Source organism: Streptomyces sp. NPDC053560, from assembly GCF_044544605.1.
Lineage (GTDB): Bacteria > Actinomycetota > Actinomycetes > Streptomycetales > Streptomycetaceae > Streptomyces.
The window spans coordinates 1-54,000 of record NZ_JBITXI010000026.1; the positions used below are offsets into that span (position 1 = coordinate 1).

General features: G+C 71.8%; 50 protein-coding genes. 25 read left to right on the plus strand and 25 right to left on the minus strand.

Annotation, left to right across the window (positions count from 1 at the left end; all coding sequences use genetic code 11):
• Positions 1-91: 91 nt before the first annotated feature.
• Positions 92-721: an MBL fold metallo-hydrolase gene (locus tag ACIGQF_RS37820; RefSeq protein ID WP_399720421.1), complete on the plus strand. Its 630-nt coding sequence runs from the start codon at positions 92-94 to the stop codon at positions 719-721.
• A gap of 94 nt (positions 722-815) precedes the next feature.
• Positions 816-2,546, plus strand: a complete 1,731-nt coding sequence (locus tag ACIGQF_RS37825) for a hypothetical protein (protein WP_399720423.1) — start codon at positions 816-818, stop codon at positions 2,544-2,546.
• Between the two features lie 59 nt (positions 2,547-2,605).
• Here the strand turns inward: ACIGQF_RS37825 and ACIGQF_RS37830 are convergent, their stop codons facing one another.
• The gene (locus tag ACIGQF_RS37830) at positions 2,606-3,919 is read right to left on the minus strand and encodes a 6-phospho-beta-glucosidase (RefSeq protein WP_399720426.1); all 1,314 of its coding nucleotides are present in this window, start codon (positions 3,917-3,919) and stop codon (positions 2,606-2,608) included.
• Between the two features lie 137 nt (positions 3,920-4,056).
• Between ACIGQF_RS37830 and ACIGQF_RS37835 the strand changes: the two genes are divergently transcribed.
• The 4 genes from ACIGQF_RS37835 (at position 4,057) to ACIGQF_RS37850 (ending at position 8,301) form a co-directional block, all read left to right on the plus strand.
• On the plus strand, positions 4,057-5,229 hold the full coding sequence (locus ACIGQF_RS37835) for a carbohydrate kinase family protein (RefSeq protein WP_399720429.1): 1,173 nt from the start codon (positions 4,057-4,059) through the stop codon (positions 5,227-5,229).
• A 231-nt stretch (positions 5,230-5,460) separates the two neighbouring features.
• On the plus strand, positions 5,461-6,468 hold the full coding sequence (locus tag ACIGQF_RS37840) for a PhoH family protein (RefSeq protein WP_399720432.1): 1,008 nt from the start codon (positions 5,461-5,463) through the stop codon (positions 6,466-6,468).
• Positions 6,469-6,479: 11 nt separating this feature from the next.
• Entirely contained in the window at positions 6,480-6,977 is a 498-nt protein-coding gene (gene ybeY, locus ACIGQF_RS37845; protein ID WP_052869606.1) for an rRNA maturation RNase YbeY, read from the plus strand.
• Between the two features lie 4 nt (positions 6,978-6,981).
• Positions 6,982-8,301, plus strand: a complete 1,320-nt coding sequence (locus ACIGQF_RS37850; RefSeq protein ID WP_399720436.1) for a hemolysin family protein — start codon at positions 6,982-6,984, stop codon at positions 8,299-8,301.
• Between the two features lie 192 nt (positions 8,302-8,493).
• Here ACIGQF_RS37850 and ACIGQF_RS37855 read toward each other — a convergent pair whose 3' ends face one another.
• On the minus strand, positions 8,494-9,948 hold the full coding sequence (locus ACIGQF_RS37855; protein WP_399720439.1) for an MFS transporter: 1,455 nt from the start codon (positions 9,946-9,948) through the stop codon (positions 8,494-8,496).
• A gap of 119 nt (positions 9,949-10,067) precedes the next feature.
• Between ACIGQF_RS37855 and ACIGQF_RS37860 the strand changes: the two genes are divergently transcribed.
• The 3 genes from ACIGQF_RS37860 to ACIGQF_RS37870 all read left to right on the plus strand — a co-directional run bounded on the left by ACIGQF_RS37860 (position 10,068) and on the right by ACIGQF_RS37870 (position 12,562).
• The gene (locus ACIGQF_RS37860; protein WP_399720442.1) at positions 10,068-10,937 is read left to right on the plus strand and encodes a helix-turn-helix transcriptional regulator; all 870 of its coding nucleotides are present in this window, start codon (positions 10,068-10,070) and stop codon (positions 10,935-10,937) included.
• 179 nt (positions 10,938-11,116) lie between these two features.
• Positions 11,117-11,455, plus strand: coding sequence for a cytidine deaminase (locus tag ACIGQF_RS37865; RefSeq protein WP_399720445.1), 339 nt, complete (start codon positions 11,117-11,119; stop codon positions 11,453-11,455).
• Between the two features lie 117 nt (positions 11,456-11,572).
• Positions 11,573-12,562: a GTPase Era gene (locus ACIGQF_RS37870; protein ID WP_399720448.1), complete on the plus strand. Its 990-nt coding sequence runs from the start codon at positions 11,573-11,575 to the stop codon at positions 12,560-12,562.
• 87 nt (positions 12,563-12,649) lie between these two features.
• Here ACIGQF_RS37870 and ACIGQF_RS37875 read toward each other — a convergent pair whose 3' ends face one another.
• The 4 genes from ACIGQF_RS37875 to ACIGQF_RS37890 form a co-directional block, all read right to left on the minus strand.
• Positions 12,650-13,912, minus strand: coding sequence for an MFS transporter (locus ACIGQF_RS37875; protein WP_399720451.1), 1,263 nt, complete (start codon positions 13,910-13,912; stop codon positions 12,650-12,652).
• Positions 13,909-15,291: a GH1 family beta-glucosidase gene (locus ACIGQF_RS37880; RefSeq protein ID WP_399720454.1), complete on the minus strand. Its 1,383-nt coding sequence runs from the start codon at positions 15,289-15,291 to the stop codon at positions 13,909-13,911. The genes ACIGQF_RS37875 and ACIGQF_RS37880 overlap by 4 nt, the downstream gene beginning before the upstream one ends.
• Positions 15,292-15,370: 79 nt before the next feature.
• A complete protein-coding gene (locus tag ACIGQF_RS37885; RefSeq protein WP_399720457.1) occupies positions 15,371-15,637 on the minus strand; it encodes a protealysin inhibitor emfourin in 267 nt (88 codons plus the stop codon).
• Positions 15,638-15,668: 31 nt separating this feature from the next.
• Positions 15,669-16,754: a M4 family metallopeptidase gene (locus ACIGQF_RS37890; RefSeq protein ID WP_399720461.1), complete on the minus strand. Its 1,086-nt coding sequence runs from the start codon at positions 16,752-16,754 to the stop codon at positions 15,669-15,671.
• Between the two features lie 327 nt (positions 16,755-17,081).
• Here ACIGQF_RS37890 and leuA point away from each other — a divergent pair, with 327 nt between their 5' ends.
• Positions 17,082-18,848, plus strand: a complete 1,767-nt coding sequence (gene leuA, locus ACIGQF_RS37895; RefSeq protein ID WP_399720463.1) for a 2-isopropylmalate synthase — start codon at positions 17,082-17,084, stop codon at positions 18,846-18,848.
• Positions 18,849-19,109: 261 nt separating this feature from the next.
• A complete protein-coding gene (locus tag ACIGQF_RS37900; RefSeq protein ID WP_361557760.1) occupies positions 19,110-19,799 on the plus strand; it encodes a TerB family tellurite resistance protein in 690 nt (229 codons plus the stop codon).
• Here the strand turns inward: ACIGQF_RS37900 and ACIGQF_RS37905 are convergent.
• Both ACIGQF_RS37905 and ACIGQF_RS37910 read right to left on the minus strand, forming a co-directional pair.
• Positions 19,796-19,987, minus strand: coding sequence for a DUF397 domain-containing protein (locus tag ACIGQF_RS37905; protein WP_399720466.1), 192 nt, complete (start codon positions 19,985-19,987; stop codon positions 19,796-19,798). The two genes, ACIGQF_RS37900 and ACIGQF_RS37905, sit on opposite strands and share 4 nt — an antisense overlap.
• The gene (locus ACIGQF_RS37910) at positions 19,969-20,796 is read right to left on the minus strand and encodes a helix-turn-helix domain-containing protein (protein ID WP_399720469.1); all 828 of its coding nucleotides are present in this window, start codon (positions 20,794-20,796) and stop codon (positions 19,969-19,971) included. Before ACIGQF_RS37910 ends, ACIGQF_RS37905 begins: the two co-directional genes overlap by 19 nt.
• Positions 20,797-20,877: 81 nt before the next feature.
• On the opposite strand from ACIGQF_RS37910, the gene ACIGQF_RS37915 reads away from it, so the two are divergent.
• Both ACIGQF_RS37915 and ACIGQF_RS37920 read left to right on the plus strand, forming a co-directional pair.
• Positions 20,878-21,171 carry a hypothetical protein gene (locus tag ACIGQF_RS37915; RefSeq protein ID WP_399720471.1) on the plus strand — a complete coding sequence of 98 codons (294 nt, stop codon included), beginning with the start codon at positions 20,878-20,880 and terminating at the stop codon, positions 21,169-21,171.
• Complete coding sequence (locus ACIGQF_RS37920; RefSeq protein ID WP_399720473.1) at positions 21,168-21,383, plus strand: hypothetical protein; 216 nt, start codon at positions 21,168-21,170, stop codon at positions 21,381-21,383. Before ACIGQF_RS37915 ends, ACIGQF_RS37920 begins: the two co-directional genes overlap by 4 nt.
• Positions 21,384-21,402: 19 nt before the next feature.
• On the opposite strand, the gene ACIGQF_RS37925 is transcribed toward ACIGQF_RS37920, so the two are convergent.
• Both ACIGQF_RS37925 and ACIGQF_RS37930 read right to left on the minus strand, forming a co-directional pair.
• Entirely contained in the window at positions 21,403-21,816 is a 414-nt protein-coding gene (locus ACIGQF_RS37925; protein WP_399720476.1) for a PIN domain nuclease, read from the minus strand.
• Positions 21,817-22,071 (minus strand): type II toxin-antitoxin system VapB family antitoxin, encoded by a 255-nt coding sequence (locus ACIGQF_RS37930; RefSeq protein WP_399720479.1) that lies wholly within the window; start codon positions 22,069-22,071, stop codon positions 21,817-21,819.
• Positions 22,072-22,157: 86 nt separating this feature from the next.
• On the opposite strand from ACIGQF_RS37930, the gene recO reads away from it, so the two are divergent.
• On the plus strand, positions 22,158-22,904 hold the full coding sequence (gene recO, locus ACIGQF_RS37935) for a DNA repair protein RecO (RefSeq protein WP_399720482.1): 747 nt from the start codon (positions 22,158-22,160) through the stop codon (positions 22,902-22,904).
• Positions 22,905-22,958: 54 nt separating this feature from the next.
• Positions 22,959-23,801 (plus strand): isoprenyl transferase, encoded by an 843-nt coding sequence (locus tag ACIGQF_RS37940; protein WP_399720484.1) that lies wholly within the window; start codon positions 22,959-22,961, stop codon positions 23,799-23,801.
• 68 nt (positions 23,802-23,869) lie between these two features.
• Here the strand turns inward: ACIGQF_RS37940 and ACIGQF_RS37945 are convergent, their stop codons facing one another.
• The 4 genes from ACIGQF_RS37945 to ACIGQF_RS37960 all read right to left on the minus strand — a co-directional run bounded on the left by ACIGQF_RS37945 (position 23,870) and on the right by ACIGQF_RS37960 (position 27,156).
• A complete protein-coding gene (locus ACIGQF_RS37945; RefSeq protein ID WP_361557412.1) occupies positions 23,870-24,295 on the minus strand; it encodes a transcriptional repressor in 426 nt (141 codons plus the stop codon).
• Positions 24,296-24,405: 110 nt separating this feature from the next.
• Positions 24,406-25,359, minus strand: a complete 954-nt coding sequence (locus ACIGQF_RS37950) for a metal ABC transporter permease (protein WP_399720487.1) — start codon at positions 25,357-25,359, stop codon at positions 24,406-24,408.
• A gap of 1 nt (position 25,360) precedes the next feature.
• A complete protein-coding gene (locus ACIGQF_RS37955; RefSeq protein WP_399720489.1) occupies positions 25,361-26,155 on the minus strand; it encodes a metal ABC transporter ATP-binding protein in 795 nt (264 codons plus the stop codon).
• 29 nt (positions 26,156-26,184) lie between these two features.
• Positions 26,185-27,156 (minus strand): metal ABC transporter substrate-binding protein, encoded by a 972-nt coding sequence (locus tag ACIGQF_RS37960; protein WP_399720491.1) that lies wholly within the window; start codon positions 27,154-27,156, stop codon positions 26,185-26,187.
• Between the two features lie 201 nt (positions 27,157-27,357).
• Here ACIGQF_RS37960 and ACIGQF_RS37965 point away from each other — a divergent pair, with 201 nt between their 5' ends.
• Entirely contained in the window at positions 27,358-28,740 is a 1,383-nt protein-coding gene (locus ACIGQF_RS37965; RefSeq protein ID WP_399720493.1) for a glycine--tRNA ligase, read from the plus strand.
• Between the two features lie 95 nt (positions 28,741-28,835).
• Here the strand turns inward: ACIGQF_RS37965 and ACIGQF_RS37970 are convergent, their stop codons facing one another.
• The 5 genes from ACIGQF_RS37970 to ACIGQF_RS37990 all read right to left on the minus strand — a co-directional run bounded on the left by ACIGQF_RS37970 (position 28,836) and on the right by ACIGQF_RS37990 (position 32,899).
• Positions 28,836-29,105, minus strand: a complete 270-nt coding sequence (locus ACIGQF_RS37970) for a cytochrome P450 (RefSeq protein WP_399720549.1) — start codon at positions 29,103-29,105, stop codon at positions 28,836-28,838.
• Positions 29,106-29,199: 94 nt separating this feature from the next.
• On the minus strand, positions 29,200-29,412 hold the full coding sequence (locus tag ACIGQF_RS37975) for a hypothetical protein (RefSeq protein WP_399720495.1): 213 nt from the start codon (positions 29,410-29,412) through the stop codon (positions 29,200-29,202).
• 199 nt (positions 29,413-29,611) lie between these two features.
• Positions 29,612-30,208, minus strand: a complete 597-nt coding sequence (locus ACIGQF_RS37980; protein WP_399720498.1) for a TetR/AcrR family transcriptional regulator — start codon at positions 30,206-30,208, stop codon at positions 29,612-29,614.
• Between the two features lie 89 nt (positions 30,209-30,297).
• Positions 30,298-31,302: an aldo/keto reductase gene (locus ACIGQF_RS37985; protein ID WP_399720500.1), complete on the minus strand. Its 1,005-nt coding sequence runs from the start codon at positions 31,300-31,302 to the stop codon at positions 30,298-30,300.
• A gap of 112 nt (positions 31,303-31,414) precedes the next feature.
• Positions 31,415-32,899, minus strand: coding sequence for an MFS transporter (locus ACIGQF_RS37990; RefSeq protein WP_399720503.1), 1,485 nt, complete (start codon positions 32,897-32,899; stop codon positions 31,415-31,417).
• 100 nt (positions 32,900-32,999) lie between these two features.
• Here ACIGQF_RS37990 and ACIGQF_RS37995 point away from each other — a divergent pair, with 100 nt between their 5' ends.
• Complete coding sequence (locus ACIGQF_RS37995; protein ID WP_399720506.1) at positions 33,000-33,929, plus strand: helix-turn-helix transcriptional regulator; 930 nt, start codon at positions 33,000-33,002, stop codon at positions 33,927-33,929.
• Positions 33,930-33,969: 40 nt separating this feature from the next.
• Here the strand turns inward: ACIGQF_RS37995 and ACIGQF_RS38000 are convergent, their stop codons facing one another.
• Positions 33,970-35,433: an MFS transporter gene (locus ACIGQF_RS38000; RefSeq protein WP_399720509.1), complete on the minus strand. Its 1,464-nt coding sequence runs from the start codon at positions 35,431-35,433 to the stop codon at positions 33,970-33,972.
• Between the two features lie 218 nt (positions 35,434-35,651).
• Here ACIGQF_RS38000 and dusB point away from each other — a divergent pair, with 218 nt between their 5' ends.
• From dusB to ACIGQF_RS38025, 5 genes are all read left to right on the plus strand, one after another.
• Complete coding sequence (gene dusB, locus ACIGQF_RS38005; RefSeq protein WP_399720512.1) at positions 35,652-36,791, plus strand: tRNA dihydrouridine synthase DusB; 1,140 nt, start codon at positions 35,652-35,654, stop codon at positions 36,789-36,791.
• Positions 36,792-36,879: 88 nt separating this feature from the next.
• Positions 36,880-38,154, plus strand: coding sequence for a hypothetical protein (locus tag ACIGQF_RS38010; RefSeq protein WP_399720516.1), 1,275 nt, complete (start codon positions 36,880-36,882; stop codon positions 38,152-38,154).
• The gene (locus tag ACIGQF_RS38015) at positions 38,151-40,373 is read left to right on the plus strand and encodes a caspase family protein (protein ID WP_399720518.1); all 2,223 of its coding nucleotides are present in this window, start codon (positions 38,151-38,153) and stop codon (positions 40,371-40,373) included. The genes ACIGQF_RS38010 and ACIGQF_RS38015 overlap by 4 nt, the downstream gene beginning before the upstream one ends.
• Positions 40,374-40,386: 13 nt before the next feature.
• On the plus strand, positions 40,387-41,355 hold the full coding sequence (locus ACIGQF_RS38020) for an AAA family ATPase (RefSeq protein WP_399720521.1): 969 nt from the start codon (positions 40,387-40,389) through the stop codon (positions 41,353-41,355).
• Complete coding sequence (locus tag ACIGQF_RS38025; RefSeq protein ID WP_399720524.1) at positions 41,355-44,909, plus strand: SAV_2336 N-terminal domain-related protein; 3,555 nt, start codon at positions 41,355-41,357, stop codon at positions 44,907-44,909. Before ACIGQF_RS38020 ends, ACIGQF_RS38025 begins: the two co-directional genes overlap by 1 nt.
• Before the next feature lie 33 nt (positions 44,910-44,942).
• On the opposite strand, the gene ACIGQF_RS38030 is transcribed toward ACIGQF_RS38025, so the two are convergent.
• Positions 44,943-46,082, minus strand: a complete 1,140-nt coding sequence (locus tag ACIGQF_RS38030; RefSeq protein ID WP_399720526.1) for an MBL fold metallo-hydrolase — start codon at positions 46,080-46,082, stop codon at positions 44,943-44,945.
• A 31-nt stretch (positions 46,083-46,113) separates the two neighbouring features.
• Complete coding sequence (locus ACIGQF_RS38035; protein WP_399720528.1) at positions 46,114-47,658, minus strand: APC family permease; 1,545 nt, start codon at positions 47,656-47,658, stop codon at positions 46,114-46,116.
• Between the two features lie 258 nt (positions 47,659-47,916).
• Between ACIGQF_RS38035 and ACIGQF_RS38040 the strand changes: the two genes are divergently transcribed.
• Entirely contained in the window at positions 47,917-48,489 is a 573-nt protein-coding gene (locus ACIGQF_RS38040) for a MarR family winged helix-turn-helix transcriptional regulator (protein WP_399720531.1), read from the plus strand.
• A gap of 4 nt (positions 48,490-48,493) precedes the next feature.
• Here ACIGQF_RS38040 and ACIGQF_RS38045 read toward each other — a convergent pair whose 3' ends face one another.
• The 3 genes from ACIGQF_RS38045 to ACIGQF_RS38055 form a co-directional block, all read right to left on the minus strand.
• On the minus strand, positions 48,494-49,267 hold the full coding sequence (locus ACIGQF_RS38045; RefSeq protein WP_399720534.1) for a gamma-glutamyl-gamma-aminobutyrate hydrolase family protein: 774 nt from the start codon (positions 49,265-49,267) through the stop codon (positions 48,494-48,496).
• On the minus strand, positions 49,264-50,781 hold the full coding sequence (locus ACIGQF_RS38050) for an aldehyde dehydrogenase (RefSeq protein ID WP_399720538.1): 1,518 nt from the start codon (positions 50,779-50,781) through the stop codon (positions 49,264-49,266). The genes ACIGQF_RS38045 and ACIGQF_RS38050 overlap by 4 nt, the downstream gene beginning before the upstream one ends.
• A gap of 65 nt (positions 50,782-50,846) precedes the next feature.
• A complete protein-coding gene (locus ACIGQF_RS38055) occupies positions 50,847-52,559 on the minus strand; it encodes an amidohydrolase (RefSeq protein ID WP_399720541.1) in 1,713 nt (570 codons plus the stop codon).
• A gap of 310 nt (positions 52,560-52,869) precedes the next feature.
• Here ACIGQF_RS38055 and ACIGQF_RS38060 point away from each other — a divergent pair, with 310 nt between their 5' ends.
• The gene (locus ACIGQF_RS38060; protein ID WP_399720543.1) at positions 52,870-53,787 is read left to right on the plus strand and encodes a LysR family transcriptional regulator; all 918 of its coding nucleotides are present in this window, start codon (positions 52,870-52,872) and stop codon (positions 53,785-53,787) included.
• Positions 53,784-54,000 (plus strand): hypothetical protein (locus ACIGQF_RS38065; RefSeq protein WP_399720546.1); only part of this gene is annotated, 217 nt, incomplete at its 3' end. The genes ACIGQF_RS38060 and ACIGQF_RS38065, both read left to right, overlap by 4 nt.

Below are 54,000 nucleotides of genomic sequence, written 5' to 3' on the forward strand. Positions count from 1 at the left end.
TCGTGACGGAGACGATCGGGATCGAGGACGTGGAGAAGGCGTTCGCGCGGATGCACGAGGGTGACGTTCTCCGCTCGGTGGTGGTGCTCTGATGGCGGCGCGCATCGACCACCTGGTGACGTCGGGGACGTTCTCGCTGGACGGCGGGACCTGGGACGTCGACAACAACGTCTGGATCGTCGGCGATGACGAGGAAGCGGTCGTCATCGACGCGGCGCACGACGCGGACGCGATCCTCGCCGCACTCGGTGGGCGGCGGCTGCGGGCGATCCTCTGCACGCACGCGCACGACGACCACATCGACGCCGCGCCCGCGCTGGCGGCCCGTACCGGCGCGACGATCCATCTCCACCCCGACGACCTGCCGCTGTGGAAGCAGACCTATCCGAGCGGGGCGCCCGACCGGGAGCTGGCGCACGGGCAGGTACTGACCATCGCCGGTACGGACCTCACGGTGCTGCACACGCCGGGACACGCGCCGGGCGCGGTCTGCTTCCACGCGCCCGACCTGGGCGTCGTGTTCAGCGGTGACACGCTCTTCCAGGGCGGGCCGGGCGCGACCGGACGATCATTCTCGGACTTCCCGACCATCGTCGAATCCATCCGCGAACGGCTACTGAGCCTGCCGCCCGAGACGAAGGTGCTGACCGGTCACGGCGACAGCACCACCATCGGGGCCGAGGCACCGCACGTGGAAGAGTGGATCGCGCGGGGCCACTGAGACGGGCCGTACCGGTGTCACTTGCTGCCGGTTTTCGAACCTTTGCGCCGCTATCCCCTGCACTCTGTCAGGCGGGCCGGTTACCGTGCTCGGTATGGCAACCAGCACAGCACCGACCGCGCACGGATACGCATTGCTGATTGCCGCCGATCCGCCGGTACGGCGGGGGGCACTGCCGGCGACCACCGTGTTGCCGCAGCTGGCCGCCGTTCCGCCGGCGCACCTCGTGGGTGCCGCGTACGCCAGTGCCGTGCAGCTGGCCAACCCCGACGACCCGAACACGGTGCTGACCCACATCCGCACCGCGGCCGGCGTCGAGGGCCCGCTGTTCATCTATCTGGCCGGGCACCTCCAGGTGGACGCGCGGCAGGGCAGACCGCACCTGGCGCTGGCCCGCACGGCGCCGCGTACGGTCCGGTACACGGCGCTGCCGTGGCACTGGCTCGCCGCGGAGCTCCAGCACCGGGCGCCGGGCAGCACCACGGTCGTGGCCGACCTGGCGGCGGCGCCGGAGGTCTGGCAGCAACTGGGCGCGGGGCAGCTGCTGCTGAGCGGACCATTCCTGCTGTACGGCACGGTGCAGCGGACCGACAAGCGGAGCCGGCCGCAGCCGGCGTACAGCCAGGCCCTTGCGCAGGCGCTGCGCGCGGCGCATCAACGGCCCGGTACGGAGGAGCTGCACGCCCACGTGGCGCGCACCGCCGCGCTGGACGGGGCGGCGACGCTGTGGCTGGGCGGGGTGCCGGCCGCCGACGGGACGCCGGGCGGGTGGCCTGCGGGTGCGCCTGCGGTCACGCCTGCCGCGGGGTCCGCGCCAGTGGCGCCCGGCGCGCCGGAGGCGTTCGTCCCGGCCGACAACGGGGCGCCGGCGGCTGCCCGGTACGACGCGCCTGTTGCCGGGCACGACGTGCCTGTTGTCGAGTACGGGGCGCCTCGGGCCGAGTACGGCGGGCCGGTGCCGGAGTACGACGCGTCTGTGCTGGAGTACAGCGCGCCGGTGCTGGCGTACGGCGCGGTCGCGCCCGAGCCGGGACCTGCGGCTGCCGCGGCGGCTGCGCCGGAGCCGACGCCGGAGCCGGACGACTACGAGTTGGCCCCCGCGGCCACACCGGCCTCCCCGGCGGTGACGCCTCCCGAGGCGCCCGAGCCGCCCGAGACGGCGTCCTCCGAGACCCCCGAGATGGTGTCCTCCGAGACCCCCGAGGTGCAGCTCTCCAAGGCCCCTGAGGCACAGCGTTCCGAGGTATCCGAGGCGGCGACACCCCCGGCCCCCGAGGAGGTGCGCTCGGAGGCATCGGAGACTCCCGCCGCCACCCCCGTGCCCCTGCCGCCCATGCCCGCGCGGCCGCCGATTCCCGTGGTGGCGGCGATACCCCCGGTGCCGGGTGCGGCGCCCGTCGAGGAGCCGCACCATGCGGTGTTCGCCGCGGCCGCCGCCGGGCGGCACGGCGAGGCCGCCGCGATGGCCGCCGCCTGGGAGCAGGCGGCGCTCCGTAGCCACGGGCCCGTGTCGCCCGAGGCGGTGCACTGGATCGAGGTACAGGCCGAGCTGGCGCGCCAGGCCGAGGAGCCGGTGCGGGCGAGCGGGCTGTGGATGCGGTCCGCGCACGTCCGGCTGGCCGGCGGGCAGAACGCCACGGACCCCGAGGTCACGGCGGCCGTGGACCGCGCCCACCACTGCTGGCACCAGGTCAGCGACCGGGACAGCATCCGGGACCTGGGCGTGGAGCTGGCGAACCTGCGCGGCCGGGTGCCGGGCAAGAGCGGAGCCATCGACGACGTGCAGCGCCGCCTCGCCCAGCTGACCGAGACCGCCAACCGCTAGCGTCCGACCGTCCGACCGTCCGACCGTCCAGCCACGCGGCCGCCCGGTCCGCCCGCCGCTCAGCCAGTGGCCCGCTCCAGGATGCGGGCGGCCACGGCGGGGGAGTCGACCAGCGGGTGCAGCGCGAGGGCCCGTAGCGCCGCCTCGCGGTCCTTGAAGACGGCCGCCTCCACGGTCGCCCGCTCCACCGCCTTCAGCTGGAGCATCAGCCCCAACTGGTCCTCGCGGAGCGGCGCGCACGGCAGCGGGGTGGCGCCGTCCGACCCCACCTCGCACACCGTCTCAATGATCGCCTCGGGGGCGAGCGCCGGAACGGTCGTACCGTTGCGCACGTTCAGGATCAGCCGGGTCCGCCGGTCGTCGGCGATCGCGTGCATCAGCGCCAGCGCCACCCGGTCGTACCCGCCGCCCTCCAGGTCGCAGCTGTCGCGCTGCCAGCCGCCGCCGGCCTCCCGGCTCTCGGCCATGTACGTCTCCTCGCGCTCCAGGCGCGTGCGCTCCCACAGCCCGTACGCGTCCTCCGGACGCTGCGCCGCCGCCTCGAAGAAGCCGCCCTGCTGCCGGTCGAGGAAGGCGCCGCGGGGCTCGTCGCTCTCCGCCACGGAGGCGAGCGTCTCGCGGCGGAAGTAGTAGTAATGCAGGTACTCGTTGGGGAGCGCCCCGAGGGCGTGCAGCCACTCCGCCCCGAAGAGCCGCCCCTCCTCGAACGACCCGAGCGCTTCGGGGTCGGCGAGCAGCCCCGGAAGCAGGTCGCGGCCGTCGCCGGCGGTCAACGAGCGGAGCCAGCCGAGGTGGTTGAGCCCCACGTAGTCGTACCGCACCGCGTCCGGATCGGCGCCCGCCGCGCGTGCGGCGCGCCGCACCAGGCCGACCGGCGAGTCGCAGATGCCGATGACCCGGTCGCCCAGCACCTCCGCCATCGCCTCGGTGACCATGCCCGCCGGGTTGGTGAAGTTGATGATCCAGGCGTCCGGCGCCAGCGCCGCGGCCCGCTCGGCGATCCGCAGCGCCACGGGGATGGTCCGCAGCCCGTAGAGCACGCCGCCGGCGCCCACCGTCTCCTGGCCGAGCACGCCCTCGGAGAGCGGGATCCGCTCGTCGGCGACGCGGCCCGCCGTACCGCCGACGCGGATCGCGGAGAACACGAAGTCCGCGCCGCGCAGGGCGTCGTCGAGGTCCGTGGCGAGCCGTACCTTCACCGGCTTCTCGCGCCCCGCCGCCTGCTGCTCCAGGACGGTCGCGATCACCCGCAGCCGGTCCGCGTCGGTGTCGTACAGCGTCACCTCCGTCACGGCGCGCGTGGGGTCGTCGAGCAGCGCGCGGTGGACCAGCGGTACCCGGAAACCGCCGCCACCGAGAATCGTGAGCCTCATGGGCCGGAACGTACCGCACGCAGGAGCAGGACCGGCCCACCGCACGAACGCGGACGCGAACCCGCCCCGCCGGCGGCCGCGCGGCCCCGTCATCCGGCACACTGGCGTGACGCGCACGGACGAAAGGGGCAGGCAAGGTGAGCGCTCAAGACGGAGAACGGTTCGCTCCCACGAGTCCCGTGCCGACGGTGCTCGACCCGCTCGCCGCCGTCCGTGGACCGCGGGACCCGGCCACGGACGTCTACCTCACGGGCACGGTGTTCCTCGACGTCATCTTCACCGGGCTGGACTCGGCGCCCGTCCGTGGCACCGAGTCCTGGGCGCGCGGCATGGGTTCCAGCCCCGGCGGAGTCGCCAACATGGCGACGGCGCTGGCCCGGCTGGGCCTGCACACCTCGCTGGCGGCGGCCTTCGGGGACGACATGTACGGCGAGTACTGCTGGGACGCGCTGCGCCAGGGCGAGGGCATCGACCTGTCGATGTCGCGGAAGGTGCCCGGATGGCACTCGCCGGTGACCGTATCGATGGCGTACGAGGGCGAGCGCACGATGGTCTCGCACGGGCACGAGGCGCCGCCCCCGGAGTCCGCATTCGACGGCGAGCACGCGCCCGGCTGTCCGCCCCCGTCCCGCGCCTGCGTGGCCTCGCTGGTGCCGGGGCGCCGCGAGGGCTGGCTGGGCTGCGCGGCGGGGCGCGGCGCCCGGATCTTCGCGGACGTGGGCTGGGACGACACCGGACGCTGGGATCCCGCCGACCTCGCCGACCTCGAACACTGCGAGGCGTTCCTGCCGAACGCCGAGGAGGCGATGCGGTACACGCGTACGGACTCGCCGCAGGCCGCCGCCCGGAAGCTCGCCGACCTGGTGCCGGTCGCGGTGGTCACGATGGGCGCGCGGGGCGCCTGCGCGGTGGACGCGCGGACCGGCGAGAGCGCCGAGGTGCCGGCGATCGCGGTGGAGGCGCTGGACCCGACCGGCGCCGGCGACGTCTTCGTGGCGGGCTTCGTGACGGGCACGCTCGCGGGGTGGCCGCTGGCCGACCGGCTGGCGTTCGCGGGGCTGACGGCCGCGCTGTCGGTACAGGAGTTCGGCGGGTCCCTCTCGGCGCCCGGCTGGTCGGAGATCGCCACGTGGTGGCAGCAGGTCCGCGACCACCACACGGACGCGCTGGAGGGCACGGGAAACGGCGACCGCGGCGTCCTCCCGCTGCGGGAGCGGTACGCGTTCCTGGAGGGCGTCCTCCCGGCCGCCTACCGCCAGTGGCCCCTGGCCCGAGCCCTCCCGACGATCGGCTTTCGCCGCACGAAGTAGCCGCGGGCCGGATGCGCGCCGGGCCTCTTGGGTAACCCCTGAGCAAGGGGGCGACGGCCGTTCGATTCGCCCCGAGAGCGAGTCGCCCGCGCCCTCCCCACGGGGCCGTCATCGGGGCGCCGCTAAAAGTTCTCCGTCGATGTCGGTGCCGCGTCGTACCCTGGACGTGCTCAGGAGAGCCGCAGGCATCGCTACGTAGAAATGGGGATCAGCAGGCCACAGAGCCGGCCCATGACGCAGACACCCACCAATCAGCAGGCGCGCGCCCAGTTCACCGTCCCGCCCAAGCACCCCATGGTCACGGTCCTGGGGTCGGGGGACTCGCTGCTGCGCGTGATCGAGAACGCCTTTCCGGCGGTCGACATCCACGTCCGTGGCAACGAGGTCAGCGCGGTCGGAGATCCCGCGGACGTCGCGCTGATCCAGCGCCTGTTCGACGAGATGATGCTGGTGCTCCGCACCGGACAGCCGATGACGGAGGACGCAGTGGAACGCTCGATCGCCATGCTGCGTTCGGCGGAGGACGGCGAGGGCGGGACGAGCGAGACCCCGGCAGAGGTGCTCACGCAGAACATCCTCTCCAACCGGGGCCGTACGATCCGCCCGAAGACGCTGAACCAGAAGCGGTACGTCGACGCCATCGACAAGCACACCGTCGTCTTCGGCATCGGCCCCGCCGGTACGGGCAAGACCTACCTCGCCATGGCCAAGGCGGTGCAGGCCCTGCAGTCCAAGCAGGTCAACCGCATCATCCTGACCCGGCCCGCGGTCGAGGCGGGCGAGCGCCTGGGCTTCCTGCCCGGCACGCTCTACGAGAAGATCGACCCGTATCTGCGCCCGCTCTACGACGCGCTGCACGACATGCTCGACCCCGACTCCATCCCGCGCCTGATGGCCGCCGGGACGATCGAGGTCGCGCCGCTGGCGTACATGCGCGGCCGGACGCTGAACGACGCGTTCATCATCCTCGACGAGGCGCAGAACACGAACCCCGAGCAGATGAAGATGTTCCTCACCCGGCTCGGCTTCGATTCGAAGATCGTGATCACGGGTGACGTGACGCAGATCGACCTGCCCGGCGGGACGAAGAGCGGCCTGCGCCAGGTCCAGGAGATCCTGGACGGCGTCGATGACGTCCATTTCTCGCGCCTCACCAGCACCGACGTCGTCCGGCACAAGCTCGTGGGCCGTATTGTCGACGCGTACGAGCAGTACGACAGCCGCAACGGAAAGCACTGAGCAGAGCAACGATGGCAATCGACGTCAACAATGAGTCCGGTACGGACATCGACGAGCAGGCGGTCCTCGACGTCGCCCGCTACGCCCTCGCCCGGATGCGTATCCACCCGTTGTCCGAGCTGTCGGTGATCGTGGTCGACGCCGAGGCCATGGAGCAGCTCCACATCCAGTGGATGGACCTCCCGGGCCCGACCGACGTGATGTCCTTCCCGATGGACGAGCTGCGGCCGCCGGCCAAGGACGAGGAGGAGCCCCCGCAGGGGCTCCTCGGCGACATCGTCCTCTGCCCCGAGGTCGCCAAGAAGCAGGGCGAGGACGCGCCGACCGGGCACTCCATGGACGAGGAGCTGCAGCTGCTCACCGTCCACGGCGTCCTCCACCTCCTCGGGTACGACCACGAGGAGCCGGACGAGAAGGCCGAGATGTTCGGCCTCCAGGCGGCGATCGTCGACGGCTGGCGAGCCGAGCGCGGCATCGAGGGCCCGTCCCCGGCGCCCACGACCCGGTGACGCGGTGTCCGCCCAATTGATCGCCGTCGCGGTCCTCCTGGTCGTGGTCGCGTGGCTCGCCGCCTGTGCGGAGGCGGGCCTCGCCCGTACGACCAGCTTCCGCGCCGACGAGGCCGTACGGTCGAGCCGGCGCGGCGCCACGAAGCTTGCCGCTGTTGCCGCGGATCCGACGCGCTACCTCAATGTGGCGTTGCTGGTGCGGGTCGGCTGCGAGATGGCTGCCGCCGTGGTCGTCACGTATGCGTGTGTGCAGCACTTCGAGGAAACGTGGGAGGCGCTGACCGTCGCCATCGCGGTGATGGTGCTCGTCTCGTACGTCGCGGTCGGGGTCTCGCCGCGTACGATCGGCCGCCAGCATCCGCTGAACACCGCGACGGCCGCCGCGTACGTCCTGCTGCCGCTCGCCCGGATCATGGGACCGATCCCGCAACTGCTGATCCTGCTGGGTAACGCGCTCACCCCGGGCAAGGGCTTCCGCAAGGGCCCCTTCGCCTCGGAGGCCGAGCTGCGCGCCATGGTCGACCTCGCGGAGCAGGAATCGCTGATCGAGGACGACGAGCGCCGCATGGTGCACTCCGTCTTCCAGCTCGGCGACACCCTCGTGCGCGAGGTGATGGTGCCGCGTACGGACCTGGTGTCCGTCGAGCGCTTCAAGACGATCCGCCAGGCGCTCACGCTGGCGTTGCGCTCCGGCTTCTCGCGCATCCCCGTGACGGGCGAGAGCGAGGACGACGTCGTGGGTGTCGTCTACGTCAAGGACCTCGCCCGCAAGGTGCACATCAGCCGCGACGCGGAGACGGAGCTGGTGTCGACGGCGATGCGGCCCGCGGTGTTCGTGCCGGACACGAAGAACGCGGGTGACCTGCTGCGTGAGATGCAGCGCGACCGCAATCATGTTGCGGTCGTCATCGACGAGTACGGGGGCACGGCCGGGATCGTCACGATCGAGGACATTCTCGAAGAGATCGTCGGCGAGATCACGGATGAGTACGACCGGGAACTGCCACCGGTGCAGGAGCTGGGCGACGGCCGGTACCGGGTCACCGCCCGCCTGGACATCGGCGACCTCGGCGAGCTGTACGGCCTGGAGCTGGACGACGAGGACGTGGAAACGGTCGGCGGGCTGCTGGCGAAGCGGCTGGGACGCGTACCGATCGCCGGCGCGCAGGCGGAGGTGGATCTGACGGAGGGTGCCGTTGATCCTGCGCTCAAGGCGCTTCGGCTTACGGCGGAGTCGCCGGCGGGGCGGCGGAACAAGATCGTTACGGTGCTCGTCGAACCGGTTGGCGCGGGGGCGCCTGGCGCGCCGGGGGACGCGGAGTAACGACCCGTACGTTGCCGGGTGCCGCGCCGTTTCGCCTGCGGCGGGCCGGTCCGCTGCGCGGGGCTTGGCGTTACGGGGTCGGGCCTCCGCGGCAGGGGGTCCGGACTGCTTCGCTTTACGTCCGGACCCCCTACCGCTACGACCCGCCCCCTCCCGTCGGTGGGTGGTGAAAAGACGGCATGTCCCTCCGGGTCATACCGTGCGGGTGCGCCTGCGGAGCCCGAAGGTGACCAGGACGGCGACTGTCAGCACGATGGCCGCGTCGGCCGCCAGGCCCAGTCGGACTCCGCTGAGGGTCGCTCCGGCGAAGTCGGCCCCGTGCGCCTGCTCCGAAGTCACGCGTGCGGAGGTCAGGGCGCTCAGCAGGGGGATGCCTACCGTCATGCCGATTTGCTGGGCGCTGGTTACCAGGCCTGTGGCCAGGCCCTGCTCCTCGTTGCGGAGGCCTGAGGTGGCCGTGACTCCGTAGGAGACGATTACCCAGAGGTGGCCCAGGGAGGCCAAGGTGACGCCTGCCATGGCGAGCCAAGCTGAGGCTGCGCCCGTGCCCAGGCCCAGGAGGGAGGCCGTCAGGGCTGCCTGGACGAGTAGACCGCTCAGGAGCGTGCGGCGGGCGCCGACGCGGGCGATCAGGCGAGGGGCGATGATGCCGGCCAACGCGGAGACTACGCCCTGGACGCCGAAGATCAGGCCGGTGCGGAACGGTGAGAGGTGCAGGACCTCCTGGAGGTAGAGGGTCAGGAGGAAGACGACGGTGCTCATCATCGAGACCGTGGTGAGGCCCGCCAGGTTGCCGAACGCGACCGTCGGGCGGCGGAGCATGGGCAGGGAGACCAGCGGTTCGGGGGAGCGGGCCTCGATGAGGACGAAGGCGATGAGGAGCGCGAAGCCCGCTACGAGAGTGATCAGGACATCCGCGTGGGCGAAGCCGTTTGTCGCGGCTGTGGAGAGGGCGTAGATCAGGGCCAGGAGGCCGCCGGTGACGGTGACCGCGCCCGGTACGTCGATCCGGGGGCGGTCCGGGCGGCGGCTCTCGGTCAGGAGCGTGGGCGCGAGGGCGAGGATGCCCGCGCCGGCCACGGCCAGCAGGCCCATCGTCGAGCGCCAGCCGAAGGAGTCGGTGAGGACGCCGCCGAGGACCATGCCGACGGTGAAGCCCAGGGACAGCAGGGTGCCGCTGATGCCCAGGGCGCGTTCGCGCTGCGGGCCTTCGGCGAAGGTGGTGGTGAGCAGGGCCATGCCGGTCGGCACGATGACGGCAGCCCCGACGCCCTGCAGTGCGCGCCCGGCGAGGAACACGGCGGGCGACCAGGCCACGGTGGCCAGGACGGAGGCCGCGGCGAAGAGCCCGAGGCCGGTGAGGAACAGCCGGCGGCGGCCGTAGAGGTCGGCGATCCGGCCGGAGAGCAGGAGGAAGCCGCCGGACGGCAGGGCGAAGGCGGTGACCGCCCACTGGAGGTCGGCCTGGCCCATGCCGAGGTCCCTGCCCAGCACCGGGAGCGCGACGTTCAGGATCGAGAAGTCCAGGGCGACGATGAACTGCGCGGCGCAGAGGATGAGGAGGATGAGCCGGTCCCGGCCGGACATACCGGTGGGGGGAGCGGACATGGCCGCGGGGGACGGCGGGGCGATGGTCTCGGTTGGCATGGACCGAGCCTCGCCGTACGGAATAACCCGTGGGGAGCGGCGACTTATCGTGGTGTTCGCACCACCAGCCAGGGACCAGGGGGAATGGCGTGTCGGAGCCCGGTACGAGTGTGCGTGCCATGCGGGAGGACAAACCGCGGCGGCGCGAGGAGCTGCGTGCGTTCCTTCGGGCGCGCCGGGAGCGGGTGAGCCCGGCCGAGGCGGGGCTGCCCGACGGCGGGCGGCGCCGCACGCCGGGGCTGCGCCGCGAGGAGGTCGCGGTGCTCGCCGGGGTCGGCGCCTCCTGGTACCAGTGGCTGGAGCAGGGCCGCGACATCAGCGTCTCGCCGCAGGTGCTGGACGCGGTGGCGCGGGTGCTGAAGCTGCGCGACGCCGAACGGCGCCATCTGTACGTACTGGCCGGGCTGAACCCGCCGCTCCCGCGCTCCGAGTACGACGGCGATCCGATCTGCGAGGGGCTCCAGCGGATGATCGACGCGTGGCTGCCGTTCCCGGCGCACATCATGGACCCGTACTGGAACACCGTCGCGTACAACGAGGCGTCGCGGCTGGTCATGGGCCACGGACAGCCGGGCGTCCCGCCGAACTGCGTGATCGCCTACTTCACGGACCCGGTGTACCGGTCACGTGCCAAGAGCTGGGAGCGCATCGCGCCCCAGGTGGTCGCCCAGTACCGCGCGGCCTGCTCGGAACGCCCTGGCGACGAGGGCTTCGCGGAGGTCGTGAGGGAGGCGTCGGCGGCCAGCGAGGACTTCGCCCGCCTGTGGGCCCAACAGGATGTCACCGTCGGCGGCCAGCTCCCGAAGGAAATGGAACACCCCCTGGTGGGCACCCTCCGTTTCGAGTCCACACAGCTACGCGTGCCGTCCCGGCAAGACCTGACCGTGGTCATGCACAACGCCCAGCCCGATGAGGAGACAGAGGCAAAGCTCCTCCGCCTCCTCTCCCCGGAGGGACGCCGCGGCGGAATGTACTCAGTGGCCGGCTGACGCACGCACCTGTCGTTGTCTTTTCCACCCGCCCCCGTAACGCCAAGCCCCGCGCAGCGGACCGGCCCGCCGCAGGCGAAACGGTGCCGCACCCGGCAGTGTTCAGGTCCCCCCGCGGCAGCGAACCGTGCCGCACCCGGCAAATCACCGGCGCCCCGCGCACCGGTAGGGTCGGCCACATGAGCGAAAGCGAAGACCGCAAGATCGTCACCCTCGCCCGTTCGGCCCGTGCCAGGAACGGTGTCGCCGAGGGTGCCGCCGTGCGGGACGAGACCGGACGTACGTACGTCGCGGGCACCGTGGCCCTGGACTCCCTGAAGCTGTCCGCCCTGCAGACGGCCGTCGCGATGGCCGTCGCCAGCGGTGCGCAGTCCCTGGAGGCCGCCGCCGTGGTCACCGAGGCGGCGACCGTCGCCGACGCGGACCGGGCCGCCGTCCGGGACCTGGGCGGCGCGCAGACGCCCGTGCTGGTCGCAGGCCCCGACGGCGCGGTGCGCGAGACCGTCAAGGCGGGCTGACCACCGCGGCCCGCCAGGACCACCGGCCCGGCCGACCGGCCGCCCGTGGTGACCACCGGACCGGTCCGACCGGCCCGGTGGTCGGTGGCATGCCCGCGATCGGGGAGAATGGGCGCCATGAGCGTTCGTACAGACTCCTCCGCCCCGTACCGCGCCGGCTTCGCGTGCTTCGTCGGCCGCCCGAACGCGGGCAAGTCGACCCTGACGAACGCTCTCGTCGGTACGAAGGTGGCCATCACCTCCAACCGGCCGCAGACCACCCGGCACACCGTCCGCGGCATCGTGCACCGCCCGGACGCGCAGCTCGTCCTCGTCGACACCCCGGGGCTGCACAAGCCGCGCACGCTGCTGGGCGAGCGGCTGAACGACGTCGTGCGGACCACCTGGGCCGAGGTCGACGTGATCGGGTTCTGTCTGCCCGCCGACCAGAAGATCGGTCCTGGCGACCGGTTCATCGCCGGTGAGCTGGCGGAGGTCAAGAAGACGCCGAAGGTCGCCATCGTGACCAAGAGCGACCTCGTGGACTCCAAGACGCTCGCGGAGCAGCTGCTCGCCATCGACAAGCTCGGGCACGAGCTCGGGATCGAGTGGGCCGAGATCATTCCGGTGTCGGCGGTGGCATCGGAAGGGGCGGAGCGAAGCTCCTCCGGCAAGGGCGGTGGTGGGCGAGGGGCCGGCCAGGTGGGGCTGCTGGCCGATCTGCTGGTGCCGATGCTGCCCGAGAGCCCGCCGCTGTACCCGGAGGGCGACCTCACCGACGAGCCCGAGCAGGTCATGGTCGCGGAGCTGATCCGCGAGGCCGCGCTCGAAGGCGTACGGGACGAGCTGCCGCACTCCATCGCGGTCGTCGTCGAGGAGATGCTGCCGCGCGAGGACCGGCCCGCCGACAAGCCGCTGCTCGACATCCACGCCTTCGTCTACATCGAGCGGCCCAGCCAGAAGGGCATCATCATCGGCCCCAAGGGCAAGCGCCTGAAGGAGGTCGGGATGAAGTCGCGCAAGCACATCGAGGCGCTGCTCGGTACCCCGGTCTATCTGGACCTGCACGTGAAGGTCGCCAAGGACTGGCAGCGGGACCCGAAGCAGCTGCGCAAGCTCGGCTTCTGAGGACGGGGAGCACGCCGCACCTCTGAAGGAGCCCGTCTCGCCACGAGACGAGTCACCCACTGAGGCGCGTCACCCCACCAGGACACGTCACGCCACGCCCCGGATGCGGCGTACGAAGAGCGCGCCCGCCAGACCGACCGCCGCGGCCGTCAGATACAGCGCGGGGTAGCCGCCCAGGTGGCGGACCACCGGGGCCGCCAGCGCCGGGGCGATCACCTGGGGCAGCGAATTGGCGATGTTGATGATGCCCAGGTCCTTGCCGCGGTCGGCGGCGGCCGGCAGGACGTCCGTCATGAGGGCGAAGTCGACCGAGGTGAACACGCCGAAGCCGATGCCCAGCGTCGCGGCGGCGACCAGCGCCCCGGGCCAGGTCTGCCAGCAGGCGAGCAGCACGGTCGCCACCGTCATCAGCACCCCGGCCCACAACACGAACGGCTTGCGGCGGCCCACGCGGTCCGACCAGTGACCGGCCACCACGACCGTGGCCAGCAGCAGGGCGCCGTTGACCGCGGTCAGGAGCAGGACGCCGCTCTCCGGGTCCGGGTGGTGCAGCGCGTCGCGCAGGTAGTACAGCAGGTAGAGCAGGACCAGTGAGTTGCCGAGGTTGATCAGGAAGCGGGTCAGCCAGGCCCAGGCCAGGTCCGGGTGGCGGCGCGGGCCGAGCCGGAAGCCGTGCAGGAAGTCGCGCCATACGAAGGGCGGGCGGCGGTCGGCCGGCAGTACCGGGTCGCGGTGGAGCAGGACGTACGGGAGCGGCGCGAGCAGCGTGAAGGCGGCGCAGGCGAGATAGCCCGCGGCGATGCCGCCGGCCGCGGTGGCGAGCCCGGTACCGGCGAGGATGCCGAGGATCTGGGCGACGCCCAGCCAGCCGCCGACCGCGCCGCGCTGCCGGCGCGGCACCCGGTCCGGCACCGCGGCGGTGAGGGCGGCGAACGCGGCGCTCAGCGCGAGCTGCACCAGGCACCAGCCCAGCAGCATGACGGGCCAGGTTGCGGCCGCCGACAGCAGGAGCAGGCCGCCCGCGCCCCCGGCGACGCCACCCACGATCCAGGGCCGCCGGCGGCCGAAGCGGGACGCCGTACGGTCCGAGACCGCGCCGAAGACGGGCGTGGCGGCCAGTGCGACGGCGGCGCCCGCGCCCGTCACCCAGGCCAGTACGGATTCCTTGGCGGTGCCCGGCGGCGCCAGCTCGGCGGCCTGGAGCGCCAGGAGGATCTGCAGCGGGCCGAACCAGCCGACCCACAGCGCCCCGTTGGCGAGGGAGAGGGCGCCGGTCCAGCCGCCGCCGACCCGTTCGGCGGGCTCGGCCAGGGCGTCCGCAGCCGCCGCCGGGCCCGCCGCCGGTCTCACCGCTGGGCCCGCAGCGCGTCCCGCAGCCAGTGGAAGGACGCCTTCGGGGTGCGGGTCAGGGTGGCGTAGTCGACGTGGACCAGGCCGAAGCGCTGCGCGTAGCCCTCGGCCCATTCGAAGTTGTCCAGGAGTGACCAGACGAAGTAGCCCCGGACATCCACCCCGGCCGTCATCGCCTCGTGCAGCGCCCGCAGGTGGCCGTCGAGGAAGGCGATCCGTTCGTGGTCCTCGATGCCGTCGTACGAGCAGCCGTTCTCGGTGATGACGACGGGCGGCAGGGCGGCGGCGTAGCGGTCGTGGAAGGTGGTGAGCAGCTCGGTCAGCGCCTCGGGGACGACCGGCCAGCCGAAGGCGGTACGGGGCCGGTCCGTGATCTCGCGGTGCGCGAAGGGCAGCTCGGGCGGCAGCGGGATGCCGCCGAGGTCGGTGGTGGGGGCCGCTGGGTCGGGCGCTCCCACGCGCGTCGGCTGGTAGTAGTTGATGCCGTACCAGTCCAGGGGCTGGGAGATGACCTTCAGGTCCTCCGCCACCGAGCCCGGGAGCAGTGCGGCCAGCTCCTCGTCGGGGTAGTGGCCGAGCAGCAGGGGGTCGGCGAAGAGGCGGTTGAGGAGGAGGTCGTAGAGGTCTGCCGCGTCCCGGTCGGCCTGTGCCTCCGAGGCGGGCCAGGTCGGGCCGTGGGAATTGGCGATGCCGACGCTGTCGGCGCCGCGGGCCCGGAGCGCCTGGAGCGCGAGGCCGTGCCCGAGGAGCTGGTGGTGGGCCGCGGGCAGCGCGTCGAAGAGCAGCTTCCTGCCCGGCGCGTGCACGCCCAGGCCGTAGCCGAGGAGGGTGACCTCGGCCGGTTCGTTCAGCGTGATCCAGCGCGGTACGCGGTCGCCGAGGCGGGCCGCGACCACGTCCGCGTACGCGGCGAAGGCGTGCGCCGTGTCCCGTACGAGCCAGCCGCCCGCCTCCTCCAGCGGCTGCGGGGTGTCCCAGTGGTAGAGGGTCGGGAGCGGCTGCACCCCGGCGGCCAGCAGCTCGTCGACCAGCCGGTCGTAGAAGTCCAGGCCCGCCGCGTTGACCCGGCCCGTGCCGCCCGGGAGGACGCGGGGCCAGGAGACCGAGAAGCGGTAGGCGCCGGCGCCGAGGTCCGCGAGCAGGCCGACGTCCTCGCGGTAGCGGTGGTAGTGGCCGGTGGCGACGGCGGAGTCGGAGCCGTCCTTCACCCGGCCCGGCACGGCCGTGAACGCGTCCCAGGACGAGCGGCCGCGCCCGTCCTCGTCCACCGCGCCCTCGATCTGCTGCGCCGAGGTGGACACGCCCCACAGGAAGTCGGCGGGGAAGCGGGGGAGGGGGAGGGAGCCGGGCGACGGGTGGCGCGGGGGCGGCGGCGTCATGGGCGGGATCTTCTTGACCCTTCAGTAACGTGTCAAGGGCGCGGGCGGAGCCGCCGGCCCGCACCCCTGGCACGCGTCGTCACGCGCCTTCCTTCAGCACCCGGGTGATCAGCTTGCGCTGGGGATCGGTCAGCCGGGGATCGGCGCAGTACACCGTCCGGTCGTCGACCGTGATCTGGTACGCGAAGCCGTCCGGCACTCCCACCGGCGGCTCACTGCGGCCCTCGGCCAGGGCCCGCTCGGCCAGGTCGTCCCACTGCGTTGCGTCGGCCCGGCCGGCGGTGTCGATCTCGGCGTACTTCTCGATGCCGGCGAAGCCGCCGGTGCGCCTCACACGAATCCGCATGACGGCAGCCTTCTCCTCAGGACGCCCCGGGTCAATGACCCCGGCTGTTGGTGACGCCCACCTGCGACCAGGCCTTGACCAGCGCCTCGTGCTCCGCACCCTGGTCGCCGTAGCGCGCCTTGGCCGCGTCGATCGTCAACTTGGCGAAATCCGTGAACTGGGCGTCCTTCGCGAGCTCGCCGCCGGTCAGCACGTCGTACCAGATCCGGCCCGCGCGCTCCCAGGCGTTGCCGCCGAGCGACATCGCCGTGAGGTAGAAGGCGTGGTTGGGGATGCCGGAGTTGATGTGCACACCGCCGTTGTCCTGCGAGGTCTCCACGTACCCGTCCATCGTGGCGGGCTGCGGGTCCTTGCCGAGGACGTCGTCGTCGTACGCGGTGCCCGGCGCCTTCATCGAGCGCAGCGCCTTCCCTTTGTCGACCTCCGGGCCGAGCAGCCCGTCGCCGATGAGCCAGTCCGCCTGCTCGGCGGTCTGCTTGAGGGAGTACTGCTTGATCAGCGAGCCGAAGACGTCCGAGACCGACTCGTTCAGCGCGCCGGACTGGCCGAGGTACTCCAGGTTGGCGGTGTACTGCGTGACGCCGTGGGTCAGCTCGTGGCCGATCACGTCCAGGGAGGTGGTGAAGTCCAGGAACAGCTCGCCGTCGCCGTCCCCGAAGACCATCCGCTCGCCGTCCCAGAAGGCGTTGTTGTACTCCTTGCCGTAATGGACCGTGGCGTCCAGCGGCAGTCCGGCACCGTCGATGGAGTGCCGCTCGTACCCCTTGAAGAACAGCTCGAACGTGGCGCCGAGGCCCGCGAAGGCGCGGTTCACCGAGGAGTCGGAACCGGCCTCGTCGGACTCGCCGCGCACCTTCTTGCCGGGCAGCGTCTCCCGGCCTTCCGCGTCGTAGATCGTGCGCTGCGGCTTGTCGCTGCCGGACCGGGCTTCGGCCGGCGCCGCCATGCCGCGGACGGTGGTGAGGCGGCGGCGGGTGCGCTGGAGGGCGTCGTGCTCCAGGGTCCGGCGGGCACGGCCGGCGATCGTGGAGTTCTCCAGGCGGGAGAGGTGATCGAGGAGGTGCGGGGGGACGATCCCGCAGAAGGGATGGCTGGTGTTCGAGGAAGTGGCGTCCATGCGGCGAGCGTGACACTCCGTGTGAGCTGTGTCACTCCCCACTGCCGAGATTCCCTGGAATGTGTGCTTGGTCGCTAAACGGCCACAACGGATCTTCAGTCCCGCATACTGATACGGGACGTCCATTCGCCTTGGGTCTCGGCTAAGGTGCTGAGCATCATGCGTTTCGGGCTGCTTCTCCTTAGCTGCCGCGGCGAGGGCCTGTAGTCGTAGGCCGACCCCCTCCCCGCGGAGTTCGGTGTTGCGGTTTGCCAGCCCGTCGGCCTCCCCCTAGCTCTTCGAGCAGGGGGGTCCCCATAGAGCGGACTTAGAGGAGCCCTGCGCATCATGTCGAAGCCCGAGAACGCCATCGGTCGCCCGACCCCCATCACCGCCGCTGCCATCCAGCAGAAGCCGTCCGGCATGCCGGTGCACAAGTACGGCCGCTACGAAGCGGTGGACATTCCTGACCGCACGTGGCCGGACCAGCGCATCACCAAGGCTCCGCGCTGGCTGTCGACCGACCTGCGTGACGGCAACCAGGCACTGATCGACCCCATGTCGCCCGCCCGCAAGCGCGAGATGTTCGACCTGCTGGTCAAGATGGGCTACAAGGAGATCGAGGTCGGCTTCCCCTCCTCCGGCGAGACCGACTTCAACTTCGTACGCTCCATCATCGAAGAGGGCGCGATCCCCGAGGACGTGACGATCTCCGTCCTGACGCAGGCCCGCGAAGAGCTGATCGAGAAGACCGTCGAGTCGCTGCGCGGCGCCCACCGCGCGACGGTGCACCTGTACAACGCCACGGCGCCCACCTTCCGCCGGGTCGTCTTCCGCGGCTCCAAGGAAGAGGTCAAGCAGATCGCCGTGGACGGCACGCGGCTGGTCATGGAGTACGCCGAGAAGATCCTGGGCGACGAGACGATCTTCGGCTACCAGTACAGCCCCGAGATCTTCACCGACACCGAGCTGGACTTCGCCCTGGAGGTCTGCGAGGCGGTCATGGACGTCTGGCAGCCCGAGGAGGGCCGCGAGATCATCCTGAACCTGCCCGCCACGGTCGAGCGCTCCACGCCCTCCACCCATGCGGACCGCTTCGAGTGGATGTCCCGCAAGCTGTCCCGCCGTGAGTACGTCTGCCTGTCGACCCACCCGCACAACGACCGCGGCACCGCCGTCGCCGCCGCCGAGCTGGCCGTGATGGCCGGCGCCGACCGCGTCGAGGGCTGCCTGTTCGGCCAGGGCGAGCGCACCGGCAACGTCGACCTGGTCACCCTGGGCATGAACCTGTTCTCGCAGGGTGTCGACCCGATGATCGACTTCTCTCAGATCGACGAGATCCGCCGTACGTCCGAGTACTGCAACCAGATGGAGATCCACCCGCGCCACCCCTACGCGGGCGATCTGGTCTACACCGCCTTCTCCGGCTCCCACCAGGACGCCATCAAGAAGGGCTTCGACGCGCGGGAGGCCGAAGCGGCCGCCGCGGGCAAGAGCGTGGACGAGTTCGAGTGGGCGGTCCCGTACCTGCCCATCGACCCCATGGACGTCGGCCGCTCCTACGAGGCCGTCATCCGCGTCAACTCCCAGTCCGGCAAGGGCGGCATCTCCTACGTCCTGAAGAACGACCACAAGCTGGACCTGCCCCGCCGCATGCAGATCGAGTTCTCCCGGACCATCCAGGAGAAGACCGACTCCGAGGGCGGCGAGGTCACCCCGGCGGCCATCTGGTCCACCTTCCAGGACGAGTACCTGCCCACCCCGGACAACGCCTGGGGCCGCATCTCGCTGCGCTCCGCGCAGACCTCCACGACGACCGAGGGCACCGACGCGCTGACCGTCGAGGCGGTCGTCGACGGCCAGGACACGGTGCTGACCGGTACCGGCAACGGCCCGCTGGCCGCGTTCTTCGACGCGCTGCACGCCATCGACGTCGACGTCCGGCTGCTGGACTACGTCGAGCACACGATGAGCGAGGGCGCCGGCGCCCAGGCCGCCGCGTACATCGAGTGCGCGATCGGCGACAAGGTCCTGTGGGGCGTAGGCATCGACGCGAACATCGTCCGCGCCTCGATCAAGGCCGTCGTCTCCGCCGTCAACCGCGCGAGCCGCTGACGCCCGTACGGGTGTGTCCGGTAAACCCGCTGGCCGGGTCCCGGACCGTACCGCCGGGCCGGATTTCCGGCCCTCGATGAGGCCGCGCAGAAGGCCCCGCCCCTCGGATGGACGAGGGGCGGAGCCTTCCGCATCTCCCCGTACGACATGCTGACGCGGTGGACTTCATGTGGCTAACATCACGTCAGCGCGGCAGTGTTGCCGTGTGGGCACCGCCTGTGCCCGCCATGGGCTACGGGGGCGTTACGGAGGTTCGACGTGATGCACAAGCTGGGTCTGGTGGGCGTGCGCACGTCGTGGCGCACGATCGCCGACGGCGAGTTCTTCTGTACCGAGTGCGGTGGTGATCGCAACTACCGCCGCCGCACGGGCAAGCGCCGGCTGACCCTGCTCGGACTCCCCGTCCTCCCGCGCGGCGAGGCCGGTCCCGTACTCGAATGTTCCTCCTGCGGCGGCCACTTCGGCCTCGACGCCCTGGACCACCCGACCACCACCCGCTTCTCCGCGATGCTCCGCGACGCCGTGCACACGGTGGCGCTCGCGGTCCTGGCAGCCGGCGGCACGGCCGCGCGCCCGGTCCGCGAACAGGCCGTCTCGGTGGTACGCGCCTCCGGCTTCACCGAGTGCACGGAGGACCAGCTGCTCTCCCTGCTGGCCGCGCTGGCCGCGGACACGGGCCGGCTCCCCGGCACGTACCACGACGGCCGCGACGGGCTCGATCCCTGCGGGACCGCGCTGGCCATAGAGCTCCACGAAGCGCTGGAGCCGCTCGCCCCGCATCTTGCCCCTGCGGGGCGGGAATCCCTGCTGCTGCAGGGCGCGCGCATCGCCCTCGCGGACGGCCCCTACACGGCCCCGGAACGCGAGGTCCTGACGACGGTCGGCACGGCGCTGTTCCTTGACGAGGCCGACACGGAGCGGCTCCTCGCCGCGGCGCGTACGCCGTCTTAGGGCTTGAGGGTTGCGATGAACCGTGTCCACGCGTCGGCGGAGAAGATGACGGCGGGACCGTCGGGGCTCTTGCTGTCCCGGACAGCTTGCATGTCGACGAGGTCGGCGGTCTCGACGCAGTTGTCGCCGACACCGCCGCTGTAACTGCTCTTGCGCCATTCCACGGCACTCAGGTCCTGTACGCGCATTGTCTCCAGCCCTCCGCTGCCGTATCGATCAGGTGCAGGGACGCCTCCGGCGACAGAGCCAGGGCCCTGAGGTGATCGTAGACCTCTCGCGAGCGTGTGACCGTGGCCGGATCGTCCAGCAGTTCACCCGAAAACTGGCCTTCCGTATAGGCAGTTGGCGGCGCGTCCTCGAACTCCATGAGCCGCAGCGGCCGCACGGCCGCAGGCGTCCCGGCCGCGTACGGGATCACCTGCACCACGATCCGCCGCTCGTGCGCGAAGCGCGCCACGTGGTCCAGCTGATCCGCCATGGTGTCCGGCCCGCCGACCGGGCTGCGGAGGGCAGCCTCGTGCAGGATGACCCAGTACGAGGGCGACGTCGCATGCTTGAAGATGTGGGAGCGGTCCATTCGGGCCGACACCATCTCCTCGACGAATTTGTCGGGCTTGAGTGGGGTCGCGGCAACGACGAGTGCCCGTGTGTACCCGGGCGTCTGGAGCAGCCCCGGCACGACCATCGGATCGTATTCGCAGATCTTGGTGGCGTGCTGCTCCAGCTCCACTACCGGCGCGAAATAGTGAATGACGCTGGGGTGGTGAATCAACTTTTCGCACAGCCTAGCGAAAAAGCCGCCCGTCTCCAGAGCCTCATCGATACGTTCGGCGACGTCCAGCTGCGGCTTCCGAAAAGCCTGTTCGAACTGGCCGATGTAGCCGCCTGACACGAAGACCCGAGCCCCCAGCTCCTGCTGCGTGAAGCCGGCCGCCTCCCGCCGTCGTTTCAGCTCCGCGCCGAAGAATTCCCACGCGGCCTGACGTGGTTTGGCCATGGCCTAACCCCTTCTCCCTGCCGCGCAGTTGTAGTGCGCGCACGGCTGCAGATTTTAGATCTGCACCCCCATCCTGGGGATGTGAACAGTGAAAATCTCCCGGAGGAAAAGAACGTGACGGGAAAGTGGGGCCGGCGGTCGGCGGCGGAAAGTATCGAGGACGCGGAGGCGGCGGTGCGGGAATTGCGGGAAGCGTTCGCGCGGGTCGGTGTCGTGCTCCCTTCTCTCCGTCTCGACCTCATTTCGTGCGCGTACGAAACCCCTCGACCGCTGGTCGAATTCGGACGCTGCACGGTCGGAACGGCACGGAAAGTGATCGCCGTGCTGCGGGAGCACGAGCAATGGCACGAGAAGAAAGCGAGCGAAGAGCGATGAGCGCCGCGGTGGGTTCGTACGTCGTGGACACCCGGACGGGCAGAGTGGGACTGGTGATGGGGAGCGAGGGGCCGTACCTCCAGCTGCGCCCGGTGGGCGGCGGGCGGGAGTGGGACTGCGATCCCGAGGCGGTACGGGACGCCACCTCGCAGGAGCGGCTGAGCGCGGCCACGGCGTACGTGAACGCCCGCAGCCGCGGCGAGGTGGGCTGAGAGGAAGCCGGAAGGCGCCTCAGGTCTCCAGATCGATGATCCGGACCGGCTGACCCGTGGCGCGGGCGATGGTGTCGAAGCCGCGGTCGTAGTGGAGCAGGGTGAGGTCCGACTGCTCGGCGACCGCGGCCACCAGGAGATCGATGGGGCCGGCGCTGCGGTGCTCGCCCTTGGCGGTGAGTTCTTCCTGTACGACGCGCGCGCGTCGGTAGATGCCGTCCGGGAGCGGGCACCAGGTGAAGTACGCGTCGAGGCGCTTCTTCACCTGCGCGCGGTCCTTGGCGGAACGGGCTGAGTACAGCACTTCCAGCTCGGTGAGATCGCAGATCGCGACCAGGCCGGCGCCGATCTTCGCGTCCCACTCGGGTGCGGTCCTGCCGAGGAGGACGCGGGCCAGTGCGGAGGTGTCGATCAGATAGTCGGCGAAGGGCACTCATGCACTCCGGTGCGATTCGGTTGCCTGATCGCCCCGCACGCCCCGGTACTTGCTCTTGTCCAAGAGGATGTCCATGTCCAAGGCGCCTTCGGCGACGAGTCGGCGCGACTCTTCGAGCGCACGCAACCGCCGGTAACGGTTGGTCACTTCTCGCAACGCTGTGTTGATCGTGTCGCGCTTCGTGGTCGTCCCGAGCTCCTTCGCGGCGGCCTCCAGCGCCTCGTCGTCGAGGTCGATGACAGTGCGGCTCATGGCTGCTGCTCCTTCGGGTCGGCGGACGGGGCGTATATATGATGCTGCTCTCCAGTATATATCGCGGCGTGCGCGACAATGGCGCCATGAGTCTGTTCCGTGATGACGGTGTCGTGCTGCGCACCCAGAAGCTGGGTGAGGCGGACCGGATCATCACGCTGCTGACCCGCGGGCACGGCAGGGTTCGGGCCGTGGCCCGCGGCGTACGGCGTACGAAGTCGAAGTTCGGCGCCCGGCTGGAGCCGTTCTCCCACGTGGACGTGCAGTTCTTCGCGCGGGGCTCGGAACTGATCGGGCGCGGGCTGCCGCTGTGCACGCAGAGCGAGACGATCGCCGCGTACGGTGGCGGCATCGTGCGGGACTACGACCGGTACACCGCGGGGACCGCGATGCTGGAGACGGCGGAGCGGTTCACCGATCACGAGGGCGAGCCGGCGGTGCAGCAGTACCTCCTCCTCGTGGGCGGGCTGCGGACGCTGGCCAACGGGGAGCACGCCCCGCATCTCGTGCTCGACGCCTTCCTGCTGCGGTCGCTCGCCGTGAACGGCTACGCACCGAGTTTTGACGACTGCGCGCGGTGCGGAATGCCCGGTCCGAACCGGTTCTTCTCGGTCGGCGCGGGCGGAGTGATATGCGGGGAGTGCCGAGTGCCCGGCAGCGTCGTACCCTCCTCTGAGTCGATCGCGCTGCTCAGCGCGTTGCTGACGGGGGACTGGCAGACGGCGGACGCGGCCGAGGCCCGGCACGTCCGGGAGGGCAGCGGGCTGGTCGCGGCGTATCTGCAGTGGCACCTGGAGCGGGGACTGCGCTCGCTCCGCTACGTAGAGAAGTAACCACCCAAGAGCTCCACCCAAGAGCTTCCCGAAGAACTAGGAGACGTGGCACGCATGGCACGACGTGGGATTCTGGGCCGTTCGCGGCGGGAGTACCAGGCGCCGGAGCCGCACCCGTCCGGTGCGCGGCCGCCGAAGATCCCCGGTGAGCTGGTCCCCGAGCACGTGGCCATCGTGATGGACGGCAACGGGCGCTGGGCCAAGGAGCGCGGGCTGCCGCGCACCGAGGGGCACAAGGTCGGTGCCGAGCAGGTGCTGGACGTGCTGCAGGGCGCCATCGAGATGGGCGTGAAGGCCATCTCGCTGTACGCCTTCTCCACCGAGAACTGGAAGCGGTCGCCCGACGAGGTCCGCTTCCTGATGAACTTCAACCGCGACTTCATCCGCAAGACGCGTGACCAGCTGGACGCGCTCGGGATCCGGGTGCGCTGGGTGGGACGGATGCCCAAGCTGTGGAAGTCGGTGGCCAAGGAGCTGCAGGTCGCGCAGGAGCAGACGAAGGACAACGACGGCCTCACGCTGTACTTCTGCATGAACTACGGCGGGCGCGCGGAGATCGCGGACGCGGCGCAGGCGATGGCCGAGGACGTGAAGGCGGGCCGGCTGGACCCGTCGAAGGTCAGCGAGAAGACCTTCTCGAAGTACATGTACTACCCGGACATGCCGGACGTGGACATGTTCCTGCGGCCCTCCGGCGAGCAGCGCACGTCGAACTACCTGATCTGGCAGAGCGCCTACGCCGAGATGGTCTTCCAGGACGTGCTGTGGCCGGACTTCGACCGGCGGAACCTGTGGGACGCGTGCATGGAGTACGCCAAGCGGGACCGGCGCTTCGGTGGCGCGCTGCCGAACGAGGTTTCCGGGTCCGCGCAGGAGGGCGCCGGGCAGCAGGCCTGAGCGGACGCTGAAGGGCCCGGGAGCCGTCGTACGGCTTTCCCCGGGCCCTTCTTGCTTCCCGGCGCCCCTCAGGACGCCTCCGCGGCCTTCGCGCAGTCCCCGCACGTACCGAAGATCTCGATCGTGTGCCCGACGTCACGGAAGCCGTGCTCCGCCGCGATCTGATCGGCCCACCGCTCCACCGCGGGGCCCTCGACCTCCACGGCCTTGCCGCAGGAGCGGCAGACCAGGTGGTGATGGTGATCGTCGGTGCTGCACCGGCGGTAGACGGCCTCGCCCTCACTGGTGCGCAGCACGTCCACCTCGCCGGCGTCGGCCAGCGACTGGAGTGTGCGGTAGACCGTGGTGAGCCCCACCGAGTCGCCCCGGTGCTTGAGCATGTCGTGCAGTTCCTGTGCGCTGCGGAACTCGTCGACCTCGTCGAGAGCCGCGGCCACGGCGGCTCGCTGCCGCGTCGACCGGCCGCGCACCGGAGATCCCGCGCTCGTCGCCACCGTTGCCTCCCTTAGGCGTAGAACATCCCCCTGCGGAACGTCCGGCCATTGTGCCAGGTGATGACCGGAAGCCAGGTGGGACGCTTACACCCGCGCCTGCGTCCGTACGCTCACGGTGCGCTCGCACCGACGTCGTCCGCCGGCTTCCGGGCGGCCGGCACTCCCCCGAGCTCTCCACTTCGTTCGGGCTGGGGGGACCCCCAGCCCGGCCCCTCCAGGGTGCACCCCTGCTCGTCCCGGACGACAGCTCGCGCGCGTCTTTTCGCCAGTGGCGCGGCGACCAGCGAGAAGACGGCGAACACCGCGATGGCCAGCAGCACGATGCTCGCACCCGGCGGCACGTCCACGTAGAACGACACGGCCGTACCCGAGAGGGTGACGATCACGCCGATCGCCACCGAGATGGCGAGGGTCGCGGCGAAGCCGCGGGTGGCCTGCTGGGCGGCCGCGACCGGCACCACCAGCAGCGCGCTGACGAGCAGCAGGCCGACGGCGCGCATGGCGACGGTGACGGTGACGGCGGCGGTGACCGCGAGCAGGAGGTTCAGGACGCGGACCGGCAGGCCCGTGACGCGGGCGAACTCCTCGTCCTGGCAGATCGCGAAGAGCTGGCGGCGCAGGCCGAGCGTGATCACGAGCACGAAGGCGGCCAGGATCGCGGTGACCGTGACGTCCTCGGGGGAGACGCTGGTGATGGAGCCGAAGAGATAGCTCGTGAGGTTCGCGGTGGAGCCGCCGGGGGCGAGGTTGATGATCAGTACGCCGCCGGCCATGCCGCCGTAGAAGAGCATGGCGAGCGCGATGTCGCCGCGGGTCTTGCCGTACGAGCGGACCAGCTCCATGATCACCGCGCCGATGGTGGCGACCAGGACGGCCATCCACACCGGCGAGGTGTTGAGGAGCACGCCGAGCGCGACACCGGTCAGCGCGACGTGGCCGATGCCGTCGCCCATGATCGCCTGGCGGCGCTGCACGAGATAGATGCCGACGGCGGGCGCGGTGATGCCGACCAGCGCGGCCGCGATCAGCGCCCGCTGCATGAAGGCGTAGGTGAGGATGTCCATCTCAGGTCAGCAGTCCTGTCCGGACGGGCTCGTGGGCCGCGTCCGCGTGCGGGTGTACGTGATCGTGGCCGGGCAGGGCATGCTGGCCGACGGCCTCCGGGGGAGGCCCGTCGTGGACGACGCAGCCGTCCCGCAGCACCACGGCACGGTCGATGAGCGGCTCCAGCGGGCCCAGTTCGTGCAGCACGAGCAGGACCGTGGCGCCCGCCCCGACCTGCGCGCGCAGCGTCGCCGCCAGCACCTCCTGGCTGGCGAGGTCCACGCCGGCCATCGGCTCGTCCATGATCAGCAGCTCGGGCTCGGCGACCAGCGCGCGGGCGATCAGGACGCGCTGGTGCTGGCCGCCGGAGAGCGCGCCGACCGAGTCCTTCGCGCGGTCGGCCATGCCGACCTGCTCCAGCGCCGCCATGACGGCCGAGCGGTCGGCCTTGCCCGGCCACTTCAGCTTCGTACGGGCCAGCCGGCCGGCCGCCACGACCTCGCGGACCGTGGCGGGCACGCCGCCCGCCGCGGTGGTGCGCTGCGGTACGTAGCCGATGCGTGCCCAGCTCTTGAAGCGGCGCGCGGGCGTGCCGAACAGCTCCAGTTCGCCGGCGCTCAGCGGGACCTGGCCGACCACGGCGCGTACGGCAGTGGACTTGCCGGAGCCATTGGCGCCGAGCAGCGCGACGACCTCGCCGCGCCGCACGGTCAGGTCGATGCCGCGCAGCACGGGGCGGGCGCCCAGCGACGCGCTCGCGCCGCGCAGCGAGACGACGGCCGGTGCCTCGTCGGGACCACTGTCCGTACCGCTCATGGCCGCTCCTTCTCTGGCGTCCGGCCCGGTCACTCGGCGCCCAGTGCCTTCTGCAGCGCCTTGAGGTTGGACTCCATGACGGCGAGGTAGTCGTCGCCGCGGGACTTCTTGGTGATGCCCTCGATGGGGTCCAGCACATCCGTCTTGGCGTGCACGTCCTTGGCCAGCGTCTTGGCCATGTCGGGGCTGGTCAGCGTCTCGAAGAAGACGGTGTGCACGTCGTGCTCCTTCGCGAGCCCCTGCAGCTCCTTCACCCGGCTGCCGCTGACGTCGGTGGCCTCCGGGTCCAGGCCGCTGATGGCCTCCTCGGTGAGGCCGTAGCGCTCGGCGAGGTAGCCGAAGGCGGCGTGGGTGGTGATGAAGGTGTCCGACTTACGGTTCTTCAGCCCGTCCTTGTACTCCTGGTTCAGCTTGTCCAGCTGCTTCACCAGCGCGGCGGTGTTCTTCTCGTAGTCGGCCTTGTGCTTCGGGTCCGCCGCGGCGAGGGTCTTGCCGACGCCCTTGGCGGCCTCGGCGTACTTCACGGGGTCCAGCCAGATGTGCGGGTCGAGGCCGGACTCGTCGCCGTGGCCCTCGTGGCCGTGCTCCTCGTGGCCGTGGCCGTGGCCGCCGACCTCGGCGCCGTGGCTCTCCAGGGTGGTGAAGGAGGCGGCGTCGGCGGTGTGCTTCACGCCGGACTGCTTGACGGCCTCGTCCACGGCCGGCTGGACGCCCTTGAGGTAGACGACGGCGTCGGACTCGCCGAGCTGGGCGGTCTGCTTGGGGCTGAGCTCCAGGTCGTGCGGCTCGGTGCCGGGAGCGGTGAGGCTGGTCACCGACACGTGCTCGCCGCCGATCTCCTCGGCGAGGTACTGCATCGGGTAGAAGGACGCCGTCACGGCGAGCTTGCCGTCCTCCTTGCCGGCCGCGCCGGAGGTGGCGGAGCAGGCGGAGACGGCGAGAAGGCCCAGGACAGCGGAGCCGGCGAGGGCCGCAGTGGATATTCGACGGCGTACGTTCATGACAGTCATTTTCAACTGGACTGGAAACGATTGTCAACAAACCAGGTGAGAGGGGGACAGTGACGGGAACCGATTTGATCCGGGGGGCATGGCCGCCGGTAACCTGAAGCATTCGCCCGCCCGCCTCCCGACCACGCCCCTCCAGGAGGCGCCAGGGCGCCGCTCCTATTAATCGTTCGTCGTCGCAATGAAGAGAGCACCGTGGCCGCCGACAAGATCGACACCATCGTCAGCCTGAGCAAGCGCCGTGGCTTCGTATACCCGTGCAGTGAGATCTACGGCGGCCAGCGCGCCGCCTGGGACTACGGTCCTCTCGGTGTGGAGCTGAAGGAGAACATCAAGCGTCAGTGGTGGCGCAACATGGTCACCTCGCGCGAGGACGTGGTCGGTCTCGACTCGTCGGTCATCCTGGCCCCGGAGGTCTGGGTGGCGTCCGGTCACGTCGCGACCTTCACGGACCCGCTGACCGAGTGCACCTCCTGCCACAAGCGCTTCCGCGCCGACCACCTCGAAGAGGCCTACGAGGCGAAGCACGGGCGCCTGCCCGAGAACGGCCTCGCCGACGTCAACTGCCCGCACTGCGGCAACAAGGGCAGCTTCACCGAGCCCAAGCAGTTCTCCGGCCTGCTCTCCACGCACCTCGGCCCGACCCAGGACTCCGGCTCGGTCGCGTACCTCCGCCCCGAGACCGCCCAGGGCATCTTCACCAACTTCGCCCAGGTCCAGCAGACCTCGCGCAAGAAGCCCCCGTTCGGCATCGCCCAGATGGGCAAGTCCTTCCGGAACGAGATCACGCCGGGCAACTTCATCTTCCGCACCCGCGAGTTCGAGCAGATGGAGATGGAGTTCTTCGTCAAGCCGGGCGAGGACGAGACCTGGCACGAGTACTGGATGGAGCAGCGCTGGAACTGGTACCGCGACCTGGGCCTGCGCGAGGAGAACATCCGGTGGTACGAGCACCCCAAGGAGAAGCTCTCCCACTACTCCAAGCGCACCGCTGACATCGAGTACCGCTTCCAGTTCGGCGGCTCGGAGTGGGGCGAGCTGGAGGGCGTCGCGAACCGTACGGACTACGACCTCGCCTCGCACTCCAAGGCCTCCGGCCAGGACCTGTCCTACTTCGACCAGGAGGCCGGCGAGCGCTACACCCCGTTCGTCATCGAGCCCGCGGCCGGTGTCGGCCGGGCGATGCTCGCCTTCATGCTCGACGCGTACTTCGAGGACGAGGCGCCGAACGCCAAGGGCAAGATGGAGAAGCGCACGGTCATGCGCCTCGACCCGCGCCTGTCGCCGGTCAAGGTCGCCGTCCTCCCGCTGTCCCGGAACCCGCAGCTGTCCCCGAAGGCCAAGGGCCTCGCGGCGGACCTGCGCAAGAACTGGAACATCGAGTTCGACGACGCGGGCGCCATCGGCCGCCGCTACCGCCGCCAGGACGAGATCGGCACGCCGTTCTGCGTCACGGTCGACTTCGACACCCTCGACGACAACGCCGTGACCGTGCGCGAGCGCGACACGATGAAGCAGGAGCGGGTGTCCCTGGACCAGATCCAGGCTTACCTGGGCGGGCGCCTGCTGGGCTGCTGACGCAGCGGGGTTCCGACCCCGGCTACTGGGCGGGTGGGTTCGGTCGTTGGCCGGCCCACCCGCCGCTGTGCTTGCTCGCGCAGTTCCCCGCGCCCTTACGGGGCGAAGGTGACCGCCAAGGCGTCCAACGCCAGATGTCGGCCGTTCTCGTAGAAGCGGGTGGGGTCGGCGGTCAGGGCGTACGGGGCGTGGCGGGACAGTTCTTCCAGGACGAGGCGGAATTCGAGGCGGGCCAGTGGCGCGCCGATGCAGAAGTGGATGCCGCGGCCGAAGGTCAGGTGGAGGTTCGGCGGGCGGTCGAGGCGGAACTCCGCCGGGGCCGGGAAGACCGCGGGGTCGCGGTTCGCCGCCCCGGTCAGCAGGATGACCCGGTCCCGGCCGGGATCTTCACCCCGTCGATCTCCACCTCCCTGGTCGTCACGCGCGTGCTGTGATCCGCCGGGGTCTGGGTGGCGGAGGTCATGGCGCGCACCGCGTCCTCGGGGCCGTCGACCGGTACGACGTTGGCGACCCGGCCGGAGACGAGGTGGGGAAGGCCACCGGCTTGCCGGTCAGCGAGACGATCACCGCGCCCTCGTCCGCGCGGCCGCCGGTCAGCCGGTACCGGTCGGGCGCGGCGCGCAGCGCGAGCAGCCCGGACGCCGCGTCGTCGAGTGTGTGGATCGCGCGCACGGACGCGCCGCTTCGCCGTCAACAAGAACTCCAACGGGTGCGGATACGGAAAGGCGGGATACGCATTCGAACGTGCGCGGGGCCGGCCGGCGGTACGGGGTATTCCGTACGCCCGGCCAGCGGGGAATGCGATGCGTTAATCTCCGGCCTACTCGGCCGATTGAAACCATTCCGCCGTCGCGTTCGGTCATGGCGCGGACTACTGCGCCGGGGCGCACAACCCGCGAAGGACGAGTTCACGTACCACCGTGAACTGCCCTTCGATTTCGGGGCGTTGCCATTCGCCGGCGTGGCACGGGTCGTGGAATCGGGCGGTGGCGTCGAAGACGGCGCGCGCTGTGGCGTCGGTGTCCGCGGCGGGCGCGAACGTGCCCTCCGCGACGCCGTCCGCGACGATCCGGGCGAGCTGTCCGACCAGTACGGCGATATGCGCGTCCACGACCTCCGCGGCCTCGGACGTCAGGACCATGTACGTGTCGAACAGCTCGGGGTCGTCGCCCGCCTTGCGCCGCTTCGCCGCGAAGAGCGCGTCCAGCCACCGCGCCAGCCGGTCGGCCGCCGGGACGGCCGCGTCCCCGGCGAGTTCGTCGAGCACGCCGGTCGTGCGGTCCAGCCAGCGTCCCGTGACCGCCTCGCGCAGCGCCGCCTTCGTGGGGAAGTGCCGGTAGACGCTGCCGTGGCTGACGCCCAGCGCCCGCGCCACGTCGACCACCGTGGCCTTCGCCTGGCCGTGCCGGCGCAGCACCTCTTCGGTGGCCTGGAGGATGCGTTCGCGGGTCAGCGGCTCGGGCGGCATGGGTCGGTCGGGCCTTCCTGGTCGGGGGCGGCGGGCGGGGGTGCCGTGCTACGGACGGTATCCGACGCCCCGCCCGCCGCCGGGCCGGGTCAGCGCTCGCTGTCCAGGTGCGCCATCTGGTTGGCCGGGTAGCGGTCGCCGGCCGCCGCGCCGGCCGGGACCGCCTGCTCGATGGCGGCCAGGTCGCCGGCGTCCAGGGTGACGTCCAGCGCGCCGAGCGCCTCGGTCAGCCGCTCGCGGGTGCGGGCGCCGACCAGCGGAACGATGTCCTCGCCGCGGGCGAGTACCCAGGCGATCGCGGTCTGCGCGACCGAGGCGCCCTTGCGGTCGGCGACGGCCCGCAGCGCCTCGACCAGCCCGAGGTTGTGGTCGAGGTTGTCGCCCTGGAAGCGCGGGCTCATGCCGCGGAAGTCGTTCGCGGCGAGCTTCCGGTCCCGGCTGAAGTGCCCGCTGATCAGGCCGCGGGAGAGGACGCCGTACGCGGTGATCCCGATGCCCAGCTCGCGGGCCGTGGGCAGGATCTCCTCCTCGATGCCGCGCGAGATGAGGGAGTACTCGATCTGGAGGTCGGAGACGGGCGCCACGGCCGCCGCTCTGCGCAGCGTCTCCGCGCCGACCTCGGAGAGGCCGACGTGGCGGACGTGCCCGGCCTCGATCAGCTCGGCGATGGCGCCGACGGTCTCCTCGACCGGTACGTCGGGATCGAGGCGGGCGATGCGGTAGACGTCGATGTGGTCGGTGCCGAGGCGCTGGAGGGAGTACGCGGCGAAGTTCTTCACCGCGGCCGGCCGCCCGTCGTAGCCGGTGAACGCGCCCTCGACCGTCCGCAGGGCGCCGAACTTGACGCTGATCAGGGCGTTGTCGCGGGCGGCCGCCGGGGCGGTGCGCAGCGCTTCGTTGAGGAGCAGTTCGTTGTGGCCCATGCCGTAGAAGTCGCCGGTGTCCAGGAGGGTGATCCCGGCGTCCAGCGCCGCGTGGACGGTGGCGATCGATTCGGTGCGGTCGCTGTCCCCGTAGAGCGCGGACATGCCCATGCAGCCGAGGCCGAGGGCGGAGGTCTGGGGGCCGGTGGTGCCAAGAGTGCGCATCTGCATGTATCCACCGTCGCATGACAGCTGACAGATTTCAATTGTTGTCAGTTGATTGCGGCCGGGCGGTGGCTGTCAGCTGTCATGCGCGAGGCGGAAGGCCGGGTGGCGGCCGGGCTCAGGACAGGGCGCGCGGCAGCCGCAGGGACAGGCCCGTCATCACCAGCAGACCCACGAACTGGACGGCCAGCGCGACGAGCAGCGCGTCCCGTACCCCGGCCGACGGGACGAGCCCCAGGAACACCGAGCCGATCGTCGCGACGCCGAGCGCCAGGCAGGTCTGCTGCGCCGTGACCGAGAGGCCGCTGCCCGCGCCCGCCCGCTCCGGCGGCACGGCCGCCAGCATCACCCGGAAGTACGTCGGGAGCTGGAAGCCCTGGCCGGCGCCGATGACGGCCATCGCGGGCGCCAGCGAGACCGGGTCCAGGTCCGGCCAGCCGGCGAGGACGGTCGCCGCGAGCAGGGCCAGCCCCACCGCGTGCGTCACCGCGCCGGCCGTCAGCACCCGGCTGCCCAGCCGGGGCGCGAGCCGCGGCCCCCACATGGACGTGACCAGGTACGTCACGCTCATCGGCACCACCGCGGCGCCCGCCACCACCGGCGACAGTCCCAGCCCCTGCTGGAGCGCGACCGCCACCACGAACATGAAGCCGCCGAACCCGGCGAACAACGGGACGGCCACGGCCAGTCCGCGGCGCAGCCCCGGTTCGCGCAACAGTGAGGGCGGCAGCAGCGGCGCGCCCCCGCTCCGCTCCGCCCGCCGCTCGACCACGTAGAACGCCCAGGCCAGCAGGGGCGCGGCGGCCAGCAGCAGCCACGACCACAGCGGGCCGCCGGCCGCCCGGCCCTCCGTCAGCGGCAGCAGCAGCGCAACGAGTGCGAGCGCGAACAGCAGCGTTCCGGCCCGGTCGCCGCGGGCCGGCCGGGCCGCCCGGCTGTCCGGTACCGAGAACCGGCCCAGCAGCAGGATGGCCGCCACCACCGGCACGTTCACCAGGAAGATCGCGCGCCAGCCGGTACCCAGCAGGTCGGCGGAGACCAGCAGCCCGCCGAGCAGCTGCCCGGCGACCCCGGCGACGCCGCCCGTCGCGCCGTACAGGCCGAGCGCCCGGCCGCGCCGGCCGCCCGACGTGGTCGCGTGGATGGTGGCCAGCACCTGCGGCAGCATCACCGCGGACGCCGCGCCCTGCGCCGCGCGCGCCGCCACCAGCGTCCAGGCGTCCGGCGCCAGCCCGCAGGCCAGCGAGGTCAGGCCGAAGGCGGCCGCGCCCCACAGGAACAGCCGCCGCCGGCCGTAGGTGTCGCCGAGCCGCCCGCCCAGGACGAGCAGCACGGCGTACGCCATGGCGTACGCGGCCGCGACCATCTCCAGGACCGCGGGCCCGGCCCGCAGCTCGCGTCCGATGGACGGCAGGGCGACGTTCACGATGAAGAAGTCGGTCATGGGCAGCGCGGCACCCAGCAGCAGGGTGGCCAGGCCGAGCGCGGTCAGCCGAGCGGCGGGCGCCGCCCGCTCCGCGGCGGTCGCCGTCGGGCCCGGTGTCGTCGGATCCGGTCCCGTCAGGCCCGGTGTGGTCGGTTCGGGTGTCGTCGTGGTGCTCACACTGCGACGATCCGGCAGCGCTCAGCCGGGTACCAGAGTGTGTTCATCCTGGTACCAGCACTACCTGGCAACCGGCTCGGTCGTGCGCGACGCTGGAACCATGAGCGTCACCGCAGCCCCCGCACCCGCCCGCAGCGCCGCCGACGTCCGCCGCGACGAGCTGGCCGCGTTCCTGCGCAGCCGCCGCGAACGCATCCCGCCCGAGCGGGTCGGCCTGCCGCGCGGCACGCGCCGACGCACCCCGGGGCTGCGCCGCGAGGAGGTCGCGCAGCTCGCCGCGGTCGGCGTCACCTGGTACACCTGGCTCGAACAGGCCAGGGACATCCACGTCTCGGCGCAGGTGCTGGACGCGGTCGCGCGGGCGCTGCTCATGGACGCCAGCGAGCGCGCGCACCTCTTCGCGCTGGCCGGCACCGCCGATCCGGCGCCCGGCGGCGAGTGCGCGGTGGTCTCACCGGAGCTGCGGCAGGTGCTGGAGCAGCTGGAGCCGTTCGCGGCCTGCGTGCAGAACCGCCGGTACGACATCCTCGCGTACAACCGCACCTACGGGCGGCTGCTGACCGACCTCGACGCGCTGGAGCCGCAGGACCGCAACTGCCTGTGGCTCACTTTCACCCACCCCGAGTGGCGGGGCGCCGTGCCGCACCTGGAAGAGACGATGGCCCAGATGACGGCCCGCTTCCGGGCCGCCATGGCCGAGCACGTCGCGGAGCCCGCGTGGAAGGCCCTGCTCAAGCGGTTGCAGCGGGCGTCGCCGGAGTTCCGGGAGATCTGGGACCGGCACGAGGTGCTGTGCGCCCGCGCGAAGACCAAGACCTTCCAGAACGCGGAGGTGGGCCTGGTGCGGGTGACCAACACCCCGCTCTACCTCGGCGCCCGGGAGGGCTTCCGGGTGACGGTGTACGCGCCGCAGGACGAGGCCTCGCGGGAGCGGCTGGTGCGGCTCCGGGAACTGGCGGTGGCGGCGGAGGCCGCCCGCGCACCGGCGGGCGGCGCACCGGCGGCAGCGGGTGGCCGGAGCAGCGGGTAGGCGGCGGTGGGTGGCCGGCAGCGGCCGGCCCGCGGCCCGCTCAGCCGCTCCGGCGGCTGTCCGCGGGAGCGCCGGGCGACGGCACCGGGGCGCCCTCCAGCTGCCGGGCGGCGCGGCGGGCCGTCTCGCGGGCCCAGTTTCCGCTGGTGAGGGCGCCGACGAGGAGCACGGCCACGCCGCAGCCGGTGATGACCCACCAGGCCGGGCGGCTCGCCTCCGCGAAGGCGCCGGTGGTGGCGGCAGCGCCGCCGCTCGCCAGCACGGCCCCGATCACGGCGACGCCCAGCGACTGGCCGACCTGGCGGCTGGTGGAGGCCACCGCCGCCGCGACCCCGGCCTGCGCCCGCGGCATCCCGGACACCGCGGTATTGGTGATCGGCGCGTTCACCAGGCCGAAGCCGATGCCGAAGAGCACGTACCCGGTGAAGAGCAGCGGGGTGCTGTCCTCCGCCCGGAAGCCGGCGAAGAGGACGCCGCTGATCACCATCCCCGCACCGGCCAGCAGCAGCGACAGGCGCGGCCCGCGCGCCCCCACCAGCCGCCCCGACAGCGGCGCGAAGACCAGCGTCATGGCCGCCATCGGCAGCATGTACAGGCCCGCGTGCAGCGCCGAGAGGCCGCGGACGTCCTGGAGGTAGAGGGTGTTGACGAAGAGGAAGCCGCCGAGCGCCGCGAACGCGCTCACGGCGATCACGGTCGCGCCGCTGAACGGGGCGCTGCGGAAGAAGCGCAGCTCGATCAGCGGCTCGGTGCGCCGCCGCTCGTATCCGATCAGCCCGGCGAGCGACAGGACGGCCAGCGCGCTGCAGCCCATGATCAGCGGCGAGCCCCAGCCCGACTCGGGCGCCTCGATGATCGCGTACGTCAGGGAGCCGAGCAGCAGGATGACCAGCACCTGGCCCACGGGGTCGGGGCGGCGCGGGTGGGGCGCGCGGGAGTGTGGGACGTAGCGCATGGTCAGGAAGAGCGCGAGCAGTCCGATGGGGACGTTGATCCAGAAGATCGCCCGCCAGTCCACGGCCTCCACGAGCAGCCCGCCGACCACCGGCCCCGCGGCCATGCTGAGACCGACCACGCCGCCCCACACGCCGATCGCGCGGGCCCGTTCGCGCGGCTCGGTGAAGGTGTTGGTGATGATCGACATCGCCACGGGGTTCAGCATCGAGCCGCCCACCGCCTGCACCATCCGGAACGCCACCAGCCACGACAGGCTCGGCGCGAGACTGCACAGCAGCGACCCCAGGGTGAAGACGATCAGCCCCACCTGGAACACCCGGCGGCGGCCGAGCCGGTCCGCCGTGGAGCCGGCCAGCATCAGCAGCGACGCCAGCACGAGGGTGTAGGCGTCGATCGTCCACTGCATGCCGGACACGGAGGCGTGCAGATCCTGGCGGAGGGAAGGCAGGGCGACATTCAGGACGGTGTTGTCCAGGCTGACGATCAGCAGGCTCATGCAGCAGATCGCCAGCACCAGCATCCGCCGCCGGTGGCTGAGCTCGGGCATGGTTGAACGTTACAACGAGTAGCGGTACCGGGCTCCCGGAGCGCCCGCTCGACGGCCCGTACCGGCCTCGGGAGGCGCCCGTGCCGGCCCTCCGAGGAGCGCGCGTACGGCGCACCCGCCACGTGCGGGACAATGGGAGACCGCACCCGCCCCGTACGCCGACCCCGTACGTCCAACCCGTACGTCCAATCCGTACCCGTCGAAGGAACCCGCTTCAGATGTCGTCGCTGCAGATCGGCCCGCACAGCGTGCAGCCCCCCGTGGTCCTCGCGCCGATGGCCGGGATCACCAACGCGCCCTTCCGGACCCTGTGCCGGGAGTTCTCGGGCGGCAAGGGCCTCTTCGTCAGCGAGATGATCACCACGCGGGCGCTGGTCGAGCGCAACGAGAAGACCATGCAGCTGATCCACTTCGACGCGACCGAGAAGCCGCGCTCGATCCAGCTGTACGGCGTCGACCCCGACACCGTCGGCAAGGCCGTCCGCATGATCGCGGAAGAGGACCTGGCCGACCACATCGACCTGAACTTCGGCTGCCCCGTCCCGAAGGTGACCCGCAAGGGCGGCGGCTCGGCCCTCCCGTACAAGCGGAACCTGCTCCGCGCCATCCTGCGCGAGGCGGTCGGCAACGCCGGCTCGCTGCCCGTCACGATCAAGATGCGCAAGGGCATCGACGACGACCACCTCACCTTCCTCGACGCCGGGCGGATCGCCGTCGAGGAGGGCGTCACGGCCGTCGCGCTGCACGGCCGCACCGCCGCCCAGCACTACGGCGGCACCGCGGACTGGGACGCCATCGCCCGCCTCAAGGAGCACGTCGGCGCGGTCAGCGACATCCCGGTGCTCGGCAACGGCGACATCTGGTCCGCCGACGACGCGCGGCGGATGATGCGCGAGACCGGCTGCGACGGCGTCGTCGTCGGCCGCGGCTGCCTGGGCCGCCCCTGGCTCTTCGGCGACCTGGTCGCCGCCTTCGAGGACCGGCCCGAGGACTACGCCCGGCCGACCATGAAGGAGGTCGCGGACGTCATGCTCCGGCACGCCACCCTCCTCGGAGAGTGGCTGGGCGACGAGGCGCGCGGCGTGATCGATTTCCGCAAGCACGTGGCCTGGTACACCAAGGGCTTCTCGGTCGGCTCCGAGATGCGCCGCAAGCTCGCCGTCTCCTCCTCCCTGGCCGAGCTGGCCGACCACCTCTCCGCGCTCGACCTCGACCAGCCCTGGCCCACCGGCGCCGACGGCCCCCGCGGCCGCACCTCCGGCCGCAACAAGGTCGTCCTCCCGGACGGCTGGCTGAACGACCCGTACGACTGCACGGGCGTGAGCGCGGACGCGGAACTGGACACTTCGGGGGGCTGAGTCACGGAGTGATTTCCTCCTGTGCAAGCCGAGTTGAGCCCGTGCCTCGTGAGTAATATGTGAGGCTCGCGGCCACGGGGGGAATTCAGTGACGAGTGTCGTCTTCGTGCACGGTACGGGCGTCCGCGGGGCGTCGTACGACCGGACGTTCGCGCGTGTCCGCGAAGGCCTGGCCCGGGTCAGGCCCGACGTGCGCACCGTGCCGTGTTTCTGGGGCGCGGACCACGGCGCTTCCCTCGCTCTCGGCGGCGCCTCCCTCCCTGTACGAGCCAAGGACCGCGGCTTGGTGGTGGAGGACGTCGCCGCGGACGATGATCCGCTGTCCCTGTGGGCGCTGCTGGGCGCTGACCCACTCGCCGAAGTGCGCGCCTGCGCAGAAGCAGGGGACGGGTCGGGCGGGGCGGAATTCGTTCCAGGCCGTCAGGACCCGTGGGAGGACATGGCCGAGCGGGTACGGCGGTTGCCGTCACCCCCGGGCGGGCCCGCCGGAGGAGTGGATGCGGTGGGCGGAGCGGAGCCCGAGGACGGCGCACGAGGCCTCGCGGCCGACCTTGCGCCCTACCTCCCCGAGGCCGCGGCGCGAGTCGCCGAGGAGATCTCCGCCCGGCTCGTCGGAGCGCCGATGACCGGTAGCGCCGATGGTGTGGAAGCCATCGTGGCCCGCGCTGTCCTGGCCTTCGCGCTGCTCCTGGCCGACTCCGCTGCCGACTCCGACGAGCCGCTGCCCGTGGACGGCACCGACAGGGACGCCCTCGTCCGCCTGCTTACCGACCGGCTGGGCGGCGCCGACCGCGGCTTCGGCGCGGCGGCGAAATGGACCGGAGCCCGGCTGGCCATCCCCGTCCTGTGGCCGCTGTCCGGCACTGCACGGTGGCAGCGTAGCCGGGTTACCTCCTGGACGGTCCCGGCCGGGGGCGACATCCTCCGTTACCAGGCACGCGGCGACGCGCTGCGGGCCGCGATCGCCAACGCGGCCCGCTCAGCGGCGCAGGCCGCGCCCGGCCCGGTCGTCCTGCTCGCCCACAGTCTCGGCGGCATCGCGTGCGTCGACCTGCTCGCCGGAGCCGCGGACATGCCGCCGCCGGACGTGGACCTGCTGGTGACCGTCGGCTCGCAGGCCCCGTTCCTGTACGAACTGGATGCTCTCACCGCGCTGCGCCGCGGCGATCCGCTGCCCACCGCCTTCCCGCGCTGGCTCAACGTCTACGACGAGCGGGACCTGCTCTCCTTCGTCGGCGAGCAGGTCTTCCCCGGACGGGTCACCGACGTCCGGGTCGACACCTGGCAGCCCTTCCCCCGCGCGCACAGCGCCTATTTCGCCCACCGCAAGCTGTACCAGTGGCTCGCGGCGGAGCTGCCGTGAAGGGACCGCACCACGGATCGGCACCGGTGCACGACTGGCGGCGCACCCACGCCGTGCTGGTAGCCGTCGAGGAGTACGAGGGTGGTCTGGAGTGGGAGCTGGACGGGCCGGTGCGTGATGCGCTCGGGATGCGGGCCTGGCTCCTCGACCAGGGCGTACCGCAGGACAACATCCAGCTGCTGGCATCGCCCCTGGCACGCAACGCCGGGACCCTCGCGGCGGCGCCCGCGTACCGCCCGGCGGATCGCACCACCCTCCGCAGGGTATTCCGGGACGAGCTGCGTACCCTCGACGGCGAATGGCTGTGGATCTACTGGGCCGGACACGGCGTGCAGGCTCAGGGAGACCGTTGGAGCCTGCTCTACCCCGAGGCGCGGGGCGACGACCTGCTCGGCGTGGACGCGGAGAACCTCATCCACCTACTGCGCACCGACCGGCTGCCGCAGCGGGGCGTCGGCCGGGTCACGGTTGTCGTCGACGCCTGCCGCAAGGCGCTGCCCGGCCGGCAGCAGTCATTGGCCGCGGCGCCGGAGCGGTTCTCGGAAGAGGCACAGACCTGCCACGATCGGCGCGTCTTCCAGATGCGGGCGGCCCGCCCCGGTGGCGTCGCCAAGAACCGTGATGAGACCGGCCTGTTCACTTCCGTCCTGCTCCGGCAGCTGAGAGCGGCCGTCCGTGACGGCGCACCGGTTGACCTGGACCACGTCTGGGAGGCGGTACGCGCTGAGTTCGAACGGCTGCGTACCGAAGAGCGCATCCAGCAGTTCCCGACGCTGCACGTCAGCAACTGGGACGACGAGGCGCGCGACGTCTCGTTCACGCTGCCGCTTCGGGGCGCGCGCCACCGGCAGCAGCTGGTCTTCGAGGTGGGCCGGCTGCTGGCGGCCCAGGCCGGGCTGGCCGAGACCGCCGCCGCGACCCTGTGCCGGGAACTGGATGCCCCACCGCCCGTCACCGCTTCGCCTTCGGCCGAAGAACTGGTCGACTGGGCGCTCGTCGACCCGCACGGTGTCGCCACGCTGCTGGACACCCTCACTCGGCAGAGCCCGGAACAGCCGCTCCAGATCGACGCCCATGCAGCGCGCCGCATCCTCCAGCCCGGGCGATGGCTCACTGCGGCGGAGCACACCGCACTGCTGGAACTCCTCGGCCGTATGGGTTCGGAGGACCTGCGGAGGTTCGCCGGCACCGCGCGTGAGGAGGTCCCCGGCCTCCCCGCCCTTGAGCCCGCTCCCGCCCCGCTGGCCGACGGACTGGAAGGCCTGTCCTGTTCCCCACAGCGTCTCCCGCAACTGCTACGGGTCATCGAACGGTTCGTCGCCCGGCAACCCGAGGCGCAACCGGCGGCCGCACTGCGCGATTGGTCGCTCGGTTGCGCGAACCGGATCGGGCTGGCCGCCGCCCTCCTGGACCGGCGCGCCGAAGCTGAGGAGAGTGCGACGGCATCCCAGCCCGTCGATCCCGCCGGTGCCGACGATCGCATCCAGGTCCGGCTCCGCCCGCCAGACGGACCGGGGCAGCTCAGGAGGTACGAGGTATGGTCGCGGCGCGGGACCGACGTCGAAGCGCTGGCCACGGTCGACGCCCCCGCATCCGCCGGAGAGATCCAGCGAGACCTGGATGACCTGCTGAACCTGCACGCGCGGACGCAGGAGACGCTCGTGGAGTTCTTCCTGGCCGCCACAGACCTCGAACTGGGGGTGCACCGTTGGCAGCGCGGCCTCTCAGGCCCCGTGGAACGCTCGCTCGGCACCGACTTCCCCGTCGTCGTGCGGTGCACAGACTTACGAGAGGCCAACCAACGGCACCTCTGGCAGCGGCGCTGGGCGCGGGTGGACGGGGCAAGCACCGAGGACCTGCACTGGCTGCCCGACCACTTGGAGAAGAGCAGACAGGTCTACGGCGCGCTGCAGGAGCGCGAGAGCGCGCCCGGCGTGGTGGTGACCACGCCCCGGCGGGCCCGCTCCGAGGTTTTCAACGCCTGCCTCTATGGTGGCGTCCCTGTCCTGATCTGGCACAGCGAGGCGGAACGGGCCCCTGCGAGAGAGCAGTTGAAGGACCTGATCGGCCGGGAAAAGCTGCGTCTCCTCCCGCACCATCTGCGTAAGCTCCGGTCGGCGAGCGACGCCGACGACCACCACCCCGGCCGGAACCTGGCCCTGCTGTGGGACGACCCTCAGCACCCCCTTCCGGGAAAACTCCACCTGTCGGCACCTTGAGGAGAGCGACACGATGGCACAGGACTGGCGGCTCTTCCAGGGCGGCGCGGCCGAGCCCCACGACGTGGAGTGGCCCGTCGCACCGCCGTGGCGCCGCTTCGGCGCGGCCAAGCGGGAGCGTACGGAGACACGGCGCCCCGCGTACGTGATCGCCCCTGGGGACCGCGACGTCGTCAACACCGCGCTGCATCTGCACCGCCCGCTGCTCGTCACCGGGCGGCCCGGCACCGGCAAGTCCACGCTCGCCCGCGCCATCGCCGACGAGCTGCGCCTGGGCCCGGTCCTGCACTGGCCGGTCAACAGCCGCTCCACGCTGGCCGACGGTCTCTACCGGTACGACGCGGTGGGGCGGCTGCGTGACGCCTCGCTGCACGGCAAGGACCGGGACGACGCCCAGGGCGCCGCCGAGCCCGACATCGGCGACTACCTCCGGCTCGGCCCGCTGGGCAGCGCGCTCCTGCCCGGCGCCAAGCCCCGCGTCCTGCTCATCGACGAGCTCGACAAGGGCGACGTCGACCTGCCCAACGATCTGCTGACCGTATTCGAGGAGGGCGAGTTCGAGATCCCCGAACTCGCCCGGCTCAAACAGCCCGAGGTCAAGGTGCGGGCCACCGGTACGGAGGAGAAGGTACGGATCGCCGGCGGCCGGGTGAGCTGCGACGTCTTCCCCGTCGTCGTCGTGACCAGCAACGGCGAGCGCGACTTCCCGCCCGCCTTTCTGCGCCGCTGCGTCCGCCTTGACCTCAAGCAGCCTGACGAACAGCAGCTGCACGACATCGTCACCATGCACTTGGGCCACGAGGTCGGGGCGCGGGCCCAGGAGCTGATCGCCGCTTTCCTCGACCTGCGTGACTCACAGGAGCGCGAACTGGCCACCGACCAGCTGCTCAACGCCGTCCACCTGCGGTCGTCCGGTGTGAAGATGGACTTCGAGACGCTCCGTGAGACCGTGCTGCGCTCCCTGGACGAAGCGGACTTCTGATGTTTCAGCGGCTGTGCTCCCTGCTGGAGGACGCCGGGGCGCAGCTGTCCCCCGAGGAGCTGCAGGACGTCCTGTGGCTGGCCGTCACCACCGAGACCGCCGGCAGCACCGGCTCCGTCGCGACTGCGGAGCCCGCCGGTGTACCGGACGCCGCGTCCAGGGCGGCGGACGGTGATGACGGCACCGGGGAACCGGTCCGCGACCGCTCCACCGAACTCAGGCAGGACCACGACGAGGACGATGAGCGCAGCGCGTCCGGCGGACTCTTCGCCCCCGGCGGAGCACGCCGCGCGGCTGCCCGGCCGGCCCGGTCCGTCGACGTCCGAGGCGTACCGGCCCTACCCGGCGCCCGCGGCATGGCCAGGGCGCTCCGGCCACTGCGGCAGAGCGTGCCCTCCCGCCGCAGCCAAACCCTCGACGAGGTGGCAACCGCCGACTGGATCGCGGACACCGGCCTCCTCGACGCTGTTCTGCGCCCCGCACGGGAACGCTGGCTGTCCGTCGCGCTGGTCGTCGATGACGGCCCCTCGATGGTCCTGTGGCGGCAACTGGCCGCCGAGATCCAGGCACTGCTGGAACGACAGGGCGCCTTCCTGCACGTGCGTGTCCACGGCCTGGACAGCTCCTCGGCCGTCGAACCGGTACTCACCGCCCGCCCGTACGCGGCCGGTGCACCACGGCGCGGCCCGGGGCATCTGACGGACCTGTCGGGGCGCACCGCCGTCCTTGTCCTGTCCGACGGTGTCGGGCCCGGCTGGCGCAGCGGCGCCATCCCGCGTGTACTTCTCGGCTGGGCGCGCCACTCGCCCGTGGCGGTGGTCCAGCCGCTGCCGCCGAGGATGTGGCCCGAGAGCGGTATGCCCACCCAGCAGCTGCTGGTCTCCGCTGATCGGCCGGGCGCTCCCGGTCGGTTCCTGTCCGCACGGCATCCCGTACTGCCGCCTGGCCTCGCTTCATACGAAGGCACGGTCGTGCCGGTCCTGGACCTGTCCGCTGCCCAGGTCGGTGCCTGGGCCCAGCTCACCGCCACCGGCCGGGGCAGCGCCCTACTGCCGGCCATGCTGCTGCGCGACGGCCGCGCCGGCCCCGCCGAGGAGGCCATGGGCCCGTCCACCGCGCTCGCCGCCGAGGAACGGCTGCGGCGCTTCCGGGCCGCGGCCTCCCCTGAGAGCCAGCGACTTGCCGGGGCGCTTGCCTCAGTGAGTCCGCTCACGCTTCCGGTGATGCGGCTGATACACCAGGCCGCCGGCAACGGAGCCGGGCGGTTCCACCCGGCACAGCTCGCCGAGGTGTTTCTCGGCGGCCTGCTGCGTCGCCGGGAGCCCGCCACCGTCCTGCCGCATGACGCTGTCGAGTACGAATTCCAGCCGGGCGTCGCCGACCTGCTGCTGGACGTCGTGCAGACCGCCACGGCGCTGGACACGGCGGCGCAGGTGACGGACTACCTGCTGCGGCGTCGGGGCGGTGGACCGGAGTTCCGGGCCCGGCTGGCCGACGCCGCCGGGGACTCGTCGGTGGCCGAACATGCCCAGCCGTTCGCCGCGGCCTCCCGGGAACTGCTGCGGCGGCTCGGCCTGCTCGACGAGGAACCGTACGAAGACGAACGCGAACGCGAGGGCGGGCGCCCGGCACCGGGGCCGCAGCCGCCGGAAACCGCTACCGAGCCGGTGGCCTTCCCGCCCCGCTCCTACTCTTCCGAACGCGTACAGCCGCCGCTCATCGCTCTGGTACGGCGGATCGCCGAGGACGACGGACTGCCGGAGTCGGTGCGGACGAACGTCGACAAGCTGCTCACCGAGGCCGACCAGCGGGACGAGGAGACGGGCTGGTGGGGAGTGCGGACACTGCGCCGGCTGGCCGCAGACCTGGTCGCCACCGGACGGACGCAGGACGCGGACGCGTTGCGCGACGTGGCCCGGGCCCTGCTCCCCGAAGTCGTCACGGCCGACGACCTGGAGACGCGCAACATGCGCGGGCACTTGGCGCTCACCCTCAACGCGCTGGGCGACCACGATGAGGGAGAACGGCAGCTGCGCGAAGTGATCGCGCTCTCCGCGCGGGTGCACGGGCATGAGCACAACTACACCCTTTACGCCCGCGACTACCTCATCGAACTGCTCGAAGAAGCGGATCGCAGGGAAGCGGCCGAAGAAGAGTGCCGGGCGCTGATCGATGCGTACCAGCGGCGTGGGCGTGAAGAGGGCGAGGACCGTGAGGCGATACTGTCGCTGCGGTTGAAGCAGGGACGCTACCTGATCGATCTGGACCGGTCGGAAGAGGCCGAAGCTGTGTTCCGGGCTCTCCATCCGCAGCGGTTGTCCTTGAAAGGCCCGGCCCACTTCGACACCGTCATTGTCCGTGTCTGGCTGGCCACCGCACTGCAGCACCAGAAGCGTTACGCCGAGGCTGAGGAAGAGGTGCGCGCGGCAGTTGCCGACGCCCCGCCTCCGTCGCCGGACGAGGAGGGAACGGCGTGGTACTCCGCGCAGTTCCGGCTGGGGTACATCCTCGACGCGGTCGACCGGTACGACGAGGCTCTGGAGTTGTGGGGCGGCTTGGCCGAACGGCTGCTGACCGAACGCGGGCCGAGAGACTGGCGGACTCTGACGGCAAGGCGTCGGCACATCTACGCTCTGTGCGACCTGGAGCGGCATGCCGAGGCCGAGGAAGAGGCGCGGGAGCTGGCCCCGGAGGTCATGGGGATGCTCGGGGAACGGCATCCCGACCACCTCAACCTCCGTCATGTTCACATCAAGATCATCCGAGAGCTCGGCCGCCCGGAAGAAGCCGCAGATGCCTTCCGGAAGCTGCTGCGTGACAGGAGCGAAGTGCAGGGCTCGCATGCCCCCGGCACGCTCAACACACGGCACGAACTGGCCTACACCCTCAATAGCCTGGGCCGTTCCGAGGAGGCGATCGAGGAGTACACGGCGGCTGTGGAGCAGTATGAGCGCAACGGCCAAGGAGACGAGGCGAACGCCCTCACCACCCGGAACAATCGTGCGAGCGTACTGGAGGAGCTCAAGCGGTACGCAGAGGCTGAGACGGAGCGCCGGGTGACCCTTGAGAGGCGGGGCCGGGTACTCGGGCCCGAGCACCCGGACACCCTGACCACCCGCCGGAGACTCGCCGACCTGCTACGTGATCAGGACCGCTTCGAGGAAGCAGCGCAGGAATACCGGCACGTCATCGATGCCCGTACCCGCACCTTGGGCGCGGACGCACCGCTGACCCTGGCGGTGCGGCACAGCCTGGCCTACGTCCTGCACCGGATGGAGCGGTTCGCCGAGGCGGTGACAGAAGGTCAGGAGACCCTGAACGCACGGCTCAGGGTCTTGGGTGCGGAAGACGCGCAGACCCTGTGGACGCGGCACAACCTGGGCATCGCGCTGCGAGGTCTCGGCCGTCTGGACGAGGCAGAGGCGGAGTGGCGCGGCGTACTGGAGGTGAGCGAGCGGGTCCTGGGAGAGGAGCACACCTGCACTCGCGCGACCCGGAAGCTGCTGACCGAGCTCCGGGAGGAAGAGGAGCAGCGGGGCGGGCCGACGCGCTGACGGTGTGCCGGCGGCCGGTCCGCCGGGCCCCGCTTACCGCCCCCGCAGCGGTATCTGCTGGAGGTCCTCGCCCGCGATGACGCGGCCCGAGAAGCCCTTGCTCGCGCGGTGGCGCCACTGCGCCGAGGAGACGGCCTTCGGGTCGGCGGGGCAGATGTGGCTCAGGACGAGGGTGTCCACGCCCGCCCGTTCGGCGATCGGGCCGACCTCCGTGACGTCCGTGTGCGACTGCAGCATGTGGTCCAGATAGGCCGGCGGCAGCCCCGCCGCGCGGTAGAAGTCCGCGTCCATCACCTCGTGCACGAGGAGGTCGGCGCCCCGGGCGAGCCGTACGACGTTGTCGTGCTGCACCGTGTCGCCGGAGAAGACCACCGACCCGTGCGCCGTGTCGAACCGGAAGGCGTACGACGGGAACACCGGGCCGTGGTCCACCAGGATCGCCGTCACCCGCACCGTCCCGTCGTCCGCCACCTCGAAGGGCTCCATCGGCGGCGCGGTGGGGCCGAGCGGGTGCGCGCCCGTACCGTCCGGCGGCTCGATCTCGTGGGTACGGATCAGGGTGCGCGGGTCCGCGATGCCGGAGTCCCGGATGAAGACGTTGGTGCTGTACGCGAATGCCTCGATCTGCTTCTCCGTCAGCCGCTTCAGGCCCGGCGTGGGGTGGTGCGGGGCGACGACCGGCGGGTCGTCGTGGTCGAAGGCGGGCGGCAGGGCACCGGCCGGACCGGGCCCGTACACGTCCACCGGCTTCGTGATCAGGTCGTCCTCGTCGTTGGAGAGCTGCGCGCCGAGGAGGAAGAAGTTGTAGTAGTCGGCGATGTGGTCGGCGTGCAGATGGGTCAGGAAGATCGACTTCAGATCGGCCAGCTTCAGTCCGGCCAGCCCGTACTGCGTCACCGCCGAGCGGCCGCAGTCGATCACGTACGTACGGCCGTCCACGACGAGGGCGCTGGCGATGCCGCGGCGGGACGCCTCCGGGGGCGGGCCCGCCGCGGTACCGAGCAGGACGAGGCGGGGACCGTCGAGCGGGCGGATCCGGGGCGCGGCCGGCGTGGCCGCTGCCGTGGTGGCCGGGCCCAGCGCCGCGGCCCCGCCGGCGAGCGTGGCGGCGCCGGTCGCGGCGAGCAGACGACGGCGGGAGACGGGCTTGCGGGGCGCGGGGGTTCCGGGCATGGCGGCTCCTCGAAGGGGGGCGGGGCTGTGGTCAGGGGGTGTCGTCCGTCGCGCAGGTGCCGATGGCGGCGTACGCGTCGGGGCGGGCGACGCGCAGGTAGCGGGCCCAGGCGGTGCCCAGGACGGCGGCCACGAGCACCAGGCAGGGCAGGATCCAGCGCAGCGGGTTGCCGGGGCCGACGCCCAGCTGGACGCTGAAGTTGGTGAGCGCGAGGTAGAAGATCACGGCGAGGGCGACGGCGGAGAGGGCGGGGGCGATCAGCCGCTGCCACGGCCCTTCGTCCGTACGGCCGATGGCGCGCCGCTCCTCCGTACGGCTGCCGCTCCGCCCCTCGTCCGTACGGCCCCTGCCCCTGCCCCGGCGCGCGAAGTAGCAGATCACCGCCACCGACGTGACGAGCAGGAGCAGGATGACGCCCAGGGCGCCGAGGTTGGTGAGCCAGGTGAAGAGGTCGTCCACCGGGTCGCGGCCCGCCAGCGCGAAGAGGACGGTGACGCCGACCGTCACCGCGGTCTGCGCGAGGGAGCCGCGCGCGGGCGAGCCGTACCGGGGGTGCAGCGCGCCCAGCCCGCGCGGCAGCACTCCTTCGCGGCCGAGGGAACGTATGTAGCGGGCCACCGCGTTGTGGAAGGAGAGCAGTGCGGCGATAAGGGAGGTGATCAGGAAGAGTTGCGCGAGGTCGGAGAAGAGCGGACCGAGGCTGTCCGCGCCCAGCGTGAACATCATGTCCGGGCCGTGCGCGGCGGCGTAGCGCACCGCGCGCCCGTCCCCGGCGCCGCTGATCATCGCCCAGGCCGTGACGGCGTAGAAGACGCCGATGAGCGCGACGGCGGTGTAGGTGGCGCGGCCGATGGTGCGCCGCGGGTCCTTGCACTCCTCGCCGTAGAGCGCCGCCGACTCGAAGCCCATGAAGGCGGCGAAGATGCAGCACAGGGCGACGCCGAGCGCGCCGTCGGTGGCCGCGTGCCGGCTCAGCGGGGCGAGCGAGACGCCCTGCGGGGCATGGCCGAACTGCGCGATGTCGAAGACGAGGACGGTCCCGGACTCGATGACGATGAGTACGGCGAGGACCTTCATGCCCACGTCGACGCGCCGGTAGCCCAGCGCCCCGACCAGTGCCGTGGCCGCCAGCACCAGGGCCCACCACGGGACGTCCAGGCCGGTGCGGGCCTTCAGGAAGTCGGCGGTGGTGGCGCCGAAGAGCCCGGCGATGCCGACCTGCATGGCGTTGTAGGAGACCAGCGCGACGAAGGCGGCGGCGACGCCCGCGGTGCGGCCGATGCCGTGCGCGGCGTAGGCGTAGAAGGCGCCGGCGCCGGTGATGTGCCGGCTCATCGCCGCGTAGCCCGCGCTGAAGACCGCCAGCAGCAGCGCGATCAGCAGGTAGAGCAGCGGGATGCCGAGGACGCCGGTGACGGCGAGGGACTGCGGGATGCCGCCCGCGGCGACGGTGAGCGGCGCCGAGGCGGCGATGATGAAGAAGACGATGCCGGGGACGCCGATGCGGGGCCGCGGGGTCGCGGACGGTGCCGCATCCGCCGGGCGGGCTGCGGGAGGGCGTGGGTCGATGGCCATGCCGGGCTCCTGGGGCGGGGATGATGGGACGCGTGCGTACGGCGCAGGCGTGCGGGTGTACGGGCGCGAGCGGGTGGGGGAGGCCGCGGGGTCGCGGGATACCGCGATATCGTTTGAGCCCGTACGAATAGCGGGGTGCGCAGATCGTACGACCGCAAACGAAGCCCGGCAAGGGTGCGGACGGGCCCGGTGCGGGACGCGCCGCCCGCCGGGGTCCAGGACCACCGGGGTCCAGGAGGGTTCGAAGGAGATGCTGTGGTGACCGGTCACCGTTCCATCAGGGACACGGAGAAGGCGGTACAGGCCAAGCTCGGCGACACGCCCATCCGGCACGCGCAGATGGCCGCGGTGGGGAACATCTACCGGGCCGCCGCCGCGGTCCGCCAGCACTTCGAGAACTCGGTACTGCGCGGCGCCGAGCTGACCTGGACCTCGTTCGTGGTCCTGTGGGTGGTGTGGATCTGGGGCGAGATGGAGACCCGGCGGGTCGCCGAGGAGGCCGGCATCTCCAAGGGCACGCTCACCGGCGTCGCCCGTACGCTCCAGGGCCGCGGCCTGATGGAGCGCAGCGGCCACCCGACGGACGGCCGGCTCGCGCTGCTCTCCCTCACGCCGGCGGGCGAGGAGCTGATGGCGGAGATCTTCCCGCAGTTCAACGCCGAGGAGGCGTTCGTCACCGACGACCTCAACGACGACGAGGCCCGCCAGCTCGCCGACCTGCTCCGCCGCATCGTCGTCCGAGTGGAAACAGACGGCGAACAACGCCGCCTGGACCTTTTGAACGGCGCGGACCCCCGGCCCAGGAGGAGCGGACGGCGGGCGCGGGGGTAGCTCTTCACGGCGTCGCGGCCGCCACCAGCGCGTCGAACAGCCCCTGTTGGGCCGGGTCTTTCACCGCCGTATCCTCCGGGTGCCACTGCACGGCGGTGAACCAGCCCTGTCCGCCCGGGAGTTCCAGCGCCTCGATCGTCCCGTCGGCGGCCCGGCCGGTCGCCACCAGCCCCTCGCCCAGCCGGTCCACGCACTGGTGGTGGTAGCAGGACGCGTCCACCCGCTCCGTGCCGGTCGCTCGCGCCACGGCCGACCCGGCCGCCAGCCGTACGGGATGCACCACGTGCCGGTGCTCGCGGTCCGGGCCGCCCATGTCCTGGCGCAGGGTGCCGCCCAGCGCCACGTTGACGACCTGCAGCCCGCGGCAGACGGCGAGCGTGGGCAGGCCGCGTGCGAGGGCGTGCCGGGCCACCGCCAGGTCGAACGCGTCCTGTTCCTCGTCCACGTCGTACACGCTCTCGTGCACCGCCGCTTCCGCCGCCGCGTAGAGCCGCGGCGTCAGGTCTCCGCCGCCCGGCAGCAGCACCCCGTCGCAGCGCGCCAGCCGGTCACCTACCCTCGCGCTCGTATCGCTCACCCGCCCCCCGGGCACGTACGGGTACATCATGAACGGCTCGCCGCCGGCCCGCAGTACGGCGTCTGCCAGCGCCCGCGCGGTGACGACCGCCTCGTAGCGGAGCGCGGACGTGGTGGCGGAGAACCGTTGCGGCAGCGCGATCAGCGGCCGGGTCCCGGTACCGGCAGAGGAGGCAGTACCGGTAGGGGGTGCGGCGTTCACAACTGGATCCAGGTGGTCTTGAGTTCGGTGTACTTCTCCAGCGCGTGCGCGGACTTGTCGCGGCCGTTCCCGGACTGCTTGTAGCCGCCGAAGGGGACGGTGAGGTCGCCCTCCTCGTAGCAGTTGACCCAGACCGTGCCGGCGCGCAGCGCGCGTGAGACGGTGTGCGCGGTGGACAGCGAGCCGGTCCACAGGCCCGCCGCGAGGCCGTACGCGGTGTCGTTGGCCAGCGCTATCGCCTCCTCGACGGTGTCGAAGGCCAACACCGACAGCACCGGGCCGAAGATCTCCTCGCGAGCGATGGGCATGTCCGGTGTGACGTGGTCGAAGACGGTGGGCCGGAAGTACGTACCGCCGGGCACGGGTGCCGGGTCGAGTGGCGCGCCGCCGGTACGGAGCCGGGCCCCGGCCGCGCGGCCCGCGTCGATGTGCCGCCCCATGGCGTCCAGCCGGGCCGCCCCCGTCAGCGCGCCCATCTCCGTGGCCGGGTCCAGCGGATCGCCGACCCGCAGCGCTTCGGCACGCTCGACGACGGCCTCGGTGACCTCTTCCGCGACCGAGGAGTGCACGAGCAGCCGGGACGGCGCGGTGCACATCTCGCCCTGGTTGAAGAAGATCCCCCAGGCGGCGGTGGCCGCGGCGGCGGCCAGGTCCGGGGCGTCCGGCAGCACGATGTTGGGGGACTTGCCACCCAGCTCCAGCCAGACCCGCTTGAGGTTGGAGTCGGCCGCGTACCGCAGGTAGTGGCGGCCGACGGCGGTGGAGCCGGTGAAGGCCAGTACGTCGACGTCCGGGTGCAGCCCTAGCGCGCGGCCCGCGGTCGGCCCGTCGCCCGCGACGACGTTGAGCACCCCGGGCGGCACCCCCGCCTCCGCCAGCGCCTCGTCGATGAGCCGCCCGAGCAACAGTCCCGAGAGCGGGGTGAGTTCGGACGGCTTGAGCACGGCGGTGCAGCCGGCGGCGAGCGCCGGAGCGATCTTCCAGGCGGCGAGCGTGAGCGGGAAGTTCCACGGTACGACGGCGCCGACCACGCCCGCCGGCTCGCGTGTGACGAGCGCCAGCGCGCCGGGATCGGTGTGCGGCACTTCATCGTGCAGCTTGTCCGCGAGCTGCCCGTACCAGCGGAACGTACCGGCGACGGCGCGTAGTTCGATGCCGTACGACTCGGCGACCGGCTTGCCGTTCTCCAGCGAGATCAGTGCCGCGATCTCGGATCGGTGCTCTTCGACCAGATCGGCGATCCGCAGCAGGACACGGCCCCGGTCGGCCGGCGCGAGCCGCGGCCAGGGCCCCGAGTCGAACGCCCGCCGCGCCGCGGCGACGGCCAGGTCCACCTCCTTCTCCCCGGCATCGGTGACCTCGGCGAGCGTCGTACCGTCCCGCGGCGAGACAACCCGGAACACCGCCCCGGACCCGTCCACCTCCCGCCCACCGATCCGATGCCGCACCGGCGGCACGAGCCTCCCGGCGGCATGTATCCACTCCTCGTGCCCGCTGTCGAGCGTGGGGCCCATCACGGCCTCCCTGTCTGCCTCGTCTGCCTCGTATGTCTTGCCTGCTGGTTGCTGCCGCGGGGCGGTCAGCGGGACTCGTGGACGACTTCGCCGTTGAAGACGGTCATGGTGACCGGGAGGGCCGGTATGTCCTCCGGGGGTGTGTGGAGGAGGTCGCCGTCGAGGACGCAGAGGTCGGCGGCCTTGCCGGGTTCCAGTGAGCCCTTCCAGGACTCGGCGAAGTCCTGGCGGGCCGCGTGGGTGGTGTAGGCGCGCAGCGCCGTGCGCAGGTCGACGCACTGGTCGGGGCCGCTGGGGCGGCCGGTCGCCTTGGAGCGGCGCAGGAGCATGGAGGAGACGCCGGCGCGCCAGTCGGGGTACGTGATCGGCGCGTCGGAGCTGGCGGTGACCGGTATGCCGGCGTCCACCGCGCTGCGTACGGGCCACTGGTACGCCGAGCGTTCCGGGCCGACGACGCCGTCCATCAGGTCCGCGATCGCGTCCTTGACGCCCGGGTTCATGTTGGCGCCCCAGCCGTGTGCGGCGAGGGTGGCCAGGGCGCGGGGCGAGGCGAAGTCGCCGTGGATGATGTAGTGCCGGGCGTCCGGCCGGGGGTGGGCGAGCTGGGCGGCGGCGAAGGCGTCCACGACCGCGTCGATGCCGGCGTCCCCGGTGATGTGGACCCCGAGCTGGTGTCCGAGGCGGTGCGCCTGCCGCACGATCGACGACAGTTCCTCGACGCGCTGTCCGTCGGTGTGGCCGTGCAGGCAGAGGCTGCCGCGGCCGCCGCCGTTCGCGTACTCCTCGCTCATCCAGGCCGTACGGCTGGGCGGCACTCCGTCGGCGAAGAGCTTGACGCCGAGGACGGAGAGGAGGCGTGGGTCGGCGCCGTCGCAGATCCCGTCGAGTGCGGCCAGCCGGTCGGTGAGGTCGGCGGCGGCGCCGCCCATTTCGAGGGGGAGGAGCAGGACGCTGACGCGGGCCCGGAGTTGGCCCTCGCGTGCCATCCGCGCGTACACGTTCAGTGTCGCGGTGTCGGCGGAGCCGAGGAAGAGGCTCTTGCCGCCGGGTCCGAGCCCGGGTTCGGTGAAGCTGGTGATGCCCTGGGCGTGGCAGACGTCGATCGCGGCCCGGAGCGCCGCCTCGCGGGCCGCGTCGGTCATGGGCGGGATGACGGTGTTGACCAGTTCCTGGGCGCTCTCGCGGAGGATGCCGGTGAGCGCGCCGTCGGGCCGCCGCTCGATGACGCCGCCGGGCGGCGCCCCGGTGGTCGGAGTGAGGCCCGCCGCTTCCAGGGCGCGGGAGTTGAGCCAGGCGGTGTGCCCGGAGAACTCGTACAGGAGGACGGGGTGGTCGGGGGAGACCTCGTCCAGGTCCCAGCGGGTTGGCGTGCGGGTGCCGTCCGCGCGGCACTCGGCGAGGTAGCCGACGTCCCAGCCGTTGCCGAAGATCCATGAGCCGGGTGGCTGCCGGTCCGCCTGCGCCCGTACGGCCTCGCGGACGTCGGCGAGGGAGGAGACGGCGGGGGGCGAGACATCGACGGCGAGCGGCGGGCGGGTGGCGCCGAACGCGCAGGCGTGCAGGTGGGAGTCGTTGATGCCGGGGAGGACGGTGCCGCCCGCGAGGTCGACGACCTCCGTGCGCGGCCCGATCAGCGGGCGCAGCTCGGCGGTGGTCCCGGTGGCGGCGATGACGCCGTCGCGCACGGCGACCGCCTCGGCCGTACGGAAGGCGGCATCCAGGGTGAGGACCTGGCCGTTGCGGAGGACGAGATCGGCGGGTCTGGGCGCGGGCGGCACGGGAGCCCCTTCCGTCGGGCGGGTTCCTTCGAGGGGTGGGTCGGTGAGGGGTGGGGGCGTACGGGAGGTGCTGCCTCAGGTAGAGCGGCGCGGCAGCAGCTCGTTTGGGGTCAAACATAATCCTCGGACGGGGGTGCGGCGCAAGAGGGGCGAGCGGGGTATTCCGTCGCCGGACGGAAGTGCCGTACGCTCCCGCGAGCGCGCCCCGTACCGCGGCCGGCACGGTCCCGTACGGTCCCGTACGGCTTGCGCGCAGAAGGCTTGTCCGGCCCGTATCGCGGGCCGGTCCCAGCATTTAAAGTGCTTAATCGTGGAACTCAGGCACCTGGAACACTTCGTCGCCGTCTCCGAGGAGCAGCACTTCACGCGCGCGGCAGAGCGGCTGCACATCGCGCAGTCCGGCCTGTCCGCCTCGGTGCGCGCTCTGGAACGCGAACTCGGCGCCGACCTCTTCACCCGTACCACCCGCCGCGTGCAACTGACCGCCGCCGGCCGGGCCTTCCTGGTGGAGGCGCGCCGCACGCTCGCGGGCGCGGCGGCGGCGCGGGAGGCGGTCGCCGCCGTACGCGGCCTGTTCACCGGCACGCTCGCCGTCGGCACCGAGCAGTGCATGGGCATCGTCGACCCGGTGTCCCTCCTGGCCGACCTGCGCGGACGTCACCCCGGCGTCGAGGTCCACATGGTCCAGTCCGGCTCCGCGCACCTACTGGAGGAGGTCCGCCGCGGCACCCTGGACCTGGCGTTCGTCGTGTACGAGGGGCACGAGGAAGGCGTACGCATCCGCCCCTTGGCCGCCGAGCCGATGATGCTGCTCTGCCGCCCGGACCACCCCCTTGTCTTCAGTGGCGAGCCGCTCACCACGTACAGCGGCGAACCCCTCGCCGCGCAGGCACTGGCCGGCGAGGTCTTCGTCGACCTGCACCGCGACTGGGGCGCGCGGCGGGCGGCCGACGCGCTCTTCGCCGCCGCGGGCACGCGCCGCACAGTGGCGCTGGAGGTCAACGACGTCTACACGCTTCTCGACCTGGTCGCACGGGGGCTGGGCGTCGCGGTGGTGCCCCGCCCGGTGACCCACAAGGACCAGGCCCGCGGCCTCGCCGCCGTGCCGCTCGCCGCCGACACGGTGTGGAACGTGGGCATCGCCGTACCCCGCAGTGGCCGACTCTCACCGGCGGCCCAGGCGCTCCTGGAGAGCCTGGCGGCGATTGAGCACGAGAAAGACGATTGAGCACGAGAGATGATGAATTCGATCAGCACTGGATGTTGGACGCCATAGGGCCGGAGCGCCAGGGTGGACGCGAGGGCGGGCAGGACAGGGCGCCGCCCCGCGAACCGACATGGCGAAAGGCTGCTCCCATGGCGCAGGAAGTACGCGGAGTCATCGCACCGGGGAAGGGTGAGCCGGTGCGGGTGGAGGCGATCGTGGTGCCGGATCCGGGTC

Bases quoted from the DNA above. Each gene is read 5' to 3' on its own strand.
- ACIGQF_RS37820 (WP_399720421.1), top strand. From the start codon at position 92: ATGGCGGCGCGCATCGACCACCTGGTGACGTCGGGGACGTTCTCGCTG.
- ACIGQF_RS37825 (WP_399720423.1), top strand. From the start codon at position 816: ATGGCAACCAGCACAGCACCGACCGCGCACGGATACGCATTGCTGATT.
- ACIGQF_RS37830 (WP_399720426.1), bottom strand. From the start codon at position 3,919: ATGAGGCTCACGATTCTCGGTGGCGGCGGTTTCCGGGTACCGCTGGTC.
- ACIGQF_RS37840 (WP_399720432.1), top strand. From the start codon at position 5,461: ATGACGCAGACACCCACCAATCAGCAGGCGCGCGCCCAGTTCACCGTC.
- ybeY (WP_052869606.1), top strand. From the start codon at position 6,480: ATGGCAATCGACGTCAACAATGAGTCCGGTACGGACATCGACGAGCAG.
- ACIGQF_RS37855 (WP_399720439.1), bottom strand. From the start codon at position 9,948: ATGCCAACCGAGACCATCGCCCCGCCGTCCCCCGCGGCCATGTCCGCT.
- ACIGQF_RS37860 (WP_399720442.1), top strand. From the start codon at position 10,068: ATGCGGGAGGACAAACCGCGGCGGCGCGAGGAGCTGCGTGCGTTCCTT.
- ACIGQF_RS37865 (WP_399720445.1), top strand. From the start codon at position 11,117: ATGAGCGAAAGCGAAGACCGCAAGATCGTCACCCTCGCCCGTTCGGCC.
- ACIGQF_RS37870 (WP_399720448.1), top strand. From the start codon at position 11,573: ATGAGCGTTCGTACAGACTCCTCCGCCCCGTACCGCGCCGGCTTCGCG.
- ACIGQF_RS37880 (WP_399720454.1), bottom strand. From the start codon at position 15,291: ATGACGCCGCCGCCCCCGCGCCACCCGTCGCCCGGCTCCCTCCCCCTC.
- ACIGQF_RS37885 (WP_399720457.1), bottom strand. From the start codon at position 15,637: ATGCGGATTCGTGTGAGGCGCACCGGCGGCTTCGCCGGCATCGAGAAG.
- ACIGQF_RS37890 (WP_399720461.1), bottom strand. From the start codon at position 16,754: ATGGACGCCACTTCCTCGAACACCAGCCATCCCTTCTGCGGGATCGTC.
- leuA (WP_399720463.1), top strand. From the start codon at position 17,082: ATGTCGAAGCCCGAGAACGCCATCGGTCGCCCGACCCCCATCACCGCC.
- ACIGQF_RS37900 (WP_361557760.1), top strand. From the start codon at position 19,110: ATGCACAAGCTGGGTCTGGTGGGCGTGCGCACGTCGTGGCGCACGATC.
- ACIGQF_RS37905 (WP_399720466.1), bottom strand. From the start codon at position 19,987: ATGCGCGTACAGGACCTGAGTGCCGTGGAATGGCGCAAGAGCAGTTAC.
- ACIGQF_RS37910 (WP_399720469.1), bottom strand. From the start codon at position 20,796: ATGGCCAAACCACGTCAGGCCGCGTGGGAATTCTTCGGCGCGGAGCTG.
- ACIGQF_RS37920 (WP_399720473.1), top strand. From the start codon at position 21,168: ATGAGCGCCGCGGTGGGTTCGTACGTCGTGGACACCCGGACGGGCAGA.
- ACIGQF_RS37930 (WP_399720479.1), bottom strand. From the start codon at position 22,071: ATGAGCCGCACTGTCATCGACCTCGACGACGAGGCGCTGGAGGCCGCC.
- recO (WP_399720482.1), top strand. From the start codon at position 22,158: ATGAGTCTGTTCCGTGATGACGGTGTCGTGCTGCGCACCCAGAAGCTG.
- ACIGQF_RS37940 (WP_399720484.1), top strand. From the start codon at position 22,959: ATGGCACGACGTGGGATTCTGGGCCGTTCGCGGCGGGAGTACCAGGCG.
- ACIGQF_RS37950 (WP_399720487.1), bottom strand. From the start codon at position 25,359: ATGGACATCCTCACCTACGCCTTCATGCAGCGGGCGCTGATCGCGGCC.
- ACIGQF_RS37955 (WP_399720489.1), bottom strand. From the start codon at position 26,155: ATGAGCGGTACGGACAGTGGTCCCGACGAGGCACCGGCCGTCGTCTCG.
- ACIGQF_RS37960 (WP_399720491.1), bottom strand. From the start codon at position 27,156: ATGAACGTACGCCGTCGAATATCCACTGCGGCCCTCGCCGGCTCCGCT.
- ACIGQF_RS37980 (WP_399720498.1), bottom strand. From the start codon at position 30,208: ATGCCGCCCGAGCCGCTGACCCGCGAACGCATCCTCCAGGCCACCGAA.
- ACIGQF_RS37985 (WP_399720500.1), bottom strand. From the start codon at position 31,302: ATGCAGATGCGCACTCTTGGCACCACCGGCCCCCAGACCTCCGCCCTC.
- ACIGQF_RS37995 (WP_399720506.1), top strand. From the start codon at position 33,000: ATGAGCGTCACCGCAGCCCCCGCACCCGCCCGCAGCGCCGCCGACGTC.
- ACIGQF_RS38000 (WP_399720509.1), bottom strand. From the start codon at position 35,433: ATGCCCGAGCTCAGCCACCGGCGGCGGATGCTGGTGCTGGCGATCTGC.
- dusB (WP_399720512.1), top strand. From the start codon at position 35,652: ATGTCGTCGCTGCAGATCGGCCCGCACAGCGTGCAGCCCCCCGTGGTC.
- ACIGQF_RS38020 (WP_399720521.1), top strand. From the start codon at position 40,387: ATGGCACAGGACTGGCGGCTCTTCCAGGGCGGCGCGGCCGAGCCCCAC.
- ACIGQF_RS38025 (WP_399720524.1), top strand. From the start codon at position 41,355: ATGTTTCAGCGGCTGTGCTCCCTGCTGGAGGACGCCGGGGCGCAGCTG.
- ACIGQF_RS38030 (WP_399720526.1), bottom strand. From the start codon at position 46,082: ATGCCCGGAACCCCCGCGCCCCGCAAGCCCGTCTCCCGCCGTCGTCTG.
- ACIGQF_RS38035 (WP_399720528.1), bottom strand. From the start codon at position 47,658: ATGGCCATCGACCCACGCCCTCCCGCAGCCCGCCCGGCGGATGCGGCA.
- ACIGQF_RS38050 (WP_399720538.1), bottom strand. From the start codon at position 50,781: ATGGGCCCCACGCTCGACAGCGGGCACGAGGAGTGGATACATGCCGCC.